The sequence below is a fragment of the Vibrio qingdaonensis genome (assembly GCF_026191675.1).
Lineage (GTDB): Bacteria > Pseudomonadota > Gammaproteobacteria > Enterobacterales > Vibrionaceae > Vibrio > Vibrio qingdaonensis.
The window spans coordinates 1-57671 of sequence record NZ_JAKRRY010000028.1 but is presented as its reverse complement, the minus strand read 5'-3'; the positions used below and the strand labels follow the sequence as shown (position 1 = coordinate 57671).

46 protein-coding genes and 2 pseudogenes (1 of these 48 running past the window's edge) are annotated in these 57671 nt (G+C 44.8%); 24 read left to right on the top strand and 24 right to left on the bottom strand.

Annotation, left to right across the window (positions count from 1 at the left end; all coding sequences use genetic code 11):
- From gcl to MD535_RS18335, 5 genes and pseudogenes are all read left to right on the top strand, one after another.
- On the top strand, positions 1 to 513 hold the end of the coding sequence (gcl, locus tag MD535_RS18355; RefSeq protein ID WP_265676503.1) for a glyoxylate carboligase. It extends 1263 nt beyond the left edge of the window; 513 of the gene's 1776 nt are visible here — the last part of the coding sequence; its start codon lies off the left edge, out of view; the stop codon is at positions 511 to 513.
- 39 nt (positions 514 to 552) lie between these two features.
- On the top strand, positions 553 to 1329 hold the full coding sequence (gene hyi / locus MD535_RS18350) for a hydroxypyruvate isomerase (RefSeq protein ID WP_265676502.1): 777 nt from the start codon (positions 553 to 555) through the stop codon (positions 1327 to 1329).
- A 41-nt stretch (positions 1330 to 1370) separates the two neighbouring features.
- Positions 1371 to 2264, top strand: coding sequence for a 2-hydroxy-3-oxopropionate reductase (locus MD535_RS18345; protein WP_265676501.1), 894 nt, complete (start codon positions 1371 to 1373; stop codon positions 2262 to 2264).
- A 352-nt stretch (positions 2265 to 2616) separates the two neighbouring features.
- The gene (locus MD535_RS18340; protein WP_265676500.1) at positions 2617 to 3249 is read left to right on the top strand and encodes a TetR/AcrR family transcriptional regulator; all 633 of its coding nucleotides are present in this window, start codon (positions 2617 to 2619) and stop codon (positions 3247 to 3249) included.
- A gap of 1065 nt (positions 3250 to 4314) precedes the next feature.
- Positions 4315 to 6201 (top strand): annotated as a pseudogene (locus MD535_RS18335) (methyl-accepting chemotaxis protein); the annotation flags it as partial.
- A 208-nt stretch (positions 6202 to 6409) separates the two neighbouring features.
- Here MD535_RS18335 and rodA read toward each other — a convergent pair.
- The 3 genes from rodA to MD535_RS18320 form a co-directional block, all read right to left on the bottom strand.
- On the bottom strand, positions 6410 to 7492 hold the full coding sequence (gene rodA / locus MD535_RS18330) for a rod shape-determining protein RodA (RefSeq protein ID WP_265676512.1): 1083 nt from the start codon (positions 7490 to 7492) through the stop codon (positions 6410 to 6412).
- A gap of 191 nt (positions 7493 to 7683) precedes the next feature.
- A complete protein-coding gene (locus tag MD535_RS18325; protein ID WP_265676498.1) occupies positions 7684 to 8361 on the bottom strand; it encodes a DedA family protein in 678 nt (225 codons plus the stop codon).
- Positions 8362 to 8417: 56 nt separating this feature from the next.
- On the bottom strand, positions 8418 to 8810 hold the full coding sequence (locus MD535_RS18320) for a hypothetical protein (RefSeq protein WP_265676497.1): 393 nt from the start codon (positions 8808 to 8810) through the stop codon (positions 8418 to 8420).
- A gap of 418 nt (positions 8811 to 9228) precedes the next feature.
- Here MD535_RS18320 and MD535_RS18315 point away from each other — a divergent pair, with 418 nt between their 5' ends.
- Positions 9229 to 11436, top strand: coding sequence for a collagenase (locus MD535_RS18315; protein WP_265676496.1), 2208 nt, complete (start codon positions 9229 to 9231; stop codon positions 11434 to 11436).
- A gap of 109 nt (positions 11437 to 11545) precedes the next feature.
- Here MD535_RS18315 and MD535_RS18310 read toward each other — a convergent pair whose 3' ends face one another.
- From MD535_RS18310 to MD535_RS18265, 10 genes are all read right to left on the bottom strand, one after another.
- Positions 11546 to 13330, bottom strand: coding sequence for an aminopeptidase P family protein (locus MD535_RS18310; RefSeq protein ID WP_265676494.1), 1785 nt, complete (start codon positions 13328 to 13330; stop codon positions 11546 to 11548).
- The gene (locus tag MD535_RS18305; RefSeq protein WP_265676493.1) at positions 13327 to 14325 is read right to left on the bottom strand and encodes an ABC transporter ATP-binding protein; all 999 of its coding nucleotides are present in this window, start codon (positions 14323 to 14325) and stop codon (positions 13327 to 13329) included. Before MD535_RS18305 ends, MD535_RS18310 begins: the two co-directional genes overlap by 4 nt.
- Positions 14326 to 14334: 9 nt before the next feature.
- The gene (locus MD535_RS18300) at positions 14335 to 15324 is read right to left on the bottom strand and encodes an ABC transporter ATP-binding protein (RefSeq protein WP_265676492.1); all 990 of its coding nucleotides are present in this window, start codon (positions 15322 to 15324) and stop codon (positions 14335 to 14337) included.
- 12 nt (positions 15325 to 15336) lie between these two features.
- Positions 15337 to 16269: an ABC transporter permease subunit gene (locus MD535_RS18295; RefSeq protein WP_265676491.1), complete on the bottom strand. Its 933-nt coding sequence runs from the start codon at positions 16267 to 16269 to the stop codon at positions 15337 to 15339.
- A gap of 8 nt (positions 16270 to 16277) precedes the next feature.
- Positions 16278 to 17198 carry an oligopeptide ABC transporter permease OppB gene (gene oppB / locus MD535_RS18290; protein WP_265676490.1) on the bottom strand — a complete coding sequence of 307 codons (921 nt, stop codon included), beginning with the start codon at positions 17196 to 17198 and terminating at the stop codon, positions 16278 to 16280.
- A 94-nt stretch (positions 17199 to 17292) separates the two neighbouring features.
- Positions 17293 to 18903: a peptide ABC transporter substrate-binding protein gene (locus MD535_RS18285; protein ID WP_265676489.1), complete on the bottom strand. Its 1611-nt coding sequence runs from the start codon at positions 18901 to 18903 to the stop codon at positions 17293 to 17295.
- Between the two features lie 214 nt (positions 18904 to 19117).
- Positions 19118 to 19897, bottom strand: a complete 780-nt coding sequence (locus tag MD535_RS18280) for a transcriptional regulator (protein ID WP_265676487.1) — start codon at positions 19895 to 19897, stop codon at positions 19118 to 19120.
- A gap of 73 nt (positions 19898 to 19970) precedes the next feature.
- The gene (locus MD535_RS18275; protein WP_265676486.1) at positions 19971 to 20645 is read right to left on the bottom strand and encodes a GntR family transcriptional regulator; all 675 of its coding nucleotides are present in this window, start codon (positions 20643 to 20645) and stop codon (positions 19971 to 19973) included.
- A gap of 149 nt (positions 20646 to 20794) precedes the next feature.
- The gene (locus MD535_RS18270) at positions 20795 to 22327 is read right to left on the bottom strand and encodes an aldehyde dehydrogenase (NADP(+)) (protein ID WP_265676484.1); all 1533 of its coding nucleotides are present in this window, start codon (positions 22325 to 22327) and stop codon (positions 20795 to 20797) included.
- Positions 22328 to 22348: 21 nt separating this feature from the next.
- A complete protein-coding gene (locus tag MD535_RS18265) occupies positions 22349 to 23350 on the bottom strand; it encodes a 4-hydroxyproline epimerase (RefSeq protein ID WP_265676482.1) in 1002 nt (333 codons plus the stop codon).
- A gap of 134 nt (positions 23351 to 23484) precedes the next feature.
- Here MD535_RS18265 and MD535_RS18260 point away from each other — a divergent pair, with 134 nt between their 5' ends.
- The 12 genes from MD535_RS18260 (at position 23485) to MD535_RS18205 (ending at position 35117) form a co-directional block, all read left to right on the top strand.
- Positions 23485 to 24717: an NAD(P)/FAD-dependent oxidoreductase gene (locus tag MD535_RS18260; RefSeq protein WP_265676481.1), complete on the top strand. Its 1233-nt coding sequence runs from the start codon at positions 23485 to 23487 to the stop codon at positions 24715 to 24717.
- A gap of 148 nt (positions 24718 to 24865) precedes the next feature.
- A complete protein-coding gene (locus tag MD535_RS18255) occupies positions 24866 to 25921 on the top strand; it encodes an ABC transporter substrate-binding protein (protein WP_390902958.1) in 1056 nt (351 codons plus the stop codon).
- Between the two features lie 65 nt (positions 25922 to 25986).
- The gene (gene lhpI, locus MD535_RS18250; protein WP_265676479.1) at positions 25987 to 26994 is read left to right on the top strand and encodes a bifunctional Delta(1)-pyrroline-2-carboxylate/Delta(1)-piperideine-2-carboxylate reductase; all 1008 of its coding nucleotides are present in this window, start codon (positions 25987 to 25989) and stop codon (positions 26992 to 26994) included.
- Positions 26995 to 27049: 55 nt separating this feature from the next.
- Positions 27050 to 27964: a dihydrodipicolinate synthase family protein gene (locus tag MD535_RS18245; protein WP_265676478.1), complete on the top strand. Its 915-nt coding sequence runs from the start codon at positions 27050 to 27052 to the stop codon at positions 27962 to 27964.
- Between the two features lie 61 nt (positions 27965 to 28025).
- Positions 28026 to 29162 (top strand): ABC transporter ATP-binding protein, encoded by a 1137-nt coding sequence (locus tag MD535_RS18240; protein ID WP_265676477.1) that lies wholly within the window; start codon positions 28026 to 28028, stop codon positions 29160 to 29162.
- Complete coding sequence (locus MD535_RS18235) at positions 29159 to 30439, top strand: ABC transporter permease (RefSeq protein ID WP_265676476.1); 1281 nt, start codon at positions 29159 to 29161, stop codon at positions 30437 to 30439. Before MD535_RS18240 ends, MD535_RS18235 begins: the two co-directional genes overlap by 4 nt.
- A gap of 4 nt (positions 30440 to 30443) precedes the next feature.
- Positions 30444 to 31292, top strand: a complete 849-nt coding sequence (locus tag MD535_RS18230; RefSeq protein ID WP_265676475.1) for an ABC transporter permease — start codon at positions 30444 to 30446, stop codon at positions 31290 to 31292.
- Between the two features lie 822 nt (positions 31293 to 32114).
- Positions 32115 to 32372 carry a hypothetical protein gene (locus tag MD535_RS18225; protein ID WP_265676473.1) on the top strand — a complete coding sequence of 86 codons (258 nt, stop codon included), beginning with the start codon at positions 32115 to 32117 and terminating at the stop codon, positions 32370 to 32372.
- Positions 32373 to 33101, top strand: coding sequence for a condensation domain-containing protein (locus MD535_RS18220; RefSeq protein ID WP_313897281.1), 729 nt, complete (start codon positions 32373 to 32375; stop codon positions 33099 to 33101). It abuts the gene before it with no gap.
- Between the two features lie 111 nt (positions 33102 to 33212).
- Positions 33213 to 33413: a hypothetical protein gene (locus tag MD535_RS18215; RefSeq protein ID WP_265676471.1), complete on the top strand. Its 201-nt coding sequence runs from the start codon at positions 33213 to 33215 to the stop codon at positions 33411 to 33413.
- A 9-nt stretch (positions 33414 to 33422) separates the two neighbouring features.
- Positions 33423 to 33911: a GNAT family N-acetyltransferase gene (locus MD535_RS18210; RefSeq protein ID WP_265676470.1), complete on the top strand. Its 489-nt coding sequence runs from the start codon at positions 33423 to 33425 to the stop codon at positions 33909 to 33911.
- Between the two features lie 24 nt (positions 33912 to 33935).
- On the top strand, positions 33936 to 35117 hold the full coding sequence (locus MD535_RS18205) for an acyltransferase family protein (RefSeq protein ID WP_265676468.1): 1182 nt from the start codon (positions 33936 to 33938) through the stop codon (positions 35115 to 35117).
- A 10-nt stretch (positions 35118 to 35127) separates the two neighbouring features.
- Here the strand turns inward: MD535_RS18205 and MD535_RS18200 are convergent, their stop codons facing one another.
- Entirely contained in the window at positions 35128 to 35787 is a 660-nt protein-coding gene (locus tag MD535_RS18200) for a 4'-phosphopantetheinyl transferase family protein (RefSeq protein ID WP_265676467.1), read from the bottom strand.
- 256 nt (positions 35788 to 36043) lie between these two features.
- Between MD535_RS18200 and MD535_RS18195 the strand changes: the two genes are divergently transcribed.
- Positions 36044 to 36970 carry a C39 family peptidase gene (locus tag MD535_RS18195; protein WP_265676466.1) on the top strand — a complete coding sequence of 309 codons (927 nt, stop codon included), beginning with the start codon at positions 36044 to 36046 and terminating at the stop codon, positions 36968 to 36970.
- Positions 36971 to 37359: 389 nt separating this feature from the next.
- On the opposite strand, the gene MD535_RS26150 is transcribed toward MD535_RS18195, so the two are convergent.
- The 4 genes and pseudogenes from MD535_RS26150 to malT all read right to left on the bottom strand — a co-directional run bounded on the left by MD535_RS26150 (position 37360) and on the right by malT (position 42958).
- Positions 37360 to 37593: a chitobiase/beta-hexosaminidase C-terminal domain-containing protein gene (locus MD535_RS26150; RefSeq protein ID WP_279348324.1), complete on the bottom strand. Its 234-nt coding sequence runs from the start codon at positions 37591 to 37593 to the stop codon at positions 37360 to 37362.
- 159 nt (positions 37594 to 37752) lie between these two features.
- Positions 37753 to 38858, bottom strand: a pseudogene (locus tag MD535_RS18190) (family 20 glycosylhydrolase); the annotation flags it as partial.
- Positions 38859 to 38872: 14 nt separating this feature from the next.
- Positions 38873 to 39922 carry a carbohydate-binding domain-containing protein gene (locus MD535_RS18180; protein WP_265676464.1) on the bottom strand — a complete coding sequence of 350 codons (1050 nt, stop codon included), beginning with the start codon at positions 39920 to 39922 and terminating at the stop codon, positions 38873 to 38875.
- 327 nt (positions 39923 to 40249) lie between these two features.
- A complete protein-coding gene (gene malT, locus MD535_RS18175; RefSeq protein WP_265676463.1) occupies positions 40250 to 42958 on the bottom strand; it encodes an HTH-type transcriptional regulator MalT in 2709 nt (902 codons plus the stop codon).
- A gap of 563 nt (positions 42959 to 43521) precedes the next feature.
- Here malT and MD535_RS18170 point away from each other — a divergent pair.
- The 5 genes from MD535_RS18170 to MD535_RS18150 all read left to right on the top strand — a co-directional run bounded on the left by MD535_RS18170 (position 43522) and on the right by MD535_RS18150 (position 51806).
- Positions 43522 to 45975, top strand: a complete 2454-nt coding sequence (locus tag MD535_RS18170) for a glycogen/starch/alpha-glucan phosphorylase (RefSeq protein ID WP_265676462.1) — start codon at positions 43522 to 43524, stop codon at positions 45973 to 45975.
- 96 nt (positions 45976 to 46071) lie between these two features.
- A complete protein-coding gene (malQ, locus tag MD535_RS18165; RefSeq protein WP_265676461.1) occupies positions 46072 to 48249 on the top strand; it encodes a 4-alpha-glucanotransferase in 2178 nt (725 codons plus the stop codon).
- A gap of 312 nt (positions 48250 to 48561) precedes the next feature.
- Positions 48562 to 50745 (top strand): 1,4-alpha-glucan branching protein GlgB, encoded by a 2184-nt coding sequence (glgB, locus tag MD535_RS18160; RefSeq protein ID WP_265676460.1) that lies wholly within the window; start codon positions 48562 to 48564, stop codon positions 50743 to 50745.
- A 143-nt stretch (positions 50746 to 50888) separates the two neighbouring features.
- Entirely contained in the window at positions 50889 to 51275 is a 387-nt protein-coding gene (locus MD535_RS18155) for an MAPEG family protein (protein WP_265676459.1), read from the top strand.
- Positions 51276 to 51278: 3 nt separating this feature from the next.
- Positions 51279 to 51806, top strand: coding sequence for a DNA mismatch repair protein (locus tag MD535_RS18150; protein ID WP_265676458.1), 528 nt, complete (start codon positions 51279 to 51281; stop codon positions 51804 to 51806).
- Between the two features lie 64 nt (positions 51807 to 51870).
- On the opposite strand, the gene sstT is transcribed toward MD535_RS18150, so the two are convergent.
- The 6 genes from sstT to MD535_RS18120 form a co-directional block, all read right to left on the bottom strand.
- Positions 51871 to 53088 carry a serine/threonine transporter SstT gene (gene sstT / locus MD535_RS18145; protein WP_265676457.1) on the bottom strand — a complete coding sequence of 406 codons (1218 nt, stop codon included), beginning with the start codon at positions 53086 to 53088 and terminating at the stop codon, positions 51871 to 51873.
- Between the two features lie 250 nt (positions 53089 to 53338).
- Positions 53339 to 54394 (bottom strand): ribosome small subunit-dependent GTPase A, encoded by a 1056-nt coding sequence (rsgA, locus tag MD535_RS18140; RefSeq protein WP_265676456.1) that lies wholly within the window; start codon positions 54392 to 54394, stop codon positions 53339 to 53341.
- Between the two features lie 280 nt (positions 54395 to 54674).
- Entirely contained in the window at positions 54675 to 55655 is a 981-nt protein-coding gene (locus tag MD535_RS18135) for a DMT family transporter (RefSeq protein WP_265676455.1), read from the bottom strand.
- A 2-nt stretch (positions 55656 to 55657) separates the two neighbouring features.
- Positions 55658 to 56623, bottom strand: coding sequence for a DMT family transporter (locus MD535_RS18130; RefSeq protein WP_265676453.1), 966 nt, complete (start codon positions 56621 to 56623; stop codon positions 55658 to 55660).
- Positions 56624 to 56633: 10 nt separating this feature from the next.
- Positions 56634 to 57404, bottom strand: coding sequence for a maleate cis-trans isomerase family protein (locus MD535_RS18125; RefSeq protein WP_265676452.1), 771 nt, complete (start codon positions 57402 to 57404; stop codon positions 56634 to 56636).
- A gap of 68 nt (positions 57405 to 57472) precedes the next feature.
- A partial coding sequence (locus MD535_RS18120) for a M24 family metallopeptidase (protein WP_265676451.1) occupies positions 57473 to 57671 on the bottom strand: 199 nt, incomplete at its 5' end.

The following is a 57671-nucleotide window of genomic DNA, read 5'->3' as shown; positions in this document are numbered from 1 at the left end:
GGCTGGACTGCACCAGCGGCTCTGGGTGTCAAAGCGGCGGATCCGAATCGAGATGTTGTGGCTATTTCGGGCGACTATGACTTTCAGTTCATGATGGAGGAGTTAGCGGTAGGAGCGCAGTTCAACTTGCCTTACATCCATGTGTTGGTGAACAACTCGTATTTAGGGCTAATTCGTCAAGCACAGCGACAGTTTGATATTGATTACTGTGTTCAACTCGCTTTTGAAAACCAGAATGCACCAGAGCTGAATGGCTATGGTGTGGATCATGTCACTGTGGTTCAGGGGCTTGGCTGTAAGGCAATACGAGTCACTGACCCAGAACAAATGCAAGACGCATTTTTGCAAGCGAAAGAACTGATGAAAACGCATAAGGTTCCGGTGGTGGTTGAGGTGATATTAGAGCGTGTTACCAATATTGCGATGGGCGTAGAAATTAACGCCATTAATGAGTTTGAAGCGCTATCTGAATCCATTGACGATGCACCAACAGCATTGCCACGCCACCAATAATATGGTGGCAATTAATTAACAATCTTTGAGGACAAGAGAATGCCAAAATTTGCTGCTAACTTATCGATGCTGTTTACCGAATTGGATTTTATGGCGCGTTTTTCTGCCGCATCTGACGCTGGATTTCACGGGGTTGAATACTTATTCCCTTACGCAGAGTCTGCCAACGATATTAAGCATCAGCTTGATAAGAACCACTTAGAGCAAGTGCTATTTAATCTGCCGGCAGGTCACTGGGATGCGGGTGATAGAGGAGTCGCGGTTGACCCGAGTCGAATCGCTGAGTTTCGAGAAGGCGTGCCAACTGCAATAGAGTACGCCAAAGTATTGGGTTGTAAACAAGTGAATTGTTTAGCCGGTATTGTGCCTGATGGCGTGACGACAGAGCAGGCGCAAGCCACGTTTGTGAGCAATTTACGCTTTGCTGCACACGCGTTAGAAAAGGAAGGTATCTCCCTGGTGATAGAAGCGATTAATACTCGTGACATTCCCGGTTTTTTCTTAACTACGACAGCGCAAGCTAACGCCATTATAGAAGAAGTCGGTAGTGATAACCTTAATTTGCAATATGACATTTATCATATGCAGATTATGGAAGGGGATTTAGCGCCGACAATTCAGAAGAATCTAGGGCAGATTGCTCATATTCAGCTTGCAGATAACCCAGGCCGACACGAGCCGGGTACAGGTGAAATCAACTACACCTACTTACTCAATTATCTTGATGACATTGGTTATCAAGGCTGGGTTGGTTGTGAATATAAACCTCAAACCACTACCCAAGCAGGCTTAAATTGGCTGAATGAATATCGCTAGGTTGGAATTAGAGAATACGACGACGTTAAGGAGAACATAGTATGAAAGTTGCATTTATTGGAACAGGAATCATGGGTAAACCCATGGCCGAAAATCTGCAAAAAGCAGGGTACAAATTGATTTTTTCTGATCACTTCAATGCGCCGCCTGCAGAGCTTGTTGCCGCAGGTGCACAAGTTTGTCACTCCCCAAAAGAAGCGACGCTATTGGCCGATGTGGTCATCATTATGGTGCCCAATACGCCGCAAGTGGAAGCCGTACTGTTTGATGATGATGGCGTGGAGCAGGGTCTGGCACAAAGTCGTGATAAAAAACTGGTTATTGATATGAGCTCCATCTCGCCAATGGCGACCAAATCCATAGCTAAGCGCGTTAAAGAAAGTGGCGCGCAATATTTGGATGCGCCCGTGTCTGGCGGAGAAGTGGGCGCAATCAATGGTACGTTAAGCATTATGGTTGGCGGCGAACAAGCCGCATTTGATGCCGCACGCCCGCTGTTTGAAGTGATGGGAAAAAATATTACCTTGGTTGGGGATAATGGGGCAGGCCAAACATGCAAAGTCGCCAACCAAATTATTGTCGCACTTAACATTGAAGCGGTCTCTGAAGCGTTGGTGTTTGCATCTAAAGCTGGCGCGGATCCAGCACGAGTGCGCCAAGCTCTACTTGGTGGTTTTGCCAGCTCTAAAATTTTAGAGGTGCATGGTGAGCGAATGGTGGAAGGCACCTTTAATCCAGGCTTCAAAATTGCGCTACACCAAAAAGACCTTAACCTTGCTTTGACCGGAGCAGAAGAGCTACAAGTTGCGCTTCCCAATACCCAGACGGCATTAACGCTATTTGATGAATGTGCCGCAATGGGAGGGCAAGAGTGGGATCACTCCGCACTGATTAAAGCAATAGAGCAACGCTCTGACCATGATATTCGTCGTTAAGAGTAACGACACATCCGTTCCGCACGCGCCCTTATCTCTTAGTAGAGTTTGAGTATAAGGGTTTCAATCGCGTAGTTTCGTCTCCTTTTATACGCGTTCCCGTTACTGCTTAATCAATAGTGACATGCCTTTAATGCAAAGGCATTTACGTCAACAGGCATTGATCTTAGTGGTGACGGGATTTTTTCGTTCACCCATCTAGGTGTCTATTTTCTTACTTGAATCGGTGTTGGTGATAATTTGATGGCAAATGCTACGGCGCGTTGATGTAGAGGATACGGTTTATATCTCTTGGATTTCTGCGACTAAATCATTACCATGAAACATGAATAATCGGTATGCAGGAAAAGCAATGTCACGGATAAGACGAAAGAATCAAGATTTGATCATCGAAGTTGCCAGTGAGCAGTTTGCCACACATGGCTATGCTGCAACCACGATGGCAGATATTGCCAAAGCTGCCGACATTCCTAAGCCCAATGTTTTCTATTATTTTAGCTCTAAAGACAAATTGTATTGTGCGGTATTAGAAACCGTCACCCAGCCCTTGTTGGAAGCTTCTCGTCCTATTGAAGAGTTAGATAATCCTGTTGAAGCATTAAGCCAATACATTCGAACTAAGTTAACCATTTCACGCGATCATTCACACGCTTCACGCGTCTTTGCCAGTGAGGTGATGTCTGGTGCAAAAGTGTTACCAGAAGGTATTCGAGATCAGCTTTTCAAACAATCACAGATGATCATCAATAAATTCTCCGCTTGGACCGAGCAAGGTCTAATGGAGCGCGTCCCTCCTCATCACCTAATGTTCACGATATGGGCTGCCACGCAAACGTACGCGGACTTTAGCTGGCAAATCGGCAGTGTTATGGATAAGCCGACGCTCAGTGATGAAGACTATGAACAAGCTGCCTCATTTTTAACGCAATTGGTGATTCAAGGGTGTGGCGTGAAAACGCTAATCGCGAGTGATGTAGAAGGATAATAAAGATGAATGACCTGAATACGGTCATTTTTATCTCATTCAATAGATAGCCTAGTCTGGGATAGCAACTGGCTGATCGCAAATCGCCACCACCTCTTAATCGAAACGTAGAAAATGGAAGTAAAAGTGCAGCGAAAAAGGTGTAGAGGCATGTTTGCAACTCGGTTGGCTTGCGTGTTTGTTTTCGGTGTGAGATTCCAAGAAAAAAAATAAACTAGACGACGTGGCTAGTTATAATTGGGATACGAGCGAAAATTATCATTACAGAGGGATTTTGACGAGATACGTACTAATTGATTCTGCCTACTTTTTGCCAAGATTATTAGGTCTAATGTAATGCTTATATTCAAACGCATTGAACGATTATTCTCATAATAACAGTGCTCTACCATGCCGATAAGTAGGTAATTCCCATCTTGTTCTACGATGGCTTTTCTGCTTCACGTTGAGTTTATCAAGTCCCTGTTTATTAGCAGAAGCGTATGTGTTAATCATTTGGATATCACTGGTTCGGTTCTTGTGATTATAGGAACCTCAAAGTGTTTTATCATCAATGCCGACAACTTCACCGTTTGTAAGAGTATATACTCGACATCCAGTTAATAAAGCATTCATGAAACGGTTAAGGTTCGATTCTAGAAACGATACGATCGATAGTGTAAGCCGCAGATATCGCCTTGATGAACTGGAAGCTAGAAAAACGACTGAAAAGAAATAGCCAGTGTAAATGTGTAATTCAATTTAATTGATTTCGGTAATGTATTTTGCTTGTCTGTTGTTAGTTTTTATTAAAAAACAGTTAAAGTAACAGAGTGTTATTAAAGGGATTTATTATTCTGTCGTTTGTATATCGGTGTGTTTAATTAAATTAAACAGGAGGATATATAGAATGATATGTTTATTATTAGTGAGGAAGTACGATCCGTACGGTAAATAGAATTATTATTATACTTCTTGCTTTATAAAGCCAAGTGCTTAATATTAAATGTGTCAATATATCTTGTTGTCTATTTGCTGTTCTATATTTTAGGGAATCGAATGTTGTTCAAGTTTCGGAAAAAAAACATGGATATGGATAAATCCATGAACGACGAAGTAATAAAAGTTGTTAATCTTGATGTGGTATCGTTGTCGTCATTGGATGTAAGTGATTTTTTGTTTAATGGTAACAAGCCGGTTTTAGGCGTTGGCTTTGTTCCTCATGGCCATGATCTTGGTCATCTCCATCGTGCGCTCAGTCGCATCGTGGATGGACCTTTGATTCTTACCTCAACGGCGGGCGAATTATCTTCTAGTCATGATAACTTGTATTTAGACACAGGTCAGACCAAAACAATGGTACTTCAACTTTTTTCAGCAGATCTTGTTGATACGGTTGATACCCATACCGTGCCACTACCTTGTGATGATATTCAACGTGGCATTAGCCATGCGCAGCCATCAGCTCGTGTTCTGGAAATCGGAAAGCATTTAGACAGCCTTCAGCTAGCGTTTCCACTGGATCCTCGAGATTGTTTTTCAATGACGCTCGTAAATGGGCTGACAAACAGTGAAAATTGGCTTATGGAAGCGGTGTATCAATCGGGGAAATTCCCAGTCCCCTTTGTTGGTGGCACCTCCGCAGGAAGCTTGAACTTTGATAGTGCGCCTTTTCATGATGGAACATCAGTGCGTCATCAGCACGCTTTGTTGTGCTTTATTAAGCTCAACCCTGAGTATCAATTCCAGTTATTTAAAACACAAAACTTTGAGCCAGTAGGGCGCTCTTGGTTAATTGGTGATGCTAATCCGTCTTTGCGTTACGTGACTGGTGTATTGTCTGCGACAACTATGGAAATACAAGGTTTTCTCAACGAGCTCGCGACTCATTTTCGTTGTCGTGTCGATCAGGTTGAACAGTCTTTATCGGATTATACCTTTGCGGTAAAAGTGCAGGGTGAGTATTTTGTACGTTCGGTTGCTAATATTGATGTATCGGAAGGCAAAGTACATTTTTATTGTGATACACCATTAGGAACGGAACTGCACTTAATGCGAAAGACAGCGTTTGTTGAACAAACGAATAAAGATTTTGTTAGACAGTTAATTAATGAAGATAAGTTGGTGGGTGGTATTTTATTCGACTGTATCCTGAGGCGATTAAATAATAGCCAGGAACTGAATGACCTCAGTAACTTTAACAGGCTTCCTGTTGCGGGCTTTTCTACCTTTGGTGAGCTGTTTGGGGTAAATATTAATGAAACCTTGAGTGCCATTTTCTTTAGTCGGCGTAGGGAAGACGTGGAGCAAGCTCACGGTCAGTTTGTTACCGATTATGCCTCTTACGCCAATTACTTCTCACAACTTAAGTTACGCTCCAATGAACTGATGATGCGCATTCAAGAACGCTCACTCACAGATTCCATCAAGGCGATGAGTGTGGCGAATAAATCCAGCGAACTGACTCAAAACTCCATTAGTTACATTGACCACATTGGTAGTAATTCTTCGGCGCTGTCGGCCGATACCAATCAATTTAGTGGCACCGTGCGATCACTAGAAAGCGAAGTGTCTGCGTTGCAACAAAATATTATGTCAGTGGAGAAAGAAGCAGAAAGTCTGCGCAGTGTATTGTCGATCATTGATAAAATTGCCGATCAGACTAACCTGTTAGCGCTTAATGCCAGTATTGAGGCCGCAAGGGCTGGTGAGTATGGTCGTGGCTTTGCCGTGGTTGCCGATGAAGTGCGTAATTTGGCGAAAAGCACCCAGCAGTCATTGGATAATTCTCGCTCAAGCGTCAATGCTCTATTTGAGCAAATGGACACTATTGCCGATGTGGTAAAGACCGTAGGCAAGCATATGCACGACGCGACAGAAAAAACCGAATCGATCGCGGGGGCTATTCAAGACATCGATGGCCTAGCCCGTGATACCAACCGACTGCTCGAAAATAGCCATAACATCTCAAGCGAACTGCAACAGATGGAAGCAAGAGCACAGCAACACCAGCAAGATGTGGAAACTATTCGTAATCAAGTGGGTTAGTGTCTTACTACAATAGGCCAGCACGCCGGTTGCGGCGTGTTTGTCTTCGGAGTGGGATTATAAATTTGAAAAATAAACGAGGTAATGGGGGCTAGTTATAACGGTCAACACGGTTGTACTGACCGCTATCATGCTAAGCGAATCGCGAGGGTGCACGACACAGGGACATGATGATGCCAAAGCAGATGCCCTGCGTGATCATAGCGGTGCCACCATAACTAAAGAAAGGCAGTGGACTGCCCATGACGGGGAGTAAGCCACTAACCATACCAGTGTTAATAAAAGCGTAGAGAAAAAAGCTTAACGCTAACGAGCCACAAACCAGTCTGCCAAAGGCATGATGACAGTGGCACGAGATCCACAGTGTGCGCAGCGTAATAAAGAGATACAAAGACAACAGTAGTACGCAGCCGACGAATCCCCACTCTTCCGCATAGGAAGAAAAAATAAAGTCGGTATGGCTTTCGGGAATAAACCCCAGTGCGCTTTGCGTGGCATTCGCCCAACCCTTACCTGTTATCCCACCAGATCCAATGGCAATATGGGATTGGATGATTTGATAACCCGCCCCCAAAGGGTCACTTTCTGGATTCAGAAATTGCAGGATTCTTTTCTTCTGATAGGTCTCAATGACGAAGAACCATAGCAGTGGAATGAGAGTGGCAATTAAGCCAACAAAGCCGCCAATAATCTTCCAACTCATGCCTGCAAAATACAGCACAAACAGCATGTAAATGACGCCAAAAATGGCGCCGTCGAGATCCGGTTGAACAAAGATCAATCCGGTCGGGATGGCGGTAAGTAACAGTGCGTAGCAAATTCTGGCGCCAGTTGGGCGCTCACCATCTCTTTGTATAAACCAAGCCACCATCATAGGGATGGCCAGCTTAACTAATTCGGAGGGCTGGAAGCGAAAGCCTGCGATAGACAGCCAGCGCTGAGAGCCATTTGTGCTGTCGCCAGCGAACACCACCGCTACGAGCAAGCTCACGGTGACTAAATATAAGTAAGGTGAAAAGCGACGATATTGTTTCGCGGGGATGGCCGACATAATGACAATACACGCTAACGAAATAACGCATCGAATGAGGTGGTTAGTAATCACAGACTCACTGAATCCACTGGCGCTCCATATGGTGATGGTGCTAAGTAGCATGAGCGCCAAAATGGCCATTACAATGGATAAATCAAGCTGAGGGAACAGGTACTTTTTCAATTTATTGCCCGGTGAAGTGGCGCAGAATATGGCCACAACTATCAAGTTGAGTATTGAATCAGTCGACTTTGGGTTAGGCTGATTCATTTACGGTTTACGGTTTAGGGGAGTTATCGTGAGGCTGCTATTGGCCTCACGAGTTAACGGTATAAGTAAGCGAATAGTCTGCGCATTGGTTTTGTCTCACTACACTAATTTTTTTTCATCGCTTGCTTGAACCCGCGAATTGCGTGACGAGCTCGCCAAGTGAGAAAGGTAAAAATGGCAGCGCACAAGGTAATGATAGGGGCTGCCATTAGTGCCATGGTTGTGAAACGGCTGATGGGTTCTGGTAATGATGGTAAGAGAAATCCTACACCGGCTAATAGCCCAACCCACAAGGTGGCACTGAGCCAGGAAAAGTAATGGAATCGTGGTGTTTCTTGGACGCGCATTCCCATGACCATAGGAACCAATGAACGCACGCAAGGAATAAAGCGAGCACTAAATAACGCCACTAAACCATGCCGACAGAGTAGGTTGTCGACCATTCGCATATTGCTTTCTGGCACTTTTGCCAACCAACCTTTTACGATAGGCAGTTTGTTTAGCCAACGTCCTTGCAAGTAGGCTAACCAGCTGCCTACCGCTGCCGCGATAATGAGTAGCGAAAACGCCGTAACAGGATTGAGTACCCCCACAGCAGAGAGCGTTCCAACCAAGACCACCACGCTGTCACATGGCAGAGGCGCTGCGGGCAAAAAGCTGCTTTCTAGTGCGATAAAAAAAGTCACGAGAACGTAAATAAGGATCGCGCTTTCTGGCGCGAGTAACGCGTTAAAGTCTTGATGCCAAAGGGCAATCAAGACGTCTTGGGTAGCTTCAAACATAGTTGCTCCAATGAACCGACAATAAAATTAAGGGTTATAGTAGAAAAATGAAGCGGTTAACGTGAATGAATAAAACGAAATTGTAGGTTGGTATCTTGCCAGCCCGCGAGCCGGCTGTTTTCAAAAAAAAGATAACTGCGTGGGGTGAAGTGAGTGAATTGATAACTCGCGGTAAATAGAGCTATCGCTGACATCATCATTGGCCACGGAAGCGTTGCTTTGGTATGCGGTTGTGCTTTTTGCTGTGCAACGCGAAGAGTTGAGCTACGCAGCAGTTGGGTACTGTTGTCGATATGAGGCGCGCGCTCAGGGCTGACAGTCGTGATTGGATGCAAAGAAACCCTAGGTTCACTGATATCGGCAATATAGCTAAATAACACTATCGTCGTGCATAGCGATACTGTAAAAAGTGCCAAGATAAAAGGGAATGTCTCGAGTCGTCGTTGCACGCTAAGCGCCTAATAAGGGAATCTGCTTATATGTACTGCTAACTTCGAAAAAAAGCAATCTTTCTTATCTTAGCGTGACTACGCATCATTTATGTGTATCGGTTCTGAGGGGTAAAATGAAAATGATGAGAGAGACTGACACGATGATTGCGTGGTTCTGTTGGCGATTAAGTGCGTAAAATATGGGGTGGGAAGTCATGACAAATGAGGGCATTGAATCGATAGTTCAAAACACGGCCCACATAATTTTATATTTTATAAAATCAGCAATTGGGTCGGTTGGGCTCAGAATATGAACCTATATTCTGATTTGTTAATTAAATGTTTCATCCTTCTATTGAAGACTCTAATTTGAGATGGGAACCGCGATGCATGATGGCATGGCGATAACATCAATATAAACAAGAGAAACCAATAGATGGAACTAAATAAACTCACAGTGGCACTGGTAGCATCCTGCACAGGGTTCTACGCACAGGCGGATAGTGCGCCAATTTCTCAAACGGTCGAGATTAACCCCTATCACTCCCATGAATCTCATTCGCAAGAAACTCATTCACAAGACGCTTCCGTAGACGTAGGGCCTTCGCCAAAACGGTCGGAATCGAACGATCTCACTCCGGCCTTAGACGCATCGCCCAGGGTCATGACGTTTAGTCAGCAAGCCGTGGTAGAGTGTGATGTTTCTGGGTTTGCTACGACCAATACTAATACCCTGATTTCTCAAATCACCTCGCAAGGGGCGGAGTGTGTCAATGATTTGTTCGCCGCCGACAGCGCCACTCAAGTCACCGCCTTTGATTCTAATAACATGTACTACGTTGCAAAACATGCGACAGAGTTGTCTCGAGCCTATCAAGGTGGCGGCAGCGATGAACTGGAAGCGTTATTCCTTTACTTACGTGCGGGCTATTATGCGGAGTTTTACAATGACGGTGTGAGCTTGCTTTCATGGGTCACAAGCGCAGTGAAAGAGGCGGTGGATACCTTTGTGGCGAATGAGCATTTTTATGATAGTAATGACGCGCACGGCAAAGTGCTTGGTGAGGTCATTACCACCATGGACAGTGCAACGTTGCAACACGAGTATTTGGATGTGATCAACCAATGGCTGTTGCGCTGGAATGGCGACTATGAGCAGCACTGGAATATGCGTGGTGCGGTCAACGGTATCTTTACGCTTTTGTATCGTGGGCAGTGGAACAACGGGTTTAAAGTGGCTATCGCAAAACGTGATGACTTAGTTAAAAATTTAAGCGCGTTTGCCAAAGACGCCACAAAGCTGGGGTCAAATTCAGAGTTTATGGCGGTGAATGCGGGAAGAGAGCTCGCGCGTATGACCCAGTATACCAATACTCAGATTGAACCACTTGTCACAACGGAACTATCGACCTTATTTACTCAGTACTCTATGTACGGCACGGGAGATGCGGTGTGGTTAGCGGCCGCCGATGTTGCGAGCTATTATTCGGATTGTGCCAACTTTGGGATTTGCGGCTTTGAGGCAGAACTGAAGGGCTTGGTACTGAGTCAGACCTATACGTGTAGCGATACGATTCGAATATTGTCTCAAGATCTTACGGCCATTCAACAGCAGGCAGCCTGTGACAAAATGGGCTTTGAAGAAACCTATTTTCATGGTGAGTTACAGACGGGTAATCAGCCAGTGGCGGATGACCACAATACGCAGCTTCAAGTGAATATCTTTAATTCTAGTGATGACTATCGAAAATACGCGGGGCCTATTTTTGATATTGATACCAATAATGGTGGTATGTACCTAGAAGGCGATCCGTCTATCGTTGGTAATGTGCCAAATTTCGTAGCCTACGAGGCAAGTTATGCCAATCCGGATCACTTTATTTGGAACTTGGAACATGAGTATGTTCACTATCTAGATGGCCGTTTTGATATGTACGGCAACTTTACTACTCCAACAGAAAAAGTGGTGTGGTGGAGTGAAGGGGTGGCGGAATATATCTCTAAGGAAAATGATAACCAAGCCGCGCTGGATACCATTGAGGATGGGACACATTTCACTCTAAAAGAGATATTCGAGACGACGTATGATGGCTTTGACGTTGACCGAATTTATCGTTGGGGCTATTTAGCCGTAAGGTTTATGTTTGAAAAACATGAGGCGGAACTGGCAAACATGCTAGTTGAAACGCGTCGTGGGGATTGGGCAGCCTACAAAGCGCACACAGAGCAATGGGCCACCCAATATCAATCTGAATTTGAACAGTGGACACAACAGTTAGTCGGCGGCATGTTATTACCACAAGTGTGTGATGGTAGTAATGCAGTCAGTGATGGCCGTGTTACGGCTGGTGAGCCTATTTGTTTATCCTCCTCTGCACCATTATGGCTGAGTATCGAAGGGGTGAATGCGGTATCTAACATCGCGATTTCTACCGCACATGGTAGTGGTGATTTAACGCTGTCATACAGCAATGGCGGATGGCCGACAGGGGATGCGAGTGATGTTGTGTCTAGCAATATCGGCAATGGCGAGTGTATTGTACTTAGCGCTCAAAGTGACTACTGGGGTTACATTAAGGTCGCGGGTGAATACAGTGATGCTACGCTAGTGGTTGATTTTGATGCGACGACGTGTCGTCGATAAAAATAGAATGTAAATTAACAAGCCTAACTTCGGTTGGGCTTTTTAGTGCGCAAAAAAAAGCCAACTTTCGCTGGCAAAGTGGGAGAGGAAAAGTGACAAATGAAATCGCTTAAATCGCTTGAGTTGCGACTTGTAGCCATTGTGACAGCGGCTTATCTAAATGAGGAGAAAGTAACTGGAAGACACGCTGATGATATTGGTTAAGCCAAACCTTGTCGGTGTTGTCTAGCATGGATAGTTCAAGAGCATTGGTTGCAATAGGGGCGATGGTAATGGTCTCAAATCCGTAGAATTCACCGAACTCATTCGTCTCGACCTCAACGACCTTCATAATATTTTCAATACGAACCCCATACTCCCCCTCTCGGTACACGCCCGGTTCATTGGTGATGACCATGCCCGTTTGTAGAGCGACTTCTTTGAGGTTTTGCGAGAAGTTTTGTGGTCCTTCATGCACGTTTAAGCCAATACCCACACCATGTCCTGTTCCGCATTTGTAGTCGATGCCATGCTGCCACAGTATGCCTCGTGCCAAAATATCAAGATTGGCTCCCGTGGTTCCCTTGAGAAACTTGGCTTGGGTGAGGCGAATCACCGCTTTAAGCACCAAGGTATAATCTCGGCGCTGCTGTAAGGTCGGGGTTCCAAAATGAAAAGTACGAGTGATGTCTGTTGTCCCGCCATGATACTGGCCGCCGGAATCAACTAAAAAAAAGTTGCTTTCATCAACGAGCGCGTTGCTTGCTGTATCGGCAGCGTAGTGCATTTTCGCCCCATGCTCTGCAAAGCCGGCAATGGTTCGAAAGCTGTCTGAAATATAAAGGGGAATGGATTTTCGGAAGGATTGGAGGGTTTGTTCAGCCGCTAATTCTGTGACTTGCCCGCCAGGTACTTGTTGCTCTAGCCAATACATAAACGCTGTCATGGCCACGCCATCTTGAATCAAGGTGTGTTCCATTGAACGTAACTCAGTCGCATTTTTTTGTGCTTTCATTTGGGTCACGATACAAGGTTCGTCGACCAAGGTAAGGCTGGCATGAATGCTACTCACCAACAAGCTGTCGGTGTGTGTGGCGGAGTAATGCATCACAGCCTGATGTGGTAGTTGATTGATACTGTCTGCCACGTTGTCATACTCTAGTGTGACGATACCTTGTTCTAATAGCTGTTTTTCCAGCGAGGCATTAAGTTTGAATCGGTCAATAAACAGGTGGCACGTATCGGCGGTCAGTAATAAGTACGACTCAGATATTGGGCAATACGGTGTATCTCCGCCGCGAATATTCAGTGTCCACATCACGTCATCTAGTGTCGAAACCAACAATCCATCACTGCCTTTATCGTTGAGGTAGCGACGTAATCGAGACAGTTTCTCAGCGATAGACTCGCCGCAAAACTGCAACTCATGCTCAAAAATAGCGGAGTCCGGACGACTAGGACGGTCTTGCCAGTTAGCGGTGATGAGATCCTTTAACTCTAGTTTGATCTCTTTCGGTGTTAATGCACTGACAAGCTCTTGATGAAACGCCGCACTAATTGAACGACCATCTACGCCAACAACGGACTGTGCAGGCAAGGTTTGTGCAAGCCACTGCGCAATACTGGGGGTTGCGGATTCTTTGGCTTTAAATAGTGATAGAGACGAGCCAGTCAGTTGTTCTTCTGCTTGAATATAGTAACGCCCGTCAGTCCATACTCCACCAGCATCGGCTGTCACGACGGCATTGCCTGCCGAACCGGTAAAACCGGAAACCCAGTTTCTCGCTAGCCAATGAGAAGCAGAATATTCGCTGCTATGTGGATCGTTATTTGTCACGATAACTGCACTGTATCCATGCTCGTTCATTGAACGGCGAAGTGAGGCCAAACGTTCACTAACGGAGGTTGTCTTCATAGAGGGTGGCTTCCTAATGTTGAATGAGTACAAAAAATATGGTGATCATTGAGACCGGTTTTGGTCGGCGCTTGCTCTGCGCATATTGCGGTTGCTTCTGGGCAACGGGTGCGAAATACACAACCACTGGGAGGGTTTAATGGCGAAGGTAAGTCGCCACTCAGCAGTTGGACGTTACGGTTTTTAGCCTGTGCAGGATTGGCAATGGGCACTGCAGAGAGCAGTGCTTTGGTATAAGGGTGGTGTGCATGATCAAAAACATGTTGGTAATGGCCCACTTCCATTGGTTTTCCTAAATACATCACCATGACACGGTCACTGATATGCCGCACGACACTGAGATCATGGGCAATCATGACTAAGGTTAGCCCCATCTCTTTTTTAAGATCGTCAAGCAGGTTAATCACTTGAGCTTGAACGGAGACATCAAGCGCACTAACGGGTTCATCGCACACTACTAACTCTGGGTTGAGTATCAGTGCTCGAGCTATTCCAACCCGTTGGCATTGGCCGCCAGAAAATTCATGAGGGTAGCGATTTCGCTGGCTGGCCAATAGGCCAACTTTGTCCATCATTGCGATAACGCGTGCTTCAATTTCTTGTCGCTTGAGTTGAGGCTCGTGAGTGAAGAGAGGCTCGGCAATGCAATCGGCAATGGTCATCCTTGGGTTTAAGCTTGCTGAAGGGTCTTGAAAGATCATTTGGAACTCGCGACGTTTTTTGGTGAGCTCATTGCGCCCAAATGCACGCATGTCTTCGCCTTTCCAGACCAGTGCGCCACTTGTCGGTTCAATCAGGCGAAGCAATGCTCTTGCCAATGTTGATTTGCCGCATCCAGACTCACCCACAATACCAAGGGTTTCGCCTCGGTAGACATCTAGGTCGATACCATTGACGGCTTTGACCACTTTACGCTTGCTGGGCAAGAGATGTTTTTTGACATTGAAATGCACGTGGAGATCTTGCGCCGCGAGCAGTATTTCTTTGCGATTCATATTGCCTCCTTAAGCGGTCTGTAGAATAGGCGTAACGGTTTGCTGACCAAAGACATGACAAGCAATGGATTGATTAGGTCTTACTGGTAAAAATGCTGGCATCGCGACGCTGCATTCTGGTTTATAGTGTTCACAACGTTCTTTGAACGGGCAGCCTTTATGATTAATGAGTGCGCTTGGTGGGCTACCGGGGATAGTTGGGAGGCGATCCATATCTTCTGTTACGGAAGGGATAGCGCGCAATAAACCTTGTGTATAGGGATGAGAGGGCGTGTTAAACAGACTTTCAGTATCGGCTTGCTCCATACGGTTACCCCCATACATCACCAATACTCGATCGCACATTTCCGCGACGACACCCATATCATGAGTAATCAGTAAAATGGCGGTGTTGAACTCTTGTTGCAGCTCTTTAAGCAGCGTGAGTATTTGCGCTTGTACGGTCACATCAAGCGCAGTCGTAGGTTCATCTGCGATGAGCAGTTCAGGGCGACAAAGCAGTGCCATTGCGATCATGACCCGTTGCCTCATGCCTCCAGAAAGTTCATGAGGGTATTGGTTTAGTCGTGTTTCTGGAGAGGGGATACGCACGGCATCTAACATTTTTATAGACTCGTGCCTCGCCTCCCTTTTCGTGAGGCCTTTATGTATTATCAGCACTTCACACAACTGCTTGCCAATCTTCATAAACGGATTGAGTGACGTCATTGGATCTTGAAAAATCATGCTGATTTTTTCTGCACGAATGTGATTGAGCTGAGCTTTAGACATGGTGAGCAAGTTTTCACCGTGCAAATTCGCTTCTCCAGACACTTTACCGTTATGAGCGGTTAACCCCATTAGCGCGAATACGGACTGGCTTTTCCCTGAACCAGACTCGCCAACGATACCGAGGGTTTCACCTGCGCTAATGCTGTAATTAAGGTTATTAACGGCTTTTACATTGCCGTCGGCCGTTGCAAAGTCGACATTCATATTGTTAATGGTCAGTATTGTCATAGCAGTGCCTTCCTAGCGGTCTTTGGGGTCAAGCGCATCTCGCAGCCCGTCACCAATAAAGTTGAAACAGAATAGGGTCGCGACCAAAAATGTTGATGGGAACAATAACAACCAAAGTGCCACATCGATGGTTTTTGCGCCTTCCGCAATGAGAATGCCCCAGCTGGTATCAGGTGGTTGTACGCCTAAACCTAGAAAGCTAAGAAAAGACTCAAACATGATAAAACCAGGCACCATTAGGGAGGAGTACACCATCACAATTCCCAGCACATTCGGTAAAATGTGGCGGCGAACGATGGTGAGTTTTGACACGCCAATCGAGTGCGCGGCTTCAATAAATTCTCGCTTTTTGATGCTAAATGTCACACCACGAACCACGCGGGCGATGCCAAGCCAAGACACCATGCCAATGACCACGAAGATCAAATAAATATTGTTGCCAAACAGGGTGACAAAAAGTATCACCATAAACATGAATGGGACGGAGTCGAGGATTTCGATAACTCTCATCATTGCGCCATCAACCGCGCCACCAAGGTAGCCAGAAATACTGCCCCAGATAGTGCCGATGACAACGGCAACCAGCGCCCCCATAAAGCCGACCATGATGGAGAGTTGACCGCCTTTCATGGTGCGCGCAAACAAGTCCTGGCCTAAATCATCAGTGCCAAAATAGTGCTTGGTCGTGACGGATGGCTTACCAAGTTCATAAGGGTCACTAACGACATTCCAGTCAATCTCGTCATGACTAAATGGGGTGAGGTAAGGGCCAAGCGTAATACATAGAACGATAAAACCCAGTAAATAAACGGAAGTCATCGCGGCGCGGTTTTTTCTAAATCGCCCCCATGCATCTTGCCATAAGCTGCGCCCTTCAACGGCGTCGATATTGCTGACAACTTGCTCTGAAAATTGAGAAGCGTCGAGTTTTTTAGTGGTTATCATCGTGCCACCTAAACTTGGATTCTTGGGTCAATCACGGTGTAAAGCAGATCGACAACTAAATTAAAAAAGATCGTGAGAGTGGCGACAATCAAGGTAATCCCCATGACTAATCCGTAGTCTCGGTTAAGTGCGCCAGAGACAAAGTGTTGTCCCATCCCTCCTGTGCCAAAGAAGATATCGATGATCACTGAACCCGTGACGACAGCGACAAAGGCCGGACCTAACATGGCAATCACAGGAATGAGTGATGGGCGAAGAGCATGGTGAAATAACAGGTAAGCCGTTGAGAGCCCCTTGGCTTGCGCGGTGCGAATATACGGCTGATTCAGGGTTTCTATCATGGCGCCGCGCATAACACGCGCAATACTTGCCACTGACCCAATAGCTAAGCTCAGTACTGGTAGAACTAAAAATGCCGCCGAGCCGTTTTCCCACCCTCCAGCAGGCAGCCACCCTAAATGAATGGAAAACACCGTGACTAACACGGGGGCGAGAACAAATGCTGGGATCACCACGCCAGTCATGGAAAGTGACATAAGTAAGTAGTCGAGGCGGCTATTACGATTTAATGCTGCAATCGTGCCGAGTAACATGCCAATTGGTACGGAAATACAAAAAGAAAGTACGCCAAGGACGGCGGAAACTGGCCAAGATTGAGCCACCAGTTGGGTGACTGTAAAGTCATGGTAGACGAAGCTTGGGCCTAAATCACCCTGCACGAAGTTCTTAATGTAGATGAAGTACTGCACCAGAAACGGTTCGTTAAGATGAAACTTCGCTTCAATATTAGCGCGAACAATTTCGGGCATCGCTCGTTCCATATCGAAGGGTCCGCCGGGGGCGATATGCATCAGCCAAAATGAAACCAGTGCAATAAAAAGTAAGGTTGGAATAGCGATGCAGACTCGCCGTAAGATGTACCACAACATAATCATCTCCATATAAAGTGAAAAAGGGGCCCACCCACGTCGCTCATTTCGTGATTAGAGGCGTTGCTGTCAGGTAGGCCCAAGCGTTATGCCTTTATTGCGCTAGGACGTAGACATTCTTTCGGTAATAAGAAGATTCAGGATTGGTACGCTCATACCCGCCAATGTGGGGTTTGACCAAGTATTGGTCATTGCCAGGGCGGTACACGGGAATAATTGCCATTTCGTCAATCAACAAGGTTTCTGCTTGGATGTACGCCTGCGAGGGGTCGGCTAATACTTTTGACTCGCTCATTAGCTTGTCGTAGGCGGCGTTATTGTATTTTGAGTCATTGTACTCGCCGTTGGAGACAAAAATATCCAGCCACGTTGACGCTTCATTGTAGTCGGCTGTCCAACCCCCTCGGCTGACGTTACCGGGATCTTTTAGGGCGTAAAATACTTTAGGTTCGAGTTGCTGAATGTCGATTTGCACACCTAAGACACTTTTCCACATACCAGCCATCGCCGTTGCCATCTTTACGTCGTTAGAAAATGTCGGCACGGTGAAGGTGAGTTTTAACGGATTCTCTTTGTCGTAACCCGCATTTTTGAGCAGCAATTTAGCTTGTTCGTTACGCTGTTTTTGTGTCCAAGTCGCATAGTCGGGCGTATGACTTTTGAAGCCATCGGTTTGAGGTGGCACCAGCGTGAACATAGGGATGCCGCCATTTTTCAAGATCGCTTTGGTGAGGATAGTACGATCAATGGCATAGGACAGCGCGGTTCTGACTCGAATGTCTTTGGTTGGTCCCTTTTCAGTATTGAGGTAGTAAAATGTGGAGCCAAGAGATGCACTGGTATCGGCGACTTGCTCAGGGTATTGTTTTAACAGTTTTTTCTTTTGAGCGGATGGAATAGATAGCGCTTGGTCAATATCACCCGCAAGGTAGCGATTAAGTGCCACATTGGCATCTCCAATCGGAAGCCACGTCACCTTATCTAAGACCACATTGTCAGCGTCCCAATAGTGGGGGTTTTTGGTCATCACCATTTTTTCATTGACCTTCCAGCTAGATACGGTGAATGCGCCGTTAGTGACGATATTCTCTGGTTGAGTCCAATTACTGCCGTGTTTTTCAATGGTCGCTTGATGCACTGGCGCTAAGACAGGATGTCCCAACAGTTTGATAAAGAAGGGCACGGACTGCTCAAGGGTGACTTCAAAGGTATAATCATCGATTGCGCGAACACCTAGCGTATCTGGCGCCATTTTTCCTTTCATGATAGCGGCGGAGTTTTTGATTTTTGGTATCGCAGCAAACCATGCATAAGGGGAGGCGGTGTTAGGGTCGAGCAGTCGTTGCCAGCTATAGACAAAATCATGAGCGGTGAGCGGCTCGCCGTTTGACCATTTAGACTGGCGAAGCTGAAAGGTATAGACGGTATTGTTATGACTGGCGTGCCAAGCGGTGGCAATACCGGGTATGGTTTTACCGGTTTTATCTTGTACGGTGAGCCCTTCGAACAAATCTCGACCGAGATTAAAGGCAGGCTCTGCAGCTTGTTTTGCCGGATCGATTGAGGTGACTTCCGCGCCATTATTGAGTGTAATCGCTTGCTCTTTTGCGAGTTGAGTTCCTTGTGGATACGGTTTTGCAACCGCGGTTCCGGCGAGCGCGCTTGCAACGATAGCGCTTAATATCAACAGTTTACTTTTATTCATCACTTCCTCGTTGTGTCGTTATGGTTATCCAACAAGGAAAAGGTATATTGTATAAAATCTTCGCGCAACGGGTTGTTAACATTTTATTAACGAGACGTCATTCGGAGAGCTTGTTGGTCTCAGAAACTGAGACCAAGATAAATAGTGTGAGAGAAGTTTGCGCTTTGTTGAACTTGGTGTAGCACCAGCGGTGATGAAATAAGTGTCTTGATCGTTATTCGGCTTGGTGTTTTATTTGATTGAAACGTTCTGAAATTTGTTTGAGCAGTGTGCCGTCAATGTTAGGAAGTCCATCTGAAAAGAGAATTTGTTTTCCGGGCGTAAATCGCATCAGAATATTAGTGAGTTCTCCTTCTTCACATGATGTGTTCATGGCATTTAATTCAATCAATTTAGCGTAGAAGTCTTGTTCAAGTTGGTCGATTTGAGAGGGCGTGAGGCGAATACGGCCAATACAAAAATTTGCAGGGATTGGGTGTGATAGGGATTCGTCTTGGAATCGTTGCCGAAATAACGCATCTAGCTTAGAGCCTTCTTCGGTAAGAAATCGGCTGCCAGAGCGGTAGATCACACCATCGCCAAAGTCTTCGATATACCCCAAGATTTCAGCGATACGCAGATAGAACCTTAGACTGATATCGTCGAGGTCATGTGTCTGTGCAATAGCGTCTGGGGAGAGGTTACGTGCGGTGAGCATGTAAATAAAATCAAGTAAATAGGGGTGGTCCAAAAACAAATCACTTAAATCGCCGCAGATGATTTGTGCATTTTCATGTTGAATTTGATTGGCGATTTTAGACAGCTCAACTAAATCGGTGTTGAGATAGTTTACGTACATTAAAATTTTGTCTAGCCCAAGGGTAGGGCTATGCAGGTGACGTTTAATCGTAGAGAGAGGAATCCCGGTTCTATCGGATAATGCGCTATAACCGAGACCCTCATCTTTTATTTTTTTCCGTATTGCAGCGAGTATAAATCGTGGTCCTACATGCATCTTTGATCCACTCCTTAGGTTAACGACTGACTAACGACTGTTTATACTTAGGTTTGCTATGCCTTAGGGGGCATTATGTTTTAGGGTTTTGCCGTTCAAGTAGTAAGTTTCTAATGGCGGTACCCGCTTCGATAATGTGCTTTTTGAGTAGGTATTTAGCACCGTCCACATCTTTGTTTTGGCACATTTCAAATAGGGCGAGATGTTCGTCTTCCGCTTTCTTAATACCGGTAGTAAACAGCAGTTGTAGCCGAATATACCGATCACATTTGGTGTTAAGGTTGCTAATAATATCCATGGTTTCAGGCATGTTAGCTGGGCTGTATAGCGCTTTGTGAAATTCGTAGTTGTAGTTGCTCCACTCTTCTACCTCATCACCACTATTGACGATACTTTCAAATCGTTCGCGCACTTGTTGAGCTCGATTGAGATCGGCTTCTGTCATGTTTTGAATCGCGCGTTCTAGAATGTGGCACTCTATAACTGCCCTGAGCTCAAATAATTCATCAATTTTATCGGGAGAAAGCTCAGTTACTGTGGCCCCTTTATGGGCTTCAAAGCTAACTAATCCTTGCGCCTCTAGTTGTACTAGCGCTTCTCGTACCGGAATACGACTGACATTAAATTCTTGAGCCAATGCATCTTGTCGCAATGGTTGACCTGTTTTGAATTCACCTTTAAGGATCCGGGTGCGAATGGCTTCTTCAACCAGTTGAGTACGGGTTTTAAATATGGGTTTTTGTGACATCCAAGTCTCCGGGAAATCGATATTTTATCCAATATACACTGAGTGTAGTGATTATTGCGACGGTTCTGGTCTTGATGGCGATTTTTTGAGACGTATGCGATAAGAAAGGCACCAATTGGTGCCTTTTTAGTCGGTGACTTATTTTGCCATCAACCTTTTACCATCCACGTTTTACCATCAACTAATGTCGGTACTGATAAAGGGTTTGATGAACTTAATGCTGGTGGCAGTAAGGCTTCAGGGAGTGATTGATAGGCGACAGGTCTAAGCCAGCGCTCGATAGCGCTTGCCCCGACGGATGTCGACGCCGCATGAGTGGACGCAGGGTAGGGGCCACCATGTATCATGGCATAGCTGACTTCTACACCCGTTGGCCAGCCATTAAAGACGATTCGCCCGGCCATTTCTTCCAACCTAGCTAATAACCGCGTGACTTGCGGATAGTCTTTGCTATCGGCATGAATGGTGGCGGTGAGTGATCCAGCTAATTGCTCACTTAATGCTTGCATATCGTCGATATCACGGCAAAGGACAATCATGGATTGGGGACCAAAAATCTCCTCTTCCCACTGCGGGTTATTGCGCCATGCTTGGCTATCGGTCACAAATAGTGTGCTGGCGACGCCTTCACTAATATTTTGATTTCGGCTATGCAATAAACCGGCATCTTTTGCTCGTAGCTGGGTGTGTTGGCAATACGCATCACGAATGCTTGGGGTTAATAGCACATGACCATTATGCTGGCTGATGAGGTGTTGAGCCGTCTCAATAAACGCACTGGAGTTAGCGTCATCAACCACAAATACAACACCTGGCTTAGTGCAAAACTGTCCACAGCCTAGCGTCATGGATTGGACGAATTGCTCGGCAAGGCTTTGATAGTCATTTAGGGCATTCGGGAAAATAAACGTTGGGTTGATGGCACCTAATTCCCCATAAAACGGAATAGGAATGGGGCGCTGCTGAGCTAAATCAAACAGAGCGCGTCCACCGCTGACTGACCCGGTAAATCCAACCGCTTGAACAAGTGGATGAGAAACCAGTGATGTCCCTAATTCGCGTTTGTTCCCTTGTAGCAAGGTGAAAACCGCTTGTGGTAATTCGCATTCGGATAGCGCTTGTTGAATACATTGTGCGACCAGTTCACTGGTTCCCGGGTGGGCGCTGTGGCCCTTGACAATCACTGGGCAACCAGCGGCAAGTGCAGAGGCGGTGTCGCCACCAGCGGTAGAAAAGGCCAGTGGAAAGTTGGAGGCTCCAAATACGGCAACAGGACCTAAAGCAATATGCTGCTGACGAATATCGGGCTTTGCGAGCGGCTGTCTTTGTGGATCTGGCGTATCAACAATGGCTCGGTGCCAGTGACCTTGACGTAACACGCTGGCAAATAATCGTAATTGATTGGCGGTTCTGCCCATTTCACCATTTAAACGAGCAAGGGGCAGTGCGGTTTCCAAATGCGCGCGCGCCGCAATTTCATCGGTGCGCAGCAGCAGTTTCTCTGCGATGGTGTCAAGCAGTTGAGCACGTTGTTCACTGGAGGTGTATCGGTATTCTCGCGCAATCTTATGGGCGTGCATGCATGCTGCATCTACGTCATCTTTGCCTTGTATTGGAAATGAGCCGATGATGGGCTCCCCAGTAAAGGCGTTAATGGCTTGAAAAGTATCGGGCTTAACCATGATTGTGTTGTCCTTTGTTGATTATTTTACTTCAAATCCGTAGGCATAAGGGTCGTTGTCGTCGACCCAAATTGTGTTGTGGCCATACACTTGCGCCCATCCTTCGATACTCGGCAAGATCGCCGCTTTGCCATTGACGCTGGTCTCTGACTCAATACGACCATGGAATAAACTGCCAATGATACTCTCATGGATAAAGTCTTCTCCTTGGGCAAGTCGGCCTTTGGCATGCCATTGCGCCATGCGAGCGCTGGTGCCCGTTCCACAAGGTGAGCGGTCCAATGCTTTATCACCGTAGAAAACCGCATTTTTCGCAGTCGCTCCCGGTTGCGTTGGTGTGCCTGTCCACAGAACATGTGAGACGCCTTTGACGGTGGGGTCGTCGGGGTGCACGCACTGCACCGCATCAGAAACGGCTTGGCGTACTTTAGGGCTAAGGATCAAGATTTCATCGGGTGAGTAATGCTCTAGTCCCAAGTAATTTTCTTGGGGATCGACAATGACGTAGTAGTTTCCTCCATAGGAGACATCCACACTAATTTCACCCATTCCCTCCACATAGACTTTGACATCTCGATGGGCGAGGTAGGCGGGTACATTAAAGATTTTCACTGATGTCACTTTGTCGTCGTCCATCTGATAGTGGACGGTAATTTGCCCTGCAGGCACGTCGAGAATAAGTTGTCCCGGAACCTTAGGATGAATGAGTTTGTTCTCGATGGCGGCGGTGACAGTGCCAATCGTGCCATGTCCGCACATCGGTAAGCACCCGCTCGTTTCAATAAATAAGATCGAGGCGTCAGCATTACTGCTGCAAGGAGGCAGCACCACAGAACCTGACATAATCGAATGACCGCGTGGTTCAAACATTAATGCCTGACGAATCCAATCATAGTGCGTGAGAAAGTATTGACGTTTTTCACTCATGGTATTGCCTTCGAGCGGTGGTACCCCACCAGCAACCAATCGTACGGGATTGCCACAGGTATGAGCATCGATACAAAAAAAGGTGCCTTGTCTCATTTTCAGGTCCTCTGATAACAAAGTGGTTGAATTATGCGCAATCAATGTTAACTTAATGTTAAGTATATTTTATACAATTTATATTGTGAAGTGTGATGCGAAGCAAGATCATGAATAATTCAGGAGGATCGAAAATGCAGAAAGTTGCGGTGGTTGGAGGGGGAGTCATTGGTCTTACGATTGGGCTGCATCTTCAACAGCAAGGCCATCAAGTGACAATATTCGATAAACAAGGCCCTGCTGAGGGGTGCTCGAAAGGCAACGCCGGTCATATCGCCACAGAGCAAGTTTTCCCACTCGCGACCCCCAGTCTTTTGCTGCAAATACCGAGCATGCTCTTTTCTTCTCAGAGCCCATTATCCATTCGTTGGAGGGACGTTTTTTCAACGTTACCTTGGATGATTCGTTTTTTATTTAGCGCAAGAAAGAGAACCTATGAACGCTCTACCAAGGCGATAAGTAGCTTGAATCAGTCAGCCGTTGGTAGTTGGTATCGGCTGCTTGAGCCTATCCACCAACAAGAGTTAATCAAAATGGATGGGTCGCTTTTAGTGTTTGAAAGCGATGCTTTGTTTCAAGCCTATCAAGCGACCTTATCATCACTTGAACATTGTGAAGTGGAGTATGAGGTTTGGGATAAAAAGCAGCTACGGAAAAGGTTGCCAAAATTGGGGTTGCAAGTGCGTCACGGGGTGTTTTTCCCTAATACCGGGCATACCCTAGAGCCTTATGAGATGTGCCTTGCAATAGAAAAAGCGTACTCCTCACTCGGTGGAGAATTCGTTCAGAAAGGGGTTGAAAAAATCACCCCAAATGCCGAAATTCAAACTGCTGGTACCACCTTGGCTTTCGATAACGTCGTGATTGCTGCTGGTGTTCATTCTGGTCACTTCGTTGAGTCCTTGACCGGTATTAAAGTGCCCATTCAGGCAGAAAGAGGTTATCACGTCATGGTTGATGATCACCAGGATCGATTGCCGATACCGGTAAGCAGTGCGGATCGAAAATTTATCATGACTCCGATGAAATATGGTTTGAGATTAGCAGGGACAGTGGAATATGCGGGAAGTCGTGCGCCTTTCAATGATAAGCGAACTCGGCTACTGGCAGAGCAAGGCGACATCATGCTTCAGGACGGCATTGATAAGGCGATGTTGGGAGAAGAGTGGATGGGCTGTCGCCCAACAATCAGTGACTCATTGCCGGTTATTGACTCGATCTGTGATGGCAATATTTTGCTGGCTTTTGGGCATCAACACTTAGGCTTGACCCATGCGGCCATTACTGCGGAGTTAATGGGGCAGATGATCGAAAAGCAAGCGACTTCGTTAAATGTGGCGCCTTTCACACTACGCCGATTTAGTTAAATTTTTTTAATATTAAATATTGTATAAAATATACTTAACAATTATGTTAATAAATAGTTAATAAAATGGCGTCAAATAGTCGTACCAAGATGCCTTAATGGGAAAGACAAAAAAGGAAAGAAATATGTCTAGAGTGAACTTGGTGCCGATGACAATAATGCTGTCTGCAATCACTGCGGCGGCGTCGTTTAATGCATCAGCAGAAGATAAATTAACCGTTGTGTCTTGGGGGGGCGCTTTTACAAAGAGCCAAGTAGAGGCTTATCACAAGCCATTTATTGCCAGTACAGGAACGACCATTGTTTCAGAGGACTTTAGCGGTGGCTTGGCAGAAATTAAGGCACAAGTTGAGGCGAATAATGTCCGTTGGGATTTAGTTTCCCTTGATAAGCCAGACATCGTACGAGGTTGTGCAGAAGGTTTATTAGAACCGTTTGATCCGAGCATCTTGCCAAAAGGAAGCGATGGAACCCCTGCTGAGAAAGACTTTATTGATGGCGCGATTCATGAGTGTGCGATCAACACTATTGTCGTTTCCACCATCTTAGCGGTGAATGAGGAAGCTTTTTCAGGAAAGCCGGTTCCTAGCAAATTGGTTGATCTCTTTGATTTGCAGAATTTTCCTGGTCGTCGCGCACTACAAAAGCAACCGCAAGGAAACCTTGAATGGGCGCTGCTAGCCGATGGCGTTAAGCCAGAAGAGGTATACAGCCAACTTGAAACGGAAGAAGGTCGAGCGCGAGCGTTTGCGAAGCTCGATACGATTAAACCTGAAGTTTTATGGTGGACGACGGGCGCACAACCCCCACAAATGCTAGCGGATAAAGAGGTGGTGATCGCGTCTGCATTTAATGGGCGTATTCACAATGCGGCAAAAGATGAAGGGCAGCCATTTAAGATTATTTGGGATCGACAAATCGGCTACATGAACGGTTGGGCGATTCCGAAAGGCAGTAAGAACCTTCAAAAGGCGATGGACTTTATCGTCTTCTCATCTGGCACAACGCCACTGGCAGAGCAGGCGAAATACGTCGCCTATGGACCTACAAGAAAGTCTTCATCAGCGGTAGTTAGTCCAGAAATTCTTGCCAGTTTACCCACCGCTCCAGGTAATTTCGACACGGCCTTTCTTATCAATGATGAGTGGTGGTCAGATTATGCCGATGAACTCAATGAAGAGTTTAATACCTGGTTGTTGAACTAGAACTAATCCTTACAAGCTGAGGTGTGGGTTAACTCCGATACCTCAGCAGGAACGACGGAGGACAGATGGACACTTTTGAGTCGGAACAGATTGAGCGCGCGCTAAGTATGAGTTCGCTGATTAGCGCCATGAGACATGTGTATGCACAGCCGGCAACGGTGCCGCAGCGAAACGTGATGCACTTGTCAAAAGAAAGTGATGATGCATTAGCGTTATTGCCGGCTTGGAATGAGGAGCTGATTGCCGTGAAGGCATTCACGTATTTTCCAAGCAACATCTCAGATGGTAAAGACGTGTTGTCATCAAGATTGTTGGCTTTTCGCCGTCAAGATGGTGCGCCATTGGCTTCTATGGATGCGAAAGTATTGACGTATTGGCGTACGGCAGCGGCGTCGGCATTGGCTGCCGATTATTTGGCGCGCTCGGACGCAGATACTCTTCTGATCTGTGGTAATGGTCATTTAGCGGCTTATTTTGCTTGGGCGTATGCCGCTATCAGACCGTTGAAGCGGGTGCTGATATGGGGTAGAGACCAACAAAAATCCGCGATGACAGCAGAAAAAATTGTTCATGGTGCGGAATATCAGGCGCTACCAAGAGAGCGGCAATACCAAGTGAGTATTGTCAGTGATGTTGAGCAAGGCTTGCAGTGTGCCGACATGGTGTCGTGTGTGACGGGCTCGCCAGAACCGCTTTTTAAGGGAGAAAAGGTAAGGGCGGGTACGCATGTGGACTTGGTGGGTAACCATCATCGCGATAGGCGTGAGTGCGATACACAATTGGTGTTGCGATCTAAGGTGTATGTCGACAGTCGTATCAATGTTTTATCTGAAGCTGGCGAGTTACTCATCCCCATTGCAGAGGGCGAGTTTTCACCGGAACAGATCATCGCTGAGTTACCAGAGCTATGCAGCGGTAAAGTTTTGGGTCGCGGCAAGGTCTCTGGTTACAGGAAAGGGCTTAATAGCCAAGAGGAAATAACACTATATAAATCAGTTGGTAGTGCGCTTGCCGATTTAGCAGCAGCGCATGTGGTACTTGAAAACTCATCCCAACTTGAGGTTGGGGCATGATGGGCTTTTGGCTCGAACTTTAAATTGCATACAATATACAAATGGAAGGAATTGAATGAATATTGATTGGAAAGGGGTATACCCAGCAGTAAGTACTCAGTTTAGACGCGACCTTACGATTGACTTAGATGCCACGCAGACTGTGATTGATAATCAGATCAATGATGGGGTGAATGGCATCATATGCTTAGGAACGGTAGGTGAGAACTGCGCGCTGTATCCAGAAGAGAAACGTCAAGTATTGCAAGCGGCTAAAGAGGTGGTGGCGGGTCGAGTGCCATTAATCGCCGGAACGGCGGAGTCGATTACCTCGGCGGCCGTTGATTATATGCAAGATGCAAAAAAAATAGGCGTTGATGGTTGTATGGTGATGCCAGCGATGGTGTATCGAACGTCAGATTCAGAAACGTACGAGTACTACCGCACGTTAGCGGAAGCGACACCCGAAATGCCAATGATGATTTACAACAACCCAGTCTCTTATGGTGTGGATGTGAATCTTGAAATCATGGCAAAAGTGGCGCAGTTCGACAATATTGTTGCGATAAAGGAGTCCACAACCGATACCCGTAGAATCACCGAATTGTTCAATGAGTTTGATTCCCGCTTTACGGTTTTCAGCGGTGTGGATGACATCGCATTAGAATCATTAATGCTGGGTGCGACGGGGTGGATTTCGGGACTGACGAATGCCTTTCCAGCTGAGTCGGTGGCCATCTATAAACTAGCCAGCCAAGGGCGCTATGCCGAAGCGCTGGAAATCTATCGTTGGTTCTTACCACTACTGAAACTCGACACCATTCCTACCCTAGTGCAATGCATCAAGCTCGCTGAGCAAGTTTGCGGTCGCGGATCAGAGCAAGTTCGTCCACCTCGTCAGCTGCTTCAAGGCGAGGAACGTCAAGCGGTAATTAGTCTTGTTGAAGCATCACTCGCTTCCAGACCTGACCTATCTAAGTACAAGTTGTAAGCAACACTATCGGTGAGCACCCTTTGGGGTGCTCTGTTTTCAAATGGATGAAGGCAGAGAAATGAAAGCGAATAATACGGATTATGTGAGTTTTCAGCATGTGAAGAAAACCTATGACGGAAAAAACCTGGTTGTTAAAGACTTTAACTTAAATATCGCTCCCGGAGAGTTTGTCACCATGCTTGGACCTTCTGGTTCGGGAAAAACGACCTGCTTGATGATGTTAGCTGGGTTTGAGACCGCGACCAATGGCGAGATCTATATCGATGGCACGCCCGTGAATAATTTAGCGCCGCATAAACGAGACATCGGCATGGTGTTTCAAAACTATGCCTTGTTTCCGCATATGACGATCGCTGAGAACTTAGCTTTCCCACTTAAAGTTCGAAAGATGTCGGTGGCAGAAGTGAAGCTAAGAGTGGCGGATGTGCTAGAGATGGTTGAATTATCACACGTTGCCAATCGGTACCCTAAGCAATTGTCGGGTGGTCAACAGCAAAGGGTAGCGTTAGCCAGAGCCTTAGTCTTTGAACCCAAGCTCGTGTTGATGGATGAGCCCTTGGGGGCGCTGGATAAGAAGCTCAGAGAAACCATGCAGATGGAAATTAAGCATCTACATGAAAAGCTTGGCATTACGATTTTATACGTGACCCATGATCAAGATGAAGCGCTAACGATGTCGGATCGTATTGCGGTCTTTAACGATGGCGCGGTACAACAATTAGCGCCGCCCAGTGAGTTGTATGAATCGCCGAGTAACACGTTTGTTGCGCAATTTATCGGTGAAAATAATCAGATAAAAGGGCAGGTTCAATCAGTGGAGCAAAGCCGCTGCCAGGTGCGCGTTGGTCCTCACCAGTTGCAGGCAAAACCGGTGCTTATTGGCGGTGCGCAAAGCGACACTATGTTATCGGTGCGGCCTGAAAAAATTATATTGCGTCCTTATGGACCCGACATTCCGAACCGAGTGGCGGGAAGGGTGGAAGAGATGATTTATCACGGCGATCACTTTCGATTGATCATTGATGTTGCGGGGTTGGCGCGCTTGGTGGTTAAAGTACCAAACAGTTCAGAGCAAGGGCTGGGCGTACAACTCGGTGAAGAGGTTGAACTTGGCTGGCGAATGGAAGATTGCCACGCGCTTGATTGTGTTTCTTCGCAGTCGCTACCTTCCGAGAAAGAGGAGATGATGGTATGAGTCGCGAATTGTCTTCCCTTGAATCGGTCACGACCTTACACAAGCAACTCACAAACGAAGAGCTAGATTTATCGCAGCAATTAGCGAAAGCAGAGCGACGGAAACAAACGCGATCCCTTTTCCTAACCCTTCCTTTGGTTTGTTTCATCTTGTTGACGTTTGCTTTTCCGATTTTAGAAATGTTGCATCGAAGTGTTGATAATTCTTCCGTGGTCAATGCGCTTCCTCAAACCTCGGTGGCGATTGTGGAGTGGCAAGCTGGCTCCAAACCCAGCGATCACGTTAGCAATCTCTTCGCTCAGGAGATTAAAGCGCTCTATTTAGCTAAGACGCTGCCTAAATTGGCCAACCGACTGAATATCGAAATGGCGGGAATGCGTAGTCTGCTGATGAAAACCGGTCGAAAACTGAGCAAGCTCGATGGGGAGGCGGTCTCCTATGCACAGCTAGTGGCGATCGATAAGCGTTGGGCAAAAGCGAAGTATTGGGGCGCGATAAAAAACCTTAATTCCTCTTATACCAGCCACTTTTACCTCTCAGCCCTTGATCTCAAAGTGGACGAGTCTGGATCGATTGTCCAGCAAGTGGAGTCGAGACGAATTTATTTGGGGTTATTTTATAAGACGATTTGGATGTCTTTGGTCATCACGGTAGTGTGTTTGATTTTGGCGTATCCGTTGGCGTATTTGTTAGCAAATTTACCGGATAAACGTGCGAACTTGTTATTGATTGTGGTCTTATTGCCGTTTTGGACCTCGCTCCTTGTGCGGACAACGTCTTGGATTGTGTTGTTACAAAATCAGGGGGTGGTGAATGACCTATTAGTCTGGTTGGGGGTGATTGATGAGCGCTTGTCATTGATCCACAACACCTTTGGTACCGTGGTTGCCATGGTGCATATTTTACTGCCGTTTATGATATTGCCACTTTACAGCGTGATGAAGGGTATTAGCCCTACGTATTTTAGAGCGGCGCGCTCATTAGGTGCGACGCCACGCATCGCGTTTACTCAAGTCTATATGCCGTTAACATTACCCGGCGTAGGGGCCGGATGTTTGCTGACCTTTATTTTGTCGATTGGTTTTTACATTACTCCTGCGCTGGTAGGCGGTCGCAGCGGGCAAATGATTTCTAATATGATCGCGTATCACATGCAAACCTCATTGAATTGGGGAATGGCTGGCGCGCTCGGTGGGTTGTTATTAGTACTTGTTCTCGGGCTGTTTTACTTATTCAACCGTGTGGTTGGTATCAACAATCTTCGAGTGGGAGGTTAACGTTATGGCTCTACCTATCTACGCATCTCGGATAGAACGATCAGGCTATTGGGCGTACTTGATGTTTTGCAGCATGGTCTTATTGTTTTTAATTGCGCCGATTATGATTATTGTACCGTTATCGTTTAATGCGACGCCGTATTTTACCTTTACAGAAGGTATGCTTAATCTTGATCCCGCCGCTTATTCGCTACGTTGGTATCAGGAGATGTTTACTAATCAGCAATGGTTGCAAGCATTGAAAAACAGTACGTTTATCGCTTCGATGGCGGCGTTGTTGGCGACGCTGCTAGGGACATTAGCGGCATTAGGGTTATCGAATTCAAAGTTGCCGTTTCGTAATGTGATTTTGGCGCTGCTTATCTCTCCGATGATTGTGCCTGTCATTATTTCTGCGGCGGCCATGTACTTCTTTTATACCCGTTTTGGTCTTGCTCAAACCATGCCTGGGATTATTCTGGCCCATGCCGCTCTCGGTACGCCTTTTGTTGTCATTACCGTGAGTGCGACGCTGAGTGGTTTTGATCATACTCTCACGAAAGCAGCGGCCAGTTTAGGTGCGAATCCGGTTTATGCCTTTAGGAAGGTGACCTTTCCTTTGATTCGTCCCGGTATGATATCGGGTGGCTTGTTTGCGTTTGGCACGTCATTTGATGAGGTGGTCGTGGCGCTGTTTTTGACAGGAGCGGAGCAGCGCACCGTACCAAGACAAATGTGGTCGGGTATTCGAGAGCAAATCAGCCCGACGATATTGGCAGTCGCATCGCTATTAATTCTGATGTCAGTGCTCTTGCTTATTACGCTCGAATATCTGCGCCGTCGTAATATGCGGTTGAGGGGTATTAGAGAATAATTGGGGCGGAGGTGGAGGCTTTTCGTCCGGGAGGGTTTCTAACGTCTATTGATGGATTACCAATTTGCCCAAACGCTCTCTCCTGTGAGCGTTTTTTTATGCATAAACCCTAGCAATAGGGTTTATTGTAAAGACTACATAATGAGTACGGATCATTGATCCTCGACTTTTCGGCTGAATTGCTATGTTAACCGTTTGGCTCGCTTGCTAATCCATGAAAAGTGAGGGTACGAACGACAGTTGATTGAACTTGAATTTATGAATCAGATCATGAGGGCCGTCGTATTGATTAAGTCATTAAACGAACAAGGTCTTTCTCGGTTAACTTGTTTTACCTGTCAGTGTTGGATTACCTTTCATTCAATCCCAAATGTCAGTGAACCACGACTAATTTAAGCTTGGTTATATAGCTTCTAGTTGGTTGTTTCGTAACTAGGCTTTGGAATTGTGTTAGGTATTTGAATGAACTAATCTACTCAGATCGTAGATTAATGATCTAGATCTCCTATTTAGGACATAAAGCCATTTGTATATGGTTTTATGTTCAGATTTATTTGTCAGTTTGTACTTGATGCGTTGTTAATAAATCGTGGCTTTTAATGTTGCTATTAATGATTTTGTCATTCGGTGTGTGTATCTATGCATTTAGATTAACTTGATATGTGTCGAATATTATTGTTAATTTACTGAGTTGCAAGGTTGAGGGGTGTACAATAAGTAAGTCCCCAGTTATGTATTCTTCATTGGATAAGAGTTAGCGCTGATACACCAAAAGGTGTTAATAACTCGCTTATATCAATGGACTGTTTCTTAGAGGTTTTTGTGAACGTAAATGATAGTGAAGGTCTATTGACCTTGATGGAACGTGAAATATTAAATGTACAAGTCGATCAACCTGATGTTCCATCTTTTAATCTAGGGTCTCTTGAGAAAATTTCAGGTCATTTAGACTTAGCTCGTCTGAAAATAGCTATTAAGGAGCTGACTTTTCAAGAGGAAGTGTTTTCTTTTGGTTATATTAGTTCACATGGTAATTTGTTACGAATTAAAAGCGAAACTTGCCAATGTGATATTAGATAGATCGACTATACATCACTGTCATTTGAGTTAAAAAAAGAAAAAACCACTCAATTATTAGATAATGTAATGACTGAACCTTTCAATATGGAGAGTCCGCCTCTCTACCGTTTTGTTATTGTAAAGTTGTCAGAAACAGAGCATATTTTTGCTCATGTTTGGCATCATCTGATCATGGATGGTATTGGATTTAACCTATTCCATAGTAAATTGGTTGAAAAATACAACCATCCTTTCTCTAAGCTACGACCAGACGAATTATCGATGCAATCCATAGCTTTAGAGGAGAAAAAGTATTGGATGTCGGACAGAAAAAAGAAAGATGAAAAATACTGGGGGGATTTTTCATCGATAAAACGTAGTTTAATTCAACCCATATCTCCCCCCGTTGAATCTGATACAACATGGCGAAAATCATTTCATCTTGACTCGATTACTTGGGGGCGGCTAGTAAACTTGTCAGAAGTCATGAACTGTACAGTGCAGCATCTTGTTCTCTTAGTTATCCAAATTTGTTTCGCTGATAGTCGAGGAAAGAGCAGTATTACAGTCGGTCGTCCGACTCATAGGCGGTATTCTCGTTTGTTGAAAGAAAAAGTCGGTCATTTTGCAGGTCTATCTCTGTTACACATCGAGTCTAATCCAGATTCTACGTTCATTAATGCAGTTGGTTACTTAAAAACATTATTAAAAAAGATCTTCGGCACCAAAAATTTCCAGTTAGCCGGCTGAGCCGTCAATTCCACCTTCCTAAGAATAAAAGGCAGCAAATATATGATGTTTTTTTCTCTTATGAATCGATGAAGTTCCGCTGTCGTTACGGTAATGCAAGAGGCGATTTATATGCTCTTTGCAAGTGGTGAATTAGTTTACCCAGTGATCATTGCGTTAGAAGATCAAAATATTAGTTACAATGGCAATGAGCTCCCACTGATATCTGGTATGTCGTTAACAGCTGAGATTAAAGTTGGCCAAAGACGGTTAATCGAGTTTTTCATTGAACCGATTATGGAGTCATTTAGTAATAGCTTCGAAGAATATTAAGGGAATATTATGGACGTGTACGTAAGAAATGCACAATATGAAGATCTATCAAAGATATCTAAACTATATGAACAGTTACATGAGCATCACCTAGATAGTGTTCCCCAAAATACTCCTTCACTATTTAATGAAATTACCATCGAGGACTTTAATACTGTAAATCAAGACGAATATATTTTTTCCCTAGTATTGTGCACAAAGCGTAATAATAAAGAACACGTAGTAGGAACTGCTCTGGTTAGAATAATAAATGAAGGCGAAGGAGCCTGCTCCGCAATTTTTCCATATATGTACATTAATCAATTTGTGATCGGAAAAGAATATAGGAATATGCGTTTAGGCTCATATTTTATTTCCAATATAAAAACGATTGCGACTCGATTTAGTTGCCATGAAGTGTATTTGGATTGTTGGACAGAAAATTATTCAGGCAGTGCATTTTACTTAAAGCATGAATTCAGTCCTGTAAGGCAGCTATTGGTTTACAAACGACAATGACCATTACTTAACATTAAGGATAAAATGATGCTCAAAAAAATTCCATTATTAACCCCCATTCGAGGGTTTTCTGCGTTAATCGTGGCTTATTTTCATGCTAGGCTGGTGATCTTTCCTCAATGGTTACCAGATATTAACCACGTGACGAGCTTTTTAAGTAATTCTTATGTCGGAGTAGACATTTTTTTTATTCTTAGTGGGTACGTGATGATGTATGTATATCGTGATTCAATGGGTATATCCTTAAATTGGAAGCAATTTATGTGGCTACGTTTTTCTAGAATTTACCCATTGTTTATTACGACCTTCAGTATATTATTTGTCTGGGAATGCTATAAATATTGGAATCAAATAGGATTCTATGGAGGTAGTCTGCTTGAAACGTGGGGGATGATTGGTCAACCGGCCTTTGAGGGGCCGTTTAATACGTCAGATAGTATTATTTCAAGTTTATTGCTACTACAGGGTATTACTTCAAACTCTATGGTGTGGAATTTTCCAGCTTGGTCTTTGAGTATAGAATGGTTATGTTATATGATGTTCCCGTTATTATTGATTACACTTTCTAAAGATCATTTCAGTACTATATGGTTACCTATTTGGTGCTTTTTAGTGATCTACTCATTAATCAGATCTTTTGGTACGCTTGATATAACTTCTGATATTACAGCACTAATGAGAGGAGTGTCTGGATTTTCTATGGGCGCATGGCTAAGTACTGTTCGTCTAAATGGAACAATTAAGCGTTACATTAATAATGATGCAATACTCATATTATTATATTCTTTAGTTATCTATGCTATTCATTTACCATCGACAACGCTTACATTGATGTCAATTTATGTTCTATTTGCCGCTATTATTCTATGTAGTGCAAATCAAATTAAAAGGAATTCACTAGTACTTAAGTTACTTGACAACAAAGTTACCCAATATTTAGGGGATATTTCATATTCGTTATATTTGTGGCATTCGGTTGTTATTATCTTAGTTGTCGAAGTACTTAATGAAACTCACCCTGAATTTGTAGAGTGGTGGTATCAACAAACATCGATAGCCTATTTGATATTATCATGCATTATATTCGCTGCCATTATTTTGCCTATATCAGCGTTGAGTTATCATTGTATAGAGCGTCCGGCAATGCGTATGCTACGTAATAAAAGGTCGATGTCATTTATGGTTAATTTGAAGGCGAGTAATTAGTAACTACATATCATTTTTGGATAATCATTGTGACTACATAATTGTCAATAAGCTTGTAGTCACAATAGTAAGTGTTGTTGATACCATGAGATTTTGCAAGCGTTGCGTTGAGCTCTAAGGTTAAAAAGCAATTTTTGGTGTCAATTTGTAAAGCACGAGCATTTTCGAATCCAAAATAATAACCTATATACGGGTAAGTCGCCTTAAAAAGACTTTCTTTAGCCGAGAATAATAAACTAGTCGCTATATTAGTTGGGAATCCAAACTCGGTCAGTAGTATAAGTTCCTTTCTAGTATGAATAATATCAGAAATACTATCAGCAGTTAGAGGGTCAATAATGTTCTCGATATCTACTCCAATATATTTGGTTGTATCTTCAGAAATGACTGCTACTGCTTTGTTATCAGTATGTGATATAGAGCCATGCCACCCACTTGGCCACATAGGACATCTGTTTTCTCCAATACCAACATTAAATGTATTTACATTAGCTGCTTGTAGTGCCAATTTTGCAACGTAGCGCCCGGAAAAATATTCTGCCTGTCTTTGTGGAGTACTATTAATAACTCTTTCCGTAATGGGAATATTTAGTAGTGAAAAGAAATCAACGTCAAAGCAATTACTATTGAAGTCACATGAAGATATCCATATCATTTTATCTCTATTCATCCACGTGTCAACCTTACTAATGAATGCGTGTATATCGTCTGTTGAATAACATTTCATTGGTGCTTATTTATACCTTTTTTATTGCGCTTACTGATGTGGTTTGTTTTTAATACAATACTATATAGGTAGGTGAATTTCCAGATTGTTTATTTATTTTGTTTTGTGATATGAACCGAATAAAATAGCCTGTTCCATAGCATGAAGTTATAATTATCTCTAGTGTTGTAATATCGTAAAGTATTTTGGGCTGCTATATATGAAAGCTACATTAGTTTTACCGTTTATTATCGTTTTACTCGTATTGACGTCCTGTAAATCAAATATACCAAAACAGGTTTTTTATTCTAGTCAGAGTGCTATGGGTAAGCCTGCATTTGAAAAAACGGAAACAAGAGTAAGATTAAACATACCTAACCTGAATTGGGATAAGTATACACGAGGTGTTCGATCTGTGGGGTGGTGCGGAGAGGCGTCCTTACAAATGATCGCACTGTACTATGGTTATTACTATTCTCAGAAAACGATTAACGAGGCTGGATCTCCTAAAAAACTAGATTTATATTCTGATGAAATTAGTATAGCAATGAATAAGCTAGGATTTAAGTATTCAACTTACATAAACTACTCTACCGAAAACGTTAACGACTATCTTGTATGGATGAAAGAAAGTATGAAAAAAGGGTTTCCGGTTTTCTCCGGAGTAAAAAGAAATCCATCAGGAAATCCAAACTGGTCGTTGGATCACTTTGTTGTATTGGTCGGCTTTAGTGAAGGTTACATCACGTACAACAGCAATAATCAACGATATGGACAAGTGAGAGTAGAGGCGTCGACATTTATGGGTTCCTCTCAGCCATACGGATTAGAAAATAAGTTTAATCATTATTTTGGATTCTCTATAAGTGGAGTAGAAATCAATAATATTGAAGAGACTAACAATAATCCGATACGATTGTTTATATTGGGTGAAACCAAAGATAAGGTAGATATTGGTTTGAAAATAGAGAACTTAATTGTAGGGCGTGAGTATTCAATTATGCGAAAAACGATTGATCTCGGCTCTAAACTGCATTCCGAAGTCCTAATTAAGACTTTTGTAGCGTTTAGTAACAGCTCGAGTTTCTCTGAAAGTAATTTAAATAAGCATGACAGCTTTCATTATGAGTTGCTATTGAAAAAATAAACTAGGTTTTATTATGAAGCTATAATTAATTTGGGTCAAGAATGGAGTGACATGGTTAATTGTTTTTGCACGTTTCTTATATAGATATTTGATAGTCAATCTAAGGGAAGTTATAGTGACTCTATAAATATGCCCGCAACTTTGGTTGTCGTCTGTTTTAGCTATATAGAAAGCCGTTAGTATAGGTTGATAAATGGAATTACCCGGTCAACTCGAATAGTGTTACGACGTTATAATATTGCTTCTAGACATTATTTTTCAAAGAATTACGAACAGATCCTCATGTTCAAGTCATTTTGGAATCGTAAGAGAAACACAAGCTTTATTATCAAAGATGTAGAATAAAGCCCCTATCCGATTAAAGGGGCTTGGTTTTCTAGGTAAACTTATTATTGAACAGATGCCACGCGGCTGTAACGAGACCCGGAGCGAGTTCGAATTAGAGCCTGAGCAACTTGTGGCGATGAGGTTTCATTATAGACATGCCAGGTGTTTCCATTATCGATTGAATATTCAATCATCAGGCCTGGAAATGGACTATTCGCTTGGAGTAACCCTGCTTCAATTATGCCACCGGGTACCGGTAGGTTAAACGCAATGCCTTGGTCCTCTAATTTCGGCATTATCTTTTGCGCGACAATATTCGCGAAATTGTTATAGTCAGCGTTACGTTTAATTTCATCGACAAGCTCATCTGATGCGTCTCTTGCCTCCCATTCTGCACTGTGCCAAGCTCGTTCCGCCAATGCAATTACACGCGGGAATGTCATACCCTCAAATTGTTCTTCCGTACGGATTGTTTCAGTCCAAACTGATCCTTGTAGCCCAAGTACATTTTCTGGATGTTCAAGAGTTTTTACCGTGGCTGCGTTCAATACTTCTTCTTTCGTTATAGGCGCTCCTGCTCGGGTGAAATCAGCGTTTGCATATAGATCTTCTGGCATAAAGCCAAAAGACTTACGAGTATCTGTGAAACGTGGTGCCCAGTAGTATCCACGCTCTTGAGGATCGGGCTCGTAAGGATGGTCGAAGTATAGATGAGTTGCTTGATTGTAGATGACGCCATATCCATTGTTTGCAAGATTATACGCACGGTCAGCTACACCCCACTCCCAGATATTTTGCCAAGCGTTTCCTGCGACACTACTATTAGCCAGTTGTCCACGTGGATAAACGATATTGTTATGCATCAACCCGTCCTCCCAGCCACTCAGATTTAGATTGTGGCTAGCCGTGATAGACGATATGCGTTCGACGAAGTATTGGCTTAATTCGTCTACAGTCGATATTCCATGGTTATTATCGGCAATGAATGCCTTACATATTGGTGAATCTTTCCATGCACCTGCAATTTCGTCACCGCCAAAGTGGAAAGTACTAAGTGGTTGAATATTTTGGTGTAGCTTAACGAGAGAGCTTACGACGGTGTCGACAAAATTGTAAGTCGACTCCATACATACATTGATTGCATTGTCCGTAAACATCTGCACAGAGAGATATTCTGTTTGGTCGTTTGGATCGCTAAGAAGGTACTCGCTCGCTTCGCTTAGTTTTCCTTTGCTTACTAAATGGTTATAACGAGCTTCCATCGCTTTGATTGCAGCATGAGCGTGCCCGGGCATATCTATTTCGGGAATGACTTCTATATTAAGGCTTTTCGCAGCGTGTAAGATTTCTTTGTAATCTTCCTGTGAATATAAAAACCGTTCGACTCTTCTGTGCCGTTAGGACCCGCTCCTAGAAATGGTAATAGACATGCTGTTTCTTCTAGGCTATGACAGCGCTTACTGGCGATCTCTGTAAGTTCGGGAAGCTCTGGAACTTCAATACGCCACGCTTCATCATCACTTAGACGAAGGTGAAGCTTATTGAGTTTTAGCGTAGACATTTGGTCCAATAGCTCTAGCAATTGCGAAAGTTTCTTACCGCATCCACAGACAAACCACGGTAGCCATAACGAGGAGCATCTGTTATGGCGACTTCCGGTATCTTATTACCATCGGTGAGTTGCAGTAGCGATTGTATCGCGTACAACGCACCAGCTGTGTCGACAGCTTCAATATTAATGCGTTCTAGCGAAGGTGAAACACTCAGGTTGTAGGCCTCTTCCCATTTTTGTTGTCCATCGATCGTTACTTGTCCCCATCCGACGTGAATGATTTGTTTTTGGTTAGGAGTCCATGGTACAGCGCTTAATCCAAATTGTTTGGCAATAAACTGAGCTTGTTCTTCGTAACCATTATCGAAAACCACGACCCATGAATTATTTATTTCGATATTGGAGGTGCCGACAGCAAGGTGACTCGGTGTTGGCACGATTCCGATAATGTTAGCGATGGTTTTTAAGTCAGAATTTCGGTCGAATCGATCCTTAGCAGTGAAGGGGTCATAGTAGTCATTGATGCCGCCATACCGCTTCCATTGTTGCTCTGTGTCAAATTCAGATACGAACGGAAGTTCGTCACTAGGCATGACAGGAACAACACCATCCTTTAGGTTTGATGTACTTGAGATAAGTGCGGTGTCACCATTATCATTGGCGAGATACCAGTTGGGCATGATATCTGTTTTTGCGACTTGCCACGCATCAGCTGTGAACTCAACGCGTAACGTATGACCTGGTTTCAAACCTTTGAAGGTAGCAGTTGGCTCTAGTTTGAAAATGTCACCATTTACGTGAGTGATTTTGACCGCGTCACTAGATAGCGTGCGAATCATACGGATGTGACTAAAATAGAGAGACCATCCAGATGCAGCAAGAGCTACTGTACTGTCATTCTTTAAGGTTATCGCTGATTTAAAGGTACGCCACTCATCTTGAGTATTATCAATCACTGAATAGGTAAGGTCTATGCCATTTCCTAATTGAGTTAACTCTTGTGGTGTTATGGCAAAGCTGGACGTAGAGATCGCCGCTGAAATCGTAGCTGCGAGGATTGTGTTCCTTATCATGATGCTGCTCCTTGTTATTTATGTCATAAAAAACAATCAAAGCGTATCAATTGAATGGTTAAAAAGTAACCACTGGTTGGGGGGGCGTAGGAATTAGGAGTCATTGAACATAAATTCATTATTCTTACTATCAATTGCAAGATGAATTGCGAGCTTATTTGCAGTCGTATAACTCGAATTATTAGGATAGAGGCTTTTTCTCGAGAAAGCCTCTAAGCTTTACCGCGGATAAGACGTTTTTTAAGCGCTGTATTTGCGGCTTATTACTCCTAATTGTTCGAGTTGTGAGTGCATTGATGTAACTTGCAATGAAAGTGAAAGGCTTATTTAATATCCCATTAACTGTAAGAGATTTTCAGCGGTGCTGATGGCCTCTTTACGGTTAGCAATATTAAGTTTTTGGTAAAGGTTACGAATGTGCGTTTTTATTGTGGTCCCCGCGACATCGAGCTCTTGTGCAATTTGCTCATTGCTAAAGCCTGAGTAAATGAGTCCCAGAACCTGCCATTCACGCTGGGTTAGCGGGCTAGTACGTACTAACTCAGGAATATTAGGGTGATTGACTAACTTCTCTACGAACTCTTCATTAAAGTGCACAGAGCGACTGCGTTGCGTGGTGTTGATATTTTTCATCAACAACTGCGCACGGTGGCGCTCTAGATCGCCAAGTTCGGAGCGAGAAGCAAGCTTTTCAAGCAAGTGACCAATCGTGCCACCATCGATAAGAAAATTGCCAATCATGCCAGTTTGGTTGGTGAGCACGAGCGCTTCTTTTAGGCGCACTTTTGCCGCTTCATCATCACCCAGTTGAACCCAAAGAATCGCTTCTACTATCAGGTTTCGATTGGTGTCAGTGACCAATTGATAGTTGTCTGCTTCTTTGGCCAAAAACGCGAGTGTTTCCTTTGCTGCATCAAATTGTCCAAGGCCAATTTGGGCGCGGGCAATGTTACGCCATTGAAGTTGCAGAAAATGATTGCATGCGTTATCCGGTCTAATCGCGGTTTCAAGCCATTGCTCAATCGCTTCTACGTCTCCTCTTGCCTGCCAATAGAGCAGTAGAGATAACGAAGCATTGGCCGTCCAGTCAACGTGATAGGTAGACTCTTTCATTAGGTGCTGTATTTGTTCGATGATCTTCGAGGCTTTATCTAGCTCACCGCGTCCAATGGCGATTCGCGCAATCATAGAGTAGCTGTGCAGATGCTTACTTGGTTCGTGTTTGCCAAGGATATCTAACCCTTTGTACGCGCACTCTTCGGCTTCATCAAGACGGTTCCAGCACCATAGGATTTGCGCTCTGACTCGCAACAAGAACTCGTGCATAGGAACTTGATGCAACTGCTGCTCTTCTATTAAACGGAACGCGCTTTCTTGTACTTCGTATGCCGCTTGGACATAACCTTGTGCAATTAATATCTCACTTTGTTGCAACTGCGCCCATAGCGCTTGGTGGTAAACATGATATTGACGAGCCAGCTTTTCAGTTTGCTGCATCATAGGTAGCGCTCGACTGAGTTGTCCCGTGACATGGTTGACCTCTCCGACAACAGAGGTGGCAACAATACGGCTGCGATAAACCGAATGGTCCAGCTCACCGAGTGCCAACTCCGCCAACTCTAATGCGGTTTGCGGAGAGTTTTGGTTAATGGCAACCTGCGCTCGAAGTGCGTTAAATTCCCCATCCTCCTTTTGAGAGCGCTCGATACTGCGAGCGGCCATTTCCTCATCTGACTTAGCGATCAGCTCACCCACTTCATTGTAGCGATGTTGACTTTGAGCAAGCCATGCTTGCAACATACATAAGCGAGGATGGCTATAGAGTTGGTTGTCGTTTAGGACTTTAATCGCTTCTTCGAGAGTCTCAAGTTCACCTTGGTTAAACATTTTCCAACCAAACTCATTGAGAATGGTCACAACCAGCTCACTATTGGCTGCCAATCTAGCGTGTCTAAGTGCTTGGTGAGGAACACGTTGTTCGAGCCAAGCGTTGGCCGCGGCAAGATGAAGATCCAGCTCTTGTTGGGGAATGCGTGCTTTACGTTCATGTGAGAGGAATTCAGCAAACAGATTATGGAATCTAAACCAGTTGTTTTCGCCTTCAAGCGGGTAGATAAACAATCCGAATCGGTTGAGCGACTCAATCATGCTCAGCGCGTCATTTCTTTTGGTTAATGCGGTAACAAGGTCATCATTAAAATGGTCTAAAACAGAACATTGCATCAGAAATTTTCTGGTGTCTTTATCTAGTAAATCAAAGACTTCCTCAATTAGATAATCCCAAAGGTGGGCGTGGTTAAACTGCGATATTGTTTCCACGGATTGCGCCAATGTGCGTTTTTGATGCTGAGCTTGCAGCGCAAACAATTGCAACGCAGACGGCCACCCTTCGACATAGGTTCTAAGAGAATTTGCGGTTTCATCATCAATATCGTCGGCTAGACGAAGATTAAAGAATCGTGTGGTTTCTTCGGTGTCAAACGCGAGTAATTCATTACCAATTTCGATCATAAGATCACGTACGCGCAAATTGGCAGTACCCAGTGGTGGGTTGCCGCGACTGGTGACAACAAGCGTAATATTATCTGGCATATGTTTGAGGAAAAAACGCATCGCTTCATGAATATCTTCATCATGGATGAGGTGATAATCATCAAGAACAACATAGCATTCATGGTGGTAACAGGTGAGTTCGGAAAATACCTCCCCAAGCAGTGAGTGCAAGGATGAAAACTGTCGACGTTCTGCTAGTTTTTGGGCGTTTGGACAACTATTGCTGGTGGCTTTATTAATCGCTTGAAGGAGGTAATTGACGAAGCGAAAGGAGTCATTGTCACTTTCATCAATACTATACCAGCCAACATGTGGTTTGTCTGATAGCCACTGAGCTGCCATGGTGGTTTTACCGTAGCCAGCTGGAGAGCGAAAAAGAACAAGCTTGTAAAAAGGGGCCTGCGAAAGCAGATCCAAAACTCGTGGGCGAACGATCGCGTTATGTAAGCGTCCAGGGCGAGTTAATTTTGAAGGAATCCACATAGATATTTCCTGTCATTTTTATAGTTAGAGTATGTGCTAACCGTTAGCGTCTTTCATGAAGAAGTTTGGTGATAAATTAACCGATTTAACGATGCCATTCCGATGGTAGGCGAGGTCTAGCTCTACAATGTTTGATCAATGGCTAGATTTTGTTCATAAAACGTTTTTTACACCAACTACGCCGCATTTTTGTGATTTAAATCACATATGATTGGTTGTTTACGGTCTGCATTTCGCGTCATGTATACAAAAAATTGGCCTGATTAGGTGAAAATTTGAATGCAATTGTGATCTCAGACTCAAATATTGAATTTGATATGCATCTAATTCACGGTAACGACTTAGTTAGCGATTACAGTAAAAGTGACGTTGGCGTGATCGGTATCACCGGATAAAAGCTAAAGCTCGAGCGCAATGAGATATTGATCACTTAATGGGGGGGAGTACGCCCTCTACGCCCTCGTCACTCATCCTCCACGGAGTCGGAGATAGGAGGATGTTTAAGGAGACGTCACCATGCACGATATGTGACAGATGGATAAAACTTAAAGTGAGATTTCTTAATGAAACCTGCGCAACAGAAAAAATTCAATAAAGCTTCTTTCCAAGAAAGTGTTAAAAAACACCTATCTGCTACTTATGCAACGACAGTAGAAACTGCAACCGAGCGCCAATGGTATTTGGCTATGGGTCGCGCTTTGGCAGAACTCACCACTTTTGACTTACTTGCAACAGAAGCGGATGACCGCATTAAAAACGCAAAAAGCGTTAACTACCTATCCTTAGAATTTCTAATTGGCCGCCTGACAGGTAACAACTTGATCAGCATGGGGCTATATGAGCAAATCACTCAAGCCATGGAAGAGTTGGGCCATAACCTAACAGACCTGCTTGAAGAAGAGCGTGACCCATCACTTGGTAACGGTGGTCTAGGTCGTCTTGCCGCTTGTTTCATGGATTCTTGTGCTGCTCAAGAATACCCAACGGTGGGCTACGGTCTTCACTATGAGTACGGTCTATTTAAGCAGTCTTTCCAAGACTGTCGCCAAAAAGAAGCACCGGATGCATGGCGAGGTGTGGAAGGGTATCCGTGGGAAGTCGCTCGTCCAGAACTTGCGCAACAGATTGGTTTTTACGGTCATGTAGACGTTGAATTCATTGACGGTAAAGAAGTACGTACTTGGGTACCGGGCATGGAAGTAAAAGCAATGCCTTGGGATCTTCCTATCGTAGGTTACGAATCAAGCACCGTTTATCCACTGCGTCTTTGGGAATGTCAGGCAATTGCACCATTCTCACTAGCAAGCTTTAACAACGGTGATTACTTCGAAGCGCAACACTCGCTCATCGATGCAGGTAACATCACTAAAGTGCTCTACCCGAACGATAACCATGAGAAAGGTAAGACTCTGCGTTTAATGCAGCAGTACTTCCACTCAGCAGCGTCAGTTCGCGATATTCTACGTCGCCATGAAGCGGCAGGTTTTGCTCTTGCCGATCTTCCTAAGCAGGAGACGATTCAACTTAACGATACGCACCCAACTATCGCAATTCCTGAGTTGATGCGCATCCTGATTGATGAGAAGGGTCTCTCTTGGGATGAAGCATGGGAAATCAGTGCACACACGTTCGCCTACACGAACCATACATTGCTTCCAGAAGCACTAGAGACTTGGTCTGAGTCATTGATCAACCGTCTTCTTCCACGTCACATGGAAATCATTTTTGAAATCAACCATCGCTTCATGCAAGAAGTTCGCAAGATGTGGCCTGGTGACGGTGAGAAGCAAGCGAAGCTTTCTATCATCCAAGAAGGTTTCCACCGTATGGTTCGCATGGCCAACCTATGTGTGATTGGTTCTTATAAAGTCAACGGTGTGGCAGCGCTTCACTCGCAACTGGTTAAGAAAGACTTGTTCCCTGAGTTCAACGAAATTTTCCCAGGTAAATTGACGAACGTCACGAACGGCATTACGCCACGTCGTTGGTTGAAATTCTGTAACCCAGGTTTATCGAACCTAATTACGGGCAAAATTGGCTCTGAGTGGCCAGCAAAACTTGAGCAGCTAGAAGGCATTGCTCAGTTCGCGACAGACGCGAAATTCCAAAAAGAATTCATGGCGGTTAAGAAAGAAAACAAACAGCGACTTGCTGATTGGGTTCAAGAAAATATGGGGATTGAGCTTGATACTAACGCCATCTTCGACGTTCAAATTAAGCGTCTACACGAATACAAGCGTCAGCACCTAGACTTGCTGCATATTCTTTCTCTGTACCACCGTATTCTGAATGAACCGGGTTTCGAATGTGAGCCACGTGTCTGTTTCTTTGCGGCGAAAGCAGCACCGGGTTACCACCTAGCGAAAGAAATCATCTTCGCGGTTAACAAGATTGCTGAGAAGATCAATAACGATTCTCGTATCGGTAACAAGCTTAAAGTGGTCTTTATCCCTGATTACCGTGTCAGTATGGCTGAGATCATCATTCCAGCTGCTGATGTTTCTCAGCAAATTTCTCTTGCCGGTAAAGAAGCGTCAGGTACGGGTAACATGAAGATGGCCTTAAACGGCGCATTAACGATTGGTACGATGGATGGTGCTAACGTTGAAATCCGTGAAGAAGTCGGTGATGAGAATATTTACATCTTTGGTTTGGATGTAGATGGTGTTCAAGCGGTGAAAGCGCAAGGCTATAACCCTTACGATTACTACAATGCCGACCCACTACTAAAAGCGTCGCTAGATTTACTGTTAGGTGACGAGTTCTCACCAGGTCAACCAGGTTTACTTCGTGCGACCTACGATAGCCTGCTAGATGGTGGTGACCCTTACCTATGTTTGGCAGACTTTGCGTCATACGTGCAAGCGCATGAAGATATGAGCAAACAATATCAAGATCAAGCTGGGTGGGCGAAGAAGGCGATTTTGAATACGGCCTTAGTGGGTAAATTCACATCAGACCGCTCTATTCGCGATTATGTGAACAACATCTGGAAGCTTGAAGCGGTATCTCGCTAAGCAACCTTAGCCAAGGCCTCGTGCCTTGGCTTTTCCCTTTTTATAAATTAATTACCCTACCGATTTGAAGGTAATAGATGTCCTTCGGAGAGAGCGATGACAGAACAAACAGCATTAAAGCAAGTTGCTGAGATGGCAAAAATAGCCGACAGCTACGTGAGTGCGTGGGGCAGTGAAGCGAAAGTTGAAGATGATATTATTCTTCGTCTGCTTGCGTCTTTAGGCTATGACACGACCAACGATGAGACTTTGCTGAAATCAGCAGAGAGAAAACACAAAAAAGAAGTACTTGAGCCGGTACTTGTCGTGAAAGACGGCGATGCTATAGAGGTGGAACTTAACCTTGGCGCGAGTGCTCGAGAGAGTGATTTTAGTTGGCGTCTAGAAACGGAGCAGGGAGAAGTACTTGAAGGCTATCTTCAGTCTCAAATCGTTCGTGATGAGCGCGCCGAGGGTGGCCCTTTAGTATTTTCGTTACCAAATGATTTAGCTTGGGGTTACCACAAACTCTATTTGGAAAGAAAACGTCGTAAGACACCGTATGAAATGACTCTGATTCGTACGCCAAAGGCATGTTTTAAGCAGTCGCAGATTGAACAAGGTAAAAAGCTTTGGGGCCCAAGTGTTCAACTGTATACGCTGCGTACTCAGCACAACTGGGGTATTGGTGATTTTGGTGATCTAAAACAGTTAGTCAATGATATTGCTGCTCGAGGCGGTGATTTTGTGGGTTTAAACCCAATTCATTCGTTGTTCCCTGCAAACCCAGAGGGCGCTAGCCCTTATAGTCCTTCTTCACGTCGTTGGTTGAATATTTTATATATTGATGTGAGTTCAGTGCCTGAGTTTGCGTTAAGTGCCGATGCTCAGCAAAAAGTCGGCAGTTCGGAATTTCAAGCTCGCTTGCAAAAAGCACGTGATTCTCATTGGGTGAATTACACCGAAGTTGCGGCGCTTAAAATGAGCGTTTTGCCATTACTGTTTGACCAATTTAAACAGCGTCACCTTGATAAACAAACGGAACGCGCGGCGATGTTCTTAGACTTTGTTGAACAAGGTGGTGAGAGTTTAATGCATCAAGCAGCATTTGATGCCATTCATGCGGAACTTCATGCGGCGGATGCAAATGTTTGGGGATGGCCGGTTTTCCCTGAGAAATACCGTCGATTTGAAAATGTTGGAACGCAGAAATTTATCGCAGAAAATCTAGATAAAGTTCATCTATACATGTACTTACAGTGGGTTGCTGATACACAGATTAATGAAGCTCAAGCGCTAGCCGAAGAAAAAGGCATGGCGGTGGGTCTGTATCGTGACCTTGCTGTGGGTGTGGCAGATTCTGGCTCTGAGACATGGGCCGATAATGGTGATCTTGTCATGGACGCGAGCATTGGTGCTCCACCCGATATTTTGGGTCCTTTAGGTCAAAATTGGGGCTTACCGCCACTGAATCCGCAAGCGTTGCATGCTACTTCTTATGATGCCTACATCAAGTTATTACGCGCTAACATGAAACATTGTGGCTCGTTACGTATTGATCATGTTTTAGGTCTATTGCGTTTGTGGTGGATCCCGAAAGGTGAAAATGCGACGAAAGGGGCTTACATCTACTACCCTGTGGCAGATATGCTGGCTATTTTAGCGCTAGAATCACACCGTCATCAGTGTAGTGTGATTGGTGAAGATTTAGGAACCGTGCCGGACGAGATTGTGGATATTTTGCGTGAAGCGGGTGTGCATTCGTACAAGGTGTTCTTCTTTGAAACCGCAGAAGATGGTGGTTTTATTTCACCCAAGCATTATGCAGAACAGTCGATGTCAGCTCTGTGTACTCACGATATGCCGACATTACGCGGTTTCTGGCATTGCGATGATTTGAAAATGGGCCAAGAAATTGGTTTGTATCCAGATGAAGCACAGCTAAAGGAATTGTTTAACGATCGCTTAGAATGTAAACAGGGTATTTTGGATAGTGTTGCGTGGCATGGTTACTTGCCGGAAGGGGTAGGACGTGACGCAAGTATGGTGCCTATGGACACCTATTTAAGTGAAGCGTTGCAATTACATCTTGGCGCGGGTTCATCCACACTATTGAGTGTTCAGCTTGAAGATTGGTTGGAAATGGATAAGCCGGTTAACATTCCGGGCACCGTTAACGAATATCCTAACTGGCGTCGTAAATTATCGATGAACTTAGATGAAGTTTTTGCAAAAGAAAGTGTTAACAGAATTGCAAAAAACCTGTCGCACGTAAGACGTGGCGCTAGCGAATAATCGTCCACCAGACGGTAAAAGCACAGCATGATTCAGAGCAAATGACTTGTGTTTCTGAAGGCTGTGATTTTTTGTATTTATATGCAATAAAGGTCATTTTTTAGGATGAGTTTGTAGTGATGAGTTTATAGTGTAAATCCTGTGTTTTATAATCGCTTACACCTGAAAATCACGAATGAATCACTTCCTGTATAACGGGATTTAAGTACAATGAAAGATTGCTGGTAACCCGCCTTGCGCGGGCTTTTTTATGATGTCTCTAATGCTACAAAATTACAATTAGGAGACAGATTTGGTCGAGGGAGATGAACGTTGAATAAAACAAGGCTTAAAAGACAAGATCAGGCATACGAGCGATTGTCGAATGCTGCATTTGCAGATCCGTTTTCGTTCTTAGGTCCCTATTTACAAGATGATGGTATTGCACTTCGCACTTGGATTCCCGGTGCGGATAATGTGGCCGTTGTTTTAGCATCGGGCGAACGCCTACCGCTTGTTCGAGAGGCGGCATCCGGTTTTGTCTTAGAATCAGACCTCGATTTGAGATACACCCATTATCAGTTGGCTGTTGATTGGAGTGGTACTGAACAAGTTATTGATGACCCATATCAATATCACGGTTTGTACGCAGAATACGAAGAGTTGCATACCCCAAAGGCGATGTATCACCATATGGGGTCGCAATTTGTGTCTTTGGAACGCGATGGTCAGCAGGTTCAAGGTACGCGTTTTCTTGTTTATGCCCCTCATGCAACGGCGGTGAGCTTAGTCGGAAGCTTTAATGAGTGGGATGGGCGTCGCAACCCAATGCAGCGTCTTGACTATGGCGTGTGGGGGATCTTTATTCCTGAGCTTGCCGAAGGGGCACAATATAAATTTGAAATGAAAGGGCCAAATGGAGAAGGCTTGCCTCATAAAGCCGACCCGTGGGGTTTCTATTCAGAACAGTACCCATCGTTCTCGTCGGTGACCTATGATCATAGCCGTTATCAATGGCAGGATGATGCATGGCAAAACCGACCGGTAACGGAAAAACGAAAAGAAGCACTGTCGTTCTACGAGCTGCATGCAGGATCTTGGAAGCGCAATGCCCAAGGTGAGTTTCTTAACTACCGTGAATTGGCGAGCGAGTTAATTCCATACCTTACCGACATGGGTTATACGCATGTTGAGTTGATGCCAGTGTCGGAGCATCCGTTTTACGGTTCATGGGGCTATCAACCTGTGGGTTTGTTCGCGCCAACCAGTCGCTTTGGTTCGCCAGATGACTTTAAATATTTTGTCGAACAATGCCATTTAGCCGGATTGGGTGTGGTACTTGATTGGGTTCCTGCACATTTCCCTTCTGATGATCATGGCTTAGCAAACTTTGATGGGACGCCATTGTTCCATGATCCTGATCCACGCCGTGGGTGGCATCAAGATTGGAATTCGTATATTTATGACTTAGGTCGTGAACATGTGCGCCGGTTCTTAGTGTCGAATGCACTGTATTGGTTTGAACAGTTCCATATTGATGGTATTCGTGTTGATGCGGTTGCGTCGATGTTGTATCTCGATTATTCACGTAGCCATGATCAATGGATTCCAAACGCTGACGGTGGCCGCGAAAACTATGATGCGATCGCCACCATGAAGTGGATGAATGAAGAAGTGTACAAGCACTTCCCTAATGCCATGACGATTGCAGAAGAATCGACCGCGTTCCCTGGTGTTTCTGCGCCCACCTTTATGGGCGGCTTAGGGTTTGGCTTTAAATGGAACATGGGATGGATGCACGATAGCCTCTCCTACATCCAAGAAGATCCAATTAACCGCAAATATCACCATGACACGATTACTTTCCCGTTGGTTTACGCACACAGTGAAAATTATGTTCTGTCGCTATCCCATGATGAAGTGGTCTACGGTAAGCATTCTATTCATAACAAAATGCCCGGTGATGAGTGGCAGCAAACGGCTAACCTAAGAGCCTACTTAGGTTACATGTACGCGCAACCAGGTAAGAAGTTAAACTTCATGGGGGCGGAATTTGGTCAAACAGGTGAATGGAATCATGATGACCAATTGCAGTGGTTTTTGTTGGAGTTTGAGCGCCACCAAGGTGTTCAAGCCGTTACGCGTGATCTCAATAAATTGTACCAAGCTGAAAAAGCCTTGTTTGAGTTAGATTCAGAACCGAAAGGTTTTGAGTGGCGTCTTCAAGATGCGGCAGAAGCCAGTATTCTTGCTCACGAGCGTATTAGTGACAATGGCGAACGTATTTTGGTGGTATCAAACTTTACCCCTGTACCGCACGAAGCATTTCGCTTAGGGGTGCCTCTAGCAGGAAGCTATGATTTACTGCTTAATACGGACGATGAGAAATACGCGGGTAGTGGGTTTGAGGTGATTAGCTCTGTGGATAGTGAAGGGATAGAAAGCGAGTCACAGCCGCAATCACTGGCATTACGCCTACCACCACTATCCACCGTATTCTATAAATACAAAGGTTAGTTTACCAAGAGAACACAATTAAATAACGATTAAGCCCAGCAAATGCTGGGCTTTGTTTTATCTGGAGAAAACGAAAGAGTGTTCTACACTCAAACATTATGCGTTAACACGATAAATAACACATTAAGAAATAAGGATTATTAATGGTCACAGCTTTGTATGCTTCGTTATTAGCGGTACTGATGATTTGGTTGTCAGTGCAAGTCATCAAACAGCGCAGGAGTAATCAAGTCGCTTATGCCGATGGCGGCGTAGAAGGGTTGCAAATCGCCCGAAGTGCGCACGGCAATGCTGTCGACTATATACCTATCACGCTTATCTTAATGGCATTAGTCGAATTTAACGGCGCGCCACTGTTGTGGATTCATGCCTTGGGCTGTACGTTCATTGTTGGGCGAGTACTGCATGCTCATGGCATTTTATTCAAAAAATTTAAGGGACGGGTATGGGGAATGCAACTCACCTTGGTGGTGATGTTGGGCTTAATTGTCTCCAATTTATACTATTTACCTTTCGATAGACTTTTCTAGGCGATGACGTTCAAATTCCCCCCAACATGGGTGACAGTGTCTATCGGGCTGATGCTTAATGTGATGGCCATTGTACTATCAAGCCAAGTACTCGATAAGATGACAGCGGATTTGACCGTGTTTGCCGATAAAAAAGCGTCGAATCTGTATTCCATTCAGCTTGCTTGGAATCAGGTGGAAACACTGGAAAGGAAACGTGAAGGGCTGTTACTGCATTTAGATATGTCACTGGCGGGTGGCGCTCTAGTGAATACGAAAATCAAAGAGCAACTGGTTAAGGAACTGACTGCTTGGACGACGAGGCCCGTTCCAGCGATTTCCACGCAGAATCTTTCTGAGTTGATGCGCGTTATCAATCAATCGCAACAAGCTCAACGGGATATCATTGATGACTTGTATCTGGATAATTTAACTCTTGTTGAAGAGATGCAAGCGACCGAAAAAGAGATGGCATTATTCAAAGACATCGCGTTGTTTTTACAAGTGTTTGGCTTAGCATTAATTCTGGCTCGAGATTTATCGCGTAACTGATTGGTTCTTTATAATAAAAAGGGCAGCGAAAGTCGCTGCCCTTTGTAATCTTATCATGAGTGAACTAGCTCAATTTGGCTTGTTCTGCTTTACATACCGCAGCGGTGAAGACGACGTCTGTCGAACTGTTCAGCGCGGTTTCAGCAGAATCTTGAATAACACCAATAATAAAGCCTACCGCAACAACCTGCATAGCAACGTCGTTGGAAATCCCAAATAGCCCACATGCTAGGGGTATGAGTAGTAGTGATCCACCTGCGACACCTGAGGCACCACACGCCGAGACTGCCGCAACAATGCTCAATAGCAGCGCCGTTAATAAATCTACTTCGATACCCATTGTGTGTACAGCAGCTAACGTGAGTACAGTGATAGTAATCGCAGCGCCAGCCATGTTGATGGTTGCGCCTAGGGGAATCGAAACTGAGTACGTATCTTCATCTAACTTAAGCTTTTCACATAGATTCATATTCACAGGAATATTAGCAGCGCTTGAACGAGTGAAGAAGGCTGTCACGCCACTTTCACGAAGACATTGAAAAACCAATGGGTATGGGTTTTGTTTGGTTTTGACGTAAACAATGATTGGATTAACCACAAGCGCGATGATCGCCATTGAAGTCAGTAACACAAAAAGTAATTTCGCGTAGCCAGCGAGTGCTGAGAAACCAGTCGTTGCAAAGGTAGCCGCAACCAATCCAAAGATACCAAAAGGCGCTAAGCGGATGATGAAACGTACGATCTGTGAAACACCATGGCTTAGGTCCTCGAAAACGGCTTTCGTTGTATCTGAGGCATGGTGTAAGGCGAGACCAAGACCGATAGCCCACGCTAGAATACCGATGTAGTTGGCATTCATCAGTGCGCTGACTGGGTTGTCGACGAGCTTAAAGAGTAAGGTGTGAAGAACTTCTGCGATACCTTGTGGTGGTGTTGCCCCTTCTGCTCCCGCCACCAAAGTAAGCTCGGTTGGGAAAAGGAAGCTCATTAATACAGCAGTCAATGCCGCGGTAAAGGTGCCGATCAGGTAAAGAATAATGATTGGACGCATGTGCGTCGTTTGATTTTTCTTTTGGTTTGCAATTGAGGCCGCGACCAAAATGAAAACTAAAATGGGCGCAACGGCTTTTAACGCACCAACGAACAAGCTACCCAGCATTCCGAAGCTTTGTGCTGTTGAAGGTGAAGCGATCGCCAGGATGACACCAAAGACGATACCCGCAAGAATCTGGAGAACCAGATTGCCATTGGCATATCGAGCCAACAAGCTAGAGTTCTGCATTTTTGTACCTTTATAATTGTATTGTAAGAATGTGTGTTTGCGGTTGTTATAATATAGTTGCGAATATATGTGTCCAGTTTTAATTCATATGTAGTATGAAATTATGCCTTATGTGCGCTTTTGTGGTGTTATATGTTAATGGTTTGTATTAATTTGATATATAAAAAAGGCCCTATTGATTAGGGCCTTTGAAAGGAGAGGGCTAAATTATTGCTAGGATAAGTGCGTGTAACCGCTATGTTCGATAAGCCTAGTAGCCTTTCTTTCGACTGCGACTTTCGGTTTGAACAGAACGGATAAATTTACCAAACTGCTTATCATTGCTGCGTTTTTCAGCCAATGAAGCACTGTTATGCGCTTGTTCTCTTAGCAGTTTGTAGTAATTATCTAACCGTCTTGAATCCACACTTCCAGTGTCCAATGCGGCTCTCACCGCACAGCCTGGTTCATTACTATGCTGGCAATCACTAAAGCGGCATTGCGCGATTAACGCTTCAATGTCGCTAAAGGTTTCTGCTAGTCCATCTTCACTTGCCGTAAGCTGTATTTCACGCATGCCGGGTGTATCTAGCAACAGTCCACCTTGCGACATCTTGTGCATAGAGCGAGACGTCGTGGTGTGACGTCCTTTGCTGTCGTCTTCGCGAATACCACCGGTGGCTTGGATTTCGGATGCCATTAGGCTGTTCACTAAGGTTGATTTGCCGACACCAGATGAACCCATAAACGCCACAGTCTGACCTTGATGGCACCAAGAGGCGAGTCCGCTTAGTGTATCGGCGTCCAGTGCGTTAACCATTTCGATGATTAAGAAAGGATCGAGGTTCTGTACTTGTTGGCGTTTTTCATCGGCATCAAGACATAAATCAGACTTGGTGAGCACAATGACCGCCTCGGCTTGAGATTCGTTAACCAGCGTTAGATATCGCTCAATTCGGCTGAGATTAAAATCGTCATTGAGTGAACAAACGATAAACACACAGTCGACATTTGCGGCAATAAACTGCTCTTCTACTTTTGAACCTGGCGCTTTACGACTAAATAAAGATTTACGTTCAAGTAGGCGAACAAAAGCCTGCTCGTTGTCTAGCAAGATCCAATCCCCGACAGTCATGGAAGGGTGCTGAGCATGGTGCTCTAAATGAAATTCTTGCTCCTCAGTACAGACGATATAACCACTGCGATGATGGGCAATAATACGACCGACTACCGTGTTGTCATAGTCATCAAGTGTGAGTTGTTGTTGGAAGTACGATTTCCAGCCAAGTTCATTGATAGAAATTGGATGAGTAAAAATAGAAGTCATTGTTGGTACCTAAACGTTTTACACGATTTGAATAATTTTAATAGGGTTAGGTACTTACAAATGTAAGCGTGTGCAGTAGACACATAACCCCGGGTTATTAATACCGGGCAATAAGTCGTTAAGTAATCAAGAAAGTGAGAGATTATTTTGTCGCGACCAATGTTGCCGGGTAGGTGTGTAACACAATCATGAAATTCCCCTTATTAGTGAAGTCTAGGTTATGGTAGCACATTAACAATTGGCATCACTAGCGTGAGTAATCACATACGATTGGCGTTACTTACGAGTCTCTGACGACTCTTTGTGAGGAGCGAGCCAATGTACGGCTAGGTTTGGCAAATAACATCATGGCGCCAATGATTAGGCAAATAGCGAAAAGTCGAAGCGGCGTGACTGGTTCATCAAAAAACGTAGTTGCAATAAAAAAGGCGGACATTGGCATAAGGTTCAATGCCATGCTGCTGCTGTCTACACCCACTTGTTCAATCCCATAGATATAGACGAGATAACCGATACCAGACACAAATAAGCCAAGGATCATCACGCAAGTGAGGGCAAAAGGTTGGTGAGCAAGCAGTAATGCGGTCTGAATATTAACGTCGGTAGACAAGAGGTAAGCTAAAAATCCGATGGCGGCAAAACCAAATTGGTAGCACATCGTACAGGCTGCACCGTACTTATCGGCTAGCTGAGCTCGAATGTGAGTGACAGACGCAAAACTCATCACACTCATCAAACAATAGAAGTGACCAATATTGAGTCCTGAAGCGTCGGTTGAGGGGGCAAAAACAAGCAGCGTTACGCCGCATAGCGCAACCCCAACAGCGAGTATTTGTAATGCGCTAAAGCGTTCGCCGTAACAAAGGTATCCAACGAATAAAATAGCGATGGGAACCAGACCTTGAATCACACCATTTTCAGAAATAGTGATGTAATCGAGAGATTGGAAGGAGAAAAAGCTAAACAAGCCCTGACCGACAATGCCACATACTGCAAGCTTTAGAATATCTTGGCGATGTTTCCAGCGAAAAGTAAGGGGCGGTTTTTTGGTTAAACTCTGGTTCTTGGTGAGAGTTTGCTGTTTAGCAAAAGAGGCGACGACTAAGACCACGCAAAGGACGCTAAAGGCAATCAAATAACGAAGCCAAACAAGTACTTTTGCGTCGATAGTCTGCAATGGCATTGTCGCTAGCGATCCTTCTGTTCCCCAGAGTAAAGCGACACCAATTGCAGCTATCCATCCCTTAGTCGTCGTGTTCACGGTTAGTTACTTTCAGCCAGCTTTGCTGTTGGTGCTGACTCGGCTTTCTTTTTGTTAGCAAACTTCATAAACATCATCATTGAGCCAATAACGACGGCAATGGCCAACAAACGGATAGGTGTTACGGCTTCGCCCAAAGCAAACACAGCAAGGACGAAAGAAGATAGAGGCATGAGGTTAAGCGCCATACCAGTGCCATCTACGCCAACACGCTCCATTGCGTAGATGTAGATAAGGTAGCTAATACCAGAGATGCCGACACCAAGGATGGTAATGCAGAGCACACGTAGCGGCGAGCTAAAGATACCAAGTGCAGATGAGAAATCAGCGCCAACGACCAATAAGTAAAGACCAAAGCCGATAGCAGCAAAGACAAATTGGTGGTACATGGTGGCGACAGAGCCGTATTTTTCGGCGAGCTTAGCGCGAGCGTAGGCCATAGTTGAGAAGCTAGCGGCACTACCAAAGCAGATTAGGTGTCCAATGTTAAAGCCACTGCCTTCTACAGATGGGTCCATAACAAGGATAGCAACGCCGACAAAAGCACCGCCAGCTGCGAGGATTTGTAAAGGAGTGAAGCGCTCACCGTGGCGAATAAAGCCCACACATAGAATGATGATCGGGATTAACCCTTGAATAACGCCGTTTTCAGATGCAGTGATATAGTCAAGAGAAAGAAACGAAAGGAAACTGAATGCGCCTTGACCAATAATGCCACAACAAGCAGCCCAAAAGATATCATGACGGTTCTCCCAGTTAAGTTTGAAGTCTACTTTCTTTTGCGGTTTACCCATGGCATTGCTGACTTGGATAATGACAAATAAGGTAATGAAAGCAACGGTATATCGTACCCATACCAAGACTTGCGCATCCATGACTTCAAGGATTGGTGTGCCCACGATCCAAGGGATGCCCCAAAGAAGACCAATAAAAATCGCGGCTATCCAGCCTTTAGTTGTATTACTCATGGTTATTTCCTTATAGATTTAAAAGTTTGCCGTAACCTGGGCAGTGTGCTGTGTGACCTGTTAAGTGCATGGCATGCCAAAACATCGCGGAGTTGCTGCAGACAACAGGGATATTGAATTTGTTTTCAATTTCTTGAATGTGGTCGAGTACACGTAAGTTGGTGCAAGACATGAATACGAGATCAGCCCCTGAGTCCGGCAAGATTTGGTCGAGCGCTGACATCATGGATTCTTTCGAGATCTTGGTGATATCGGTATCTTTTTCTATCCCTAATGAGCCAAGCGTGCAGACTTCAAAGCCGGCAGCGGTAAGTTGGTTATAGAGTGGGAAGTTGACCTCAGTTGGGTAGGGTGAAAACACGGCGATTTTCTTTGCGCCTAAGTGCTTGAACGCCGCTTGCGCCGCAGTCCAAGGGTTAGTTGCTGGAATATCACCTCTATTTTTCGTGAGCAGTTTCGCGACTTTTTCTTCACCGATAATGATGGAAGCGGAAGTACAACCGAACGCCATCACATCCATGGGCAAGCCATAGGCAATCAGATCGGACGCTTCGCTGATTCCGCTTGCTATTTTATCGAGCGCTTCAGGCGTCATTTCACTGCTGTAGTAAACTCGTGAACTAAAAATACCCGCTTGCGTACCCAGCAGTTTTGCCCAATCCATTTCCAGTGAATGATCCGTACTTAGTTGTACCAAACCAATATGGACGCGACCAATGCGCGGAGCTTGGGTGTGTGGAAGGTTGATTTCCCAGTTTTTGAATTCTTCGATAGTGTTCATTATGAGATCCTGCAAAGTGCCCCGCATTTGGCAGGGCGTGCCTTGGCTTATTGTTATGATTAGTTGAATTAGTCGATGATGATCAGTTCAGGTGCCGCGCGTTCAGACAACCATTCCGCGCCGTTTTCGGTGATGACGATATTTTCTTCATGCACCATAGATTTGCCCGGTGCGTAAACCATGCCCGGCTCAAGCGTCATCACCATGCCCGGCTCTAGGATGGTGTTGTCGGTAGCGGTGTTAGATGGACGCTCGGTAAGCTCCATT

What these genes read in the sequence shown, in the direction of transcription:
- MD535_RS18285 (WP_265676489.1), bottom strand. Translation starts at nt 18,903, where the DNA reads ATGAATAAAAGTAAACTGTTGATATTAAGCGCTATCGTTGCAAGCGCG.
- rsgA (WP_265676456.1), bottom strand. Translation starts at nt 54,394, where the DNA reads ATGACTTCTATTTTTACTCATCCAATTTCTATCAATGAACTTGGCTGG.
- MD535_RS18310 (WP_265676494.1), bottom strand. Translation starts at nt 13,330, where the DNA reads ATGAAGACAACCTCCGTTAGTGAACGTTTGGCCTCACTTCGCCGTTCA.
- MD535_RS18305 (WP_265676493.1), bottom strand. Translation starts at nt 14,325, where the DNA reads ATGAATCGCAAAGAAATACTGCTCGCGGCGCAAGATCTCCACGTGCAT.
- MD535_RS18215 (WP_265676471.1), top strand. Translation starts at nt 33,213, where the DNA reads ATGCTCTTTGCAAGTGGTGAATTAGTTTACCCAGTGATCATTGCGTTA.
- MD535_RS18265 (WP_265676482.1), bottom strand. Translation starts at nt 23,350, where the DNA reads ATGAGACAAGGCACCTTTTTTTGTATCGATGCTCATACCTGTGGCAAT.
- MD535_RS18260 (WP_265676481.1), top strand. Translation starts at nt 23,485, where the DNA reads ATGCAGAAAGTTGCGGTGGTTGGAGGGGGAGTCATTGGTCTTACGATT.
- MD535_RS18235 (WP_265676476.1), top strand. Translation starts at nt 29,159, where the DNA reads ATGAGTCGCGAATTGTCTTCCCTTGAATCGGTCACGACCTTACACAAG.
- MD535_RS26150 (WP_279348324.1), bottom strand. Translation starts at nt 37,593, where the DNA reads ATGCCGAAATTAGAGGACCAAGGCATTGCGTTTAACCTACCGGTACCC.
- MD535_RS18155 (WP_265676459.1), top strand. Translation starts at nt 50,889, where the DNA reads ATGGTCACAGCTTTGTATGCTTCGTTATTAGCGGTACTGATGATTTGG.
- MD535_RS18125 (WP_265676452.1), bottom strand. Translation starts at nt 57,404, where the DNA reads ATGAACACTATCGAAGAATTCAAAAACTGGGAAATCAACCTTCCACAC.
- MD535_RS18205 (WP_265676468.1), top strand. Translation starts at nt 33,936, where the DNA reads ATGATGCTCAAAAAAATTCCATTATTAACCCCCATTCGAGGGTTTTCT.
- MD535_RS18340 (WP_265676500.1), top strand. Translation starts at nt 2,617, where the DNA reads ATGTCACGGATAAGACGAAAGAATCAAGATTTGATCATCGAAGTTGCC.
- MD535_RS18195 (WP_265676466.1), top strand. Translation starts at nt 36,044, where the DNA reads ATGAAAGCTACATTAGTTTTACCGTTTATTATCGTTTTACTCGTATTG.
- MD535_RS18300 (WP_265676492.1), bottom strand. Translation starts at nt 15,324, where the DNA reads ATGACAATACTGACCATTAACAATATGAATGTCGACTTTGCAACGGCC.
- MD535_RS18150 (WP_265676458.1), top strand. Translation starts at nt 51,279, where the DNA reads ATGACGTTCAAATTCCCCCCAACATGGGTGACAGTGTCTATCGGGCTG.
- MD535_RS18270 (WP_265676484.1), bottom strand. Translation starts at nt 22,327, where the DNA reads ATGGTTAAGCCCGATACTTTTCAAGCCATTAACGCCTTTACTGGGGAG.
- MD535_RS18200 (WP_265676467.1), bottom strand. Translation starts at nt 35,787, where the DNA reads ATGAATAGAGATAAAATGATATGGATATCTTCATGTGACTTCAATAGT.
- malQ (WP_265676461.1), top strand. Translation starts at nt 46,072, where the DNA reads ATGACAGAACAAACAGCATTAAAGCAAGTTGCTGAGATGGCAAAAATA.
- MD535_RS18210 (WP_265676470.1), top strand. Translation starts at nt 33,423, where the DNA reads ATGGACGTGTACGTAAGAAATGCACAATATGAAGATCTATCAAAGATA.
- sstT (WP_265676457.1), bottom strand. Translation starts at nt 53,088, where the DNA reads ATGCAGAACTCTAGCTTGTTGGCTCGATATGCCAATGGCAATCTGGTT.
- MD535_RS18240 (WP_265676477.1), top strand. Translation starts at nt 28,026, where the DNA reads ATGAAAGCGAATAATACGGATTATGTGAGTTTTCAGCATGTGAAGAAA.
- MD535_RS18280 (WP_265676487.1), bottom strand. Translation starts at nt 19,897, where the DNA reads ATGCATGTAGGACCACGATTTATACTCGCTGCAATACGGAAAAAAATA.
- MD535_RS18130 (WP_265676453.1), bottom strand. Translation starts at nt 56,623, where the DNA reads ATGAGTAATACAACTAAAGGCTGGATAGCCGCGATTTTTATTGGTCTT.
- MD535_RS18245 (WP_265676478.1), top strand. Translation starts at nt 27,050, where the DNA reads ATGAATATTGATTGGAAAGGGGTATACCCAGCAGTAAGTACTCAGTTT.
- hyi (WP_265676502.1), top strand. Translation starts at nt 553, where the DNA reads ATGCCAAAATTTGCTGCTAACTTATCGATGCTGTTTACCGAATTGGAT.
- MD535_RS18325 (WP_265676498.1), bottom strand. Translation starts at nt 8,361, where the DNA reads ATGTTTGAAGCTACCCAAGACGTCTTGATTGCCCTTTGGCATCAAGAC.
- lhpI (WP_265676479.1), top strand. Translation starts at nt 25,987, where the DNA reads ATGGACACTTTTGAGTCGGAACAGATTGAGCGCGCGCTAAGTATGAGT.
- MD535_RS18170 (WP_265676462.1), top strand. Translation starts at nt 43,522, where the DNA reads ATGAAACCTGCGCAACAGAAAAAATTCAATAAAGCTTCTTTCCAAGAA.
- MD535_RS18295 (WP_265676491.1), bottom strand. Translation starts at nt 16,269, where the DNA reads ATGATAACCACTAAAAAACTCGACGCTTCTCAATTTTCAGAGCAAGTT.
- MD535_RS18180 (WP_265676464.1), bottom strand. Translation starts at nt 39,922, where the DNA reads ATGATAAGGAACACAATCCTCGCAGCTACGATTTCAGCGGCGATCTCT.
- MD535_RS18315 (WP_265676496.1), top strand. Translation starts at nt 9,229, where the DNA reads ATGGAACTAAATAAACTCACAGTGGCACTGGTAGCATCCTGCACAGGG.
- MD535_RS18345 (WP_265676501.1), top strand. Translation starts at nt 1,371, where the DNA reads ATGAAAGTTGCATTTATTGGAACAGGAATCATGGGTAAACCCATGGCC.
- malT (WP_265676463.1), bottom strand. Translation starts at nt 42,958, where the DNA reads ATGTGGATTCCTTCAAAATTAACTCGCCCTGGACGCTTACATAACGCG.
- MD535_RS18255 (WP_390902958.1), top strand. Translation starts at nt 24,866, where the DNA reads ATGACAATAATGCTGTCTGCAATCACTGCGGCGGCGTCGTTTAATGCA.
- oppB (WP_265676490.1), bottom strand. Translation starts at nt 17,198, where the DNA reads ATGTTGTGGTACATCTTACGGCGAGTCTGCATCGCTATTCCAACCTTA.
- MD535_RS18230 (WP_265676475.1), top strand. Translation starts at nt 30,444, where the DNA reads ATGGCTCTACCTATCTACGCATCTCGGATAGAACGATCAGGCTATTGG.
- MD535_RS18275 (WP_265676486.1), bottom strand. Translation starts at nt 20,645, where the DNA reads ATGTCACAAAAACCCATATTTAAAACCCGTACTCAACTGGTTGAAGAA.